This window comes from Halalkalibacter flavus, assembly GCF_036663575.1.
Lineage (GTDB): Bacteria > Bacillota > Bacilli > Bacillales > Bacillaceae_D > Halalkalibacter > Halalkalibacter flavus.
Genome location: NZ_JAWRVK010000032.1, coordinates 1 through 49,043, shown reverse-complemented (window position 1 = coordinate 49,043; position 49,043 = coordinate 1). Strand labels below are relative to the sequence as shown.

The 49,043-nt window shown below is 36.4% G+C and carries 44 protein-coding genes, 1 tRNA gene, 1 rRNA gene, 2 other RNA genes and 2 pseudogenes; 19 read left to right on the top strand and 31 right to left on the bottom strand.

Features of this window, described 5'->3' with window-relative positions; genetic code table 11:
• Positions 1-59: ribosomal RNA gene (locus tag SAY88_RS18140) — 16S ribosomal RNA — on the bottom strand; the annotation flags it as partial.
• 700 nt (positions 60-759) lie between these two features.
• On the opposite strand from SAY88_RS18140, the gene SAY88_RS18135 reads away from it, so the two are divergent.
• A complete protein-coding gene (locus SAY88_RS18135; protein ID WP_332633567.1) occupies positions 760-1,710 on the top strand; it encodes an L-lactate dehydrogenase in 951 nt (316 codons plus the stop codon).
• Between the two features lie 66 nt (positions 1,711-1,776).
• Here SAY88_RS18135 and SAY88_RS18130 read toward each other — a convergent pair whose 3' ends face one another.
• The 3 genes and pseudogenes from SAY88_RS18130 to SAY88_RS18120 all read right to left on the bottom strand — a co-directional run bounded on the left by SAY88_RS18130 (position 1,777) and on the right by SAY88_RS18120 (position 4,866).
• The gene (locus tag SAY88_RS18130) at positions 1,777-3,246 is read right to left on the bottom strand and encodes an alanine/glycine:cation symporter family protein (protein ID WP_332633566.1); all 1,470 of its coding nucleotides are present in this window, start codon (positions 3,244-3,246) and stop codon (positions 1,777-1,779) included.
• Positions 3,247-3,514: 268 nt separating this feature from the next.
• Positions 3,515-4,433 (bottom strand): annotated as a pseudogene (locus SAY88_RS18125) (O-acetylhomoserine aminocarboxypropyltransferase/cysteine synthase family protein); the annotation flags it as partial.
• A 127-nt stretch (positions 4,434-4,560) separates the two neighbouring features.
• Complete coding sequence (locus SAY88_RS18120) at positions 4,561-4,866, bottom strand: sensor histidine kinase (protein ID WP_332633565.1); 306 nt, start codon at positions 4,864-4,866, stop codon at positions 4,561-4,563.
• Between the two features lie 381 nt (positions 4,867-5,247).
• Between SAY88_RS18120 and SAY88_RS18115 the strand changes: the two genes are divergently transcribed.
• The 4 genes from SAY88_RS18115 to SAY88_RS18100 all read left to right on the top strand — a co-directional run bounded on the left by SAY88_RS18115 (position 5,248) and on the right by SAY88_RS18100 (position 9,449).
• A complete protein-coding gene (locus tag SAY88_RS18115) occupies positions 5,248-6,279 on the top strand; it encodes an ABC transporter substrate-binding protein (RefSeq protein ID WP_332633564.1) in 1,032 nt (343 codons plus the stop codon).
• A 162-nt stretch (positions 6,280-6,441) separates the two neighbouring features.
• Positions 6,442-7,293 (top strand): ABC transporter permease, encoded by an 852-nt coding sequence (locus SAY88_RS18110; RefSeq protein ID WP_332633563.1) that lies wholly within the window; start codon positions 6,442-6,444, stop codon positions 7,291-7,293.
• Between the two features lie 28 nt (positions 7,294-7,321).
• On the top strand, positions 7,322-8,494 hold the full coding sequence (locus SAY88_RS18105; RefSeq protein WP_332633562.1) for a quaternary amine ABC transporter ATP-binding protein: 1,173 nt from the start codon (positions 7,322-7,324) through the stop codon (positions 8,492-8,494).
• Positions 8,495-8,729: 235 nt separating this feature from the next.
• Positions 8,730-9,449: a lipase family protein gene (locus SAY88_RS18100; RefSeq protein WP_332633561.1), complete on the top strand. Its 720-nt coding sequence runs from the start codon at positions 8,730-8,732 to the stop codon at positions 9,447-9,449.
• Positions 9,450-9,501: 52 nt separating this feature from the next.
• Here SAY88_RS18100 and SAY88_RS18095 read toward each other — a convergent pair whose 3' ends face one another.
• Complete coding sequence (locus SAY88_RS18095; RefSeq protein WP_332633560.1) at positions 9,502-10,287, bottom strand: class I SAM-dependent methyltransferase; 786 nt, start codon at positions 10,285-10,287, stop codon at positions 9,502-9,504.
• A 221-nt stretch (positions 10,288-10,508) separates the two neighbouring features.
• On the opposite strand from SAY88_RS18095, the gene SAY88_RS18090 reads away from it, so the two are divergent.
• Positions 10,509-11,273 (top strand): YwiC-like family protein, encoded by a 765-nt coding sequence (locus tag SAY88_RS18090; RefSeq protein WP_332633559.1) that lies wholly within the window; start codon positions 10,509-10,511, stop codon positions 11,271-11,273.
• Between the two features lie 33 nt (positions 11,274-11,306).
• Here the strand turns inward: SAY88_RS18090 and SAY88_RS18085 are convergent, their stop codons facing one another.
• The 7 genes from SAY88_RS18085 to SAY88_RS18055 form a co-directional block, all read right to left on the bottom strand.
• Complete coding sequence (locus SAY88_RS18085) at positions 11,307-12,398, bottom strand: TIGR04053 family radical SAM/SPASM domain-containing protein (protein ID WP_332633558.1); 1,092 nt, start codon at positions 12,396-12,398, stop codon at positions 11,307-11,309.
• A gap of 105 nt (positions 12,399-12,503) precedes the next feature.
• A complete protein-coding gene (locus tag SAY88_RS18080; RefSeq protein WP_332633557.1) occupies positions 12,504-13,487 on the bottom strand; it encodes a putative bifunctional diguanylate cyclase/phosphodiesterase in 984 nt (327 codons plus the stop codon).
• Positions 13,488-13,507: 20 nt separating this feature from the next.
• Positions 13,508-14,257 carry a diguanylate cyclase domain-containing protein gene (locus SAY88_RS18075; protein ID WP_332633556.1) on the bottom strand — a complete coding sequence of 250 codons (750 nt, stop codon included), beginning with the start codon at positions 14,255-14,257 and terminating at the stop codon, positions 13,508-13,510.
• 132 nt (positions 14,258-14,389) lie between these two features.
• Entirely contained in the window at positions 14,390-15,334 is a 945-nt protein-coding gene (locus SAY88_RS18070) for a sugar ABC transporter substrate-binding protein (protein WP_332633555.1), read from the bottom strand.
• 23 nt (positions 15,335-15,357) lie between these two features.
• Complete coding sequence (locus tag SAY88_RS18065) at positions 15,358-17,442, bottom strand: PAS domain S-box protein (RefSeq protein WP_332633554.1); 2,085 nt, start codon at positions 17,440-17,442, stop codon at positions 15,358-15,360.
• Positions 17,345-18,154 (bottom strand): CheR family methyltransferase, encoded by an 810-nt coding sequence (locus SAY88_RS18060; RefSeq protein WP_431308891.1) that lies wholly within the window; start codon positions 18,152-18,154, stop codon positions 17,345-17,347. Before SAY88_RS18060 ends, SAY88_RS18065 begins: the two co-directional genes overlap by 98 nt.
• A 42-nt stretch (positions 18,155-18,196) precedes the next feature.
• On the bottom strand, positions 18,197-20,911 hold the full coding sequence (locus tag SAY88_RS18055) for a response regulator (RefSeq protein WP_332633552.1): 2,715 nt from the start codon (positions 20,909-20,911) through the stop codon (positions 18,197-18,199).
• A 307-nt stretch (positions 20,912-21,218) separates the two neighbouring features.
• On the opposite strand from SAY88_RS18055, the gene SAY88_RS18050 reads away from it, so the two are divergent.
• Positions 21,219-21,359, top strand: a complete 141-nt coding sequence (locus SAY88_RS18050) for a hypothetical protein (protein WP_332633551.1) — start codon at positions 21,219-21,221, stop codon at positions 21,357-21,359.
• A gap of 341 nt (positions 21,360-21,700) precedes the next feature.
• On the opposite strand, the gene SAY88_RS18045 is transcribed toward SAY88_RS18050, so the two are convergent.
• Positions 21,701-23,299, bottom strand: a complete 1,599-nt coding sequence (locus tag SAY88_RS18045; protein ID WP_332633550.1) for an aspartate:alanine exchanger family transporter — start codon at positions 23,297-23,299, stop codon at positions 21,701-21,703.
• A 233-nt stretch (positions 23,300-23,532) separates the two neighbouring features.
• A complete protein-coding gene (locus tag SAY88_RS18040) occupies positions 23,533-23,883 on the bottom strand; it encodes an IDEAL domain-containing protein (protein WP_332633549.1) in 351 nt (116 codons plus the stop codon).
• A gap of 360 nt (positions 23,884-24,243) precedes the next feature.
• Between SAY88_RS18040 and SAY88_RS18035 the strand changes: the two genes are divergently transcribed.
• The gene (locus SAY88_RS18035; protein WP_332633548.1) at positions 24,244-24,663 is read left to right on the top strand and encodes a GlcG/HbpS family heme-binding protein; all 420 of its coding nucleotides are present in this window, start codon (positions 24,244-24,246) and stop codon (positions 24,661-24,663) included.
• A gap of 248 nt (positions 24,664-24,911) precedes the next feature.
• On the opposite strand, the gene SAY88_RS18030 is transcribed toward SAY88_RS18035, so the two are convergent.
• Entirely contained in the window at positions 24,912-26,375 is a 1,464-nt protein-coding gene (locus SAY88_RS18030) for an aldehyde dehydrogenase (protein ID WP_332633547.1), read from the bottom strand.
• 308 nt (positions 26,376-26,683) lie between these two features.
• Here SAY88_RS18030 and SAY88_RS18025 point away from each other — a divergent pair, with 308 nt between their 5' ends.
• On the top strand, positions 26,684-27,196 hold the full coding sequence (locus SAY88_RS18025; protein ID WP_332633570.1) for an acyl-CoA thioesterase: 513 nt from the start codon (positions 26,684-26,686) through the stop codon (positions 27,194-27,196).
• 235 nt (positions 27,197-27,431) lie between these two features.
• Here the strand turns inward: SAY88_RS18025 and SAY88_RS18020 are convergent, their stop codons facing one another.
• From SAY88_RS18020 to SAY88_RS17995, 6 genes are all read right to left on the bottom strand, one after another.
• Entirely contained in the window at positions 27,432-29,162 is a 1,731-nt protein-coding gene (locus tag SAY88_RS18020; protein ID WP_332633546.1) for an ABC-ATPase domain-containing protein, read from the bottom strand.
• Between the two features lie 148 nt (positions 29,163-29,310).
• A complete protein-coding gene (locus SAY88_RS18015; RefSeq protein WP_332633545.1) occupies positions 29,311-29,700 on the bottom strand; it encodes a tautomerase family protein in 390 nt (129 codons plus the stop codon).
• 272 nt (positions 29,701-29,972) lie between these two features.
• Positions 29,973-30,782, bottom strand: coding sequence for a histidinol-phosphatase (locus SAY88_RS18010; protein ID WP_332633544.1), 810 nt, complete (start codon positions 30,780-30,782; stop codon positions 29,973-29,975).
• A gap of 380 nt (positions 30,783-31,162) precedes the next feature.
• Positions 31,163-32,839, bottom strand: coding sequence for a ribonuclease J (locus tag SAY88_RS18005; protein WP_332633569.1), 1,677 nt, complete (start codon positions 32,837-32,839; stop codon positions 31,163-31,165).
• Positions 32,840-32,966: 127 nt separating this feature from the next.
• Complete coding sequence (locus SAY88_RS18000; protein WP_332633543.1) at positions 32,967-33,233, bottom strand: hypothetical protein; 267 nt, start codon at positions 33,231-33,233, stop codon at positions 32,967-32,969.
• 209 nt (positions 33,234-33,442) lie between these two features.
• Positions 33,443-34,204 (bottom strand): sugar phosphate isomerase/epimerase family protein, encoded by a 762-nt coding sequence (locus SAY88_RS17995; protein ID WP_332633542.1) that lies wholly within the window; start codon positions 34,202-34,204, stop codon positions 33,443-33,445.
• 202 nt (positions 34,205-34,406) lie between these two features.
• Here SAY88_RS17995 and SAY88_RS17990 point away from each other — a divergent pair, with 202 nt between their 5' ends.
• From SAY88_RS17990 to SAY88_RS17980, 3 genes are all read left to right on the top strand, one after another.
• Positions 34,407-35,177 (top strand): AraC family transcriptional regulator, encoded by a 771-nt coding sequence (locus SAY88_RS17990; protein ID WP_332633541.1) that lies wholly within the window; start codon positions 34,407-34,409, stop codon positions 35,175-35,177.
• A 74-nt stretch (positions 35,178-35,251) separates the two neighbouring features.
• Positions 35,252-35,449, top strand: a complete 198-nt coding sequence (locus SAY88_RS17985) for a hypothetical protein (protein WP_332633540.1) — start codon at positions 35,252-35,254, stop codon at positions 35,447-35,449.
• A 157-nt stretch (positions 35,450-35,606) separates the two neighbouring features.
• Positions 35,607-36,002, top strand: coding sequence for a (deoxy)nucleoside triphosphate pyrophosphohydrolase (locus SAY88_RS17980; RefSeq protein ID WP_332633539.1), 396 nt, complete (start codon positions 35,607-35,609; stop codon positions 36,000-36,002).
• 170 nt (positions 36,003-36,172) lie between these two features.
• On the opposite strand, the gene SAY88_RS17975 is transcribed toward SAY88_RS17980, so the two are convergent.
• The gene (locus SAY88_RS17975; RefSeq protein WP_332633538.1) at positions 36,173-36,328 is read right to left on the bottom strand and encodes a hypothetical protein; all 156 of its coding nucleotides are present in this window, start codon (positions 36,326-36,328) and stop codon (positions 36,173-36,175) included.
• 222 nt (positions 36,329-36,550) lie between these two features.
• On the opposite strand from SAY88_RS17975, the gene SAY88_RS17970 reads away from it, so the two are divergent.
• Both SAY88_RS17970 and SAY88_RS17965 read left to right on the top strand, forming a co-directional pair.
• The gene (locus SAY88_RS17970; protein WP_332633537.1) at positions 36,551-36,988 is read left to right on the top strand and encodes a MarR family winged helix-turn-helix transcriptional regulator; all 438 of its coding nucleotides are present in this window, start codon (positions 36,551-36,553) and stop codon (positions 36,986-36,988) included.
• Positions 36,989-37,285: 297 nt separating this feature from the next.
• A complete protein-coding gene (locus SAY88_RS17965; RefSeq protein ID WP_332633536.1) occupies positions 37,286-37,912 on the top strand; it encodes an FMN-dependent NADH-azoreductase in 627 nt (208 codons plus the stop codon).
• A 52-nt stretch (positions 37,913-37,964) separates the two neighbouring features.
• Here SAY88_RS17965 and SAY88_RS17960 read toward each other — a convergent pair whose 3' ends face one another.
• On the bottom strand, positions 37,965-38,126 hold the full coding sequence (locus SAY88_RS17960; RefSeq protein WP_332633535.1) for a hypothetical protein: 162 nt from the start codon (positions 38,124-38,126) through the stop codon (positions 37,965-37,967).
• 256 nt (positions 38,127-38,382) lie between these two features.
• Here SAY88_RS17960 and SAY88_RS17955 point away from each other — a divergent pair, with 256 nt between their 5' ends.
• Positions 38,383-39,777: a protoporphyrinogen oxidase gene (locus SAY88_RS17955; RefSeq protein WP_332633568.1), complete on the top strand. Its 1,395-nt coding sequence runs from the start codon at positions 38,383-38,385 to the stop codon at positions 39,775-39,777.
• Between the two features lie 192 nt (positions 39,778-39,969).
• Here SAY88_RS17955 and SAY88_RS17950 read toward each other — a convergent pair whose 3' ends face one another.
• From SAY88_RS17950 to SAY88_RS17940, 3 genes are all read right to left on the bottom strand, one after another.
• A complete protein-coding gene (locus SAY88_RS17950) occupies positions 39,970-41,184 on the bottom strand; it encodes a NupC/NupG family nucleoside CNT transporter (protein ID WP_332633534.1) in 1,215 nt (404 codons plus the stop codon).
• 204 nt (positions 41,185-41,388) lie between these two features.
• Positions 41,389-41,790: a DoxX family protein gene (locus SAY88_RS17945; protein WP_332633533.1), complete on the bottom strand. Its 402-nt coding sequence runs from the start codon at positions 41,788-41,790 to the stop codon at positions 41,389-41,391.
• Positions 41,791-42,678, bottom strand: coding sequence for a VOC family protein (locus SAY88_RS17940; protein ID WP_332633532.1), 888 nt, complete (start codon positions 42,676-42,678; stop codon positions 41,791-41,793).
• 128 nt (positions 42,679-42,806) lie between these two features.
• On the opposite strand from SAY88_RS17940, the gene SAY88_RS17935 reads away from it, so the two are divergent.
• Positions 42,807-43,172, top strand: coding sequence for a winged helix-turn-helix transcriptional regulator (locus SAY88_RS17935; protein ID WP_332633531.1), 366 nt, complete (start codon positions 42,807-42,809; stop codon positions 43,170-43,172).
• A gap of 27 nt (positions 43,173-43,199) precedes the next feature.
• Here SAY88_RS17935 and SAY88_RS17930 read toward each other — a convergent pair.
• The 3 genes from SAY88_RS17930 to ssrS all read right to left on the bottom strand — a co-directional run bounded on the left by SAY88_RS17930 (position 43,200) and on the right by ssrS (position 43,759).
• A tRNA-Leu gene (locus tag SAY88_RS17930) sits at positions 43,200-43,283 on the bottom strand.
• 15 nt (positions 43,284-43,298) lie between these two features.
• Positions 43,299-43,563, bottom strand: an RNA gene (gene ffs, locus SAY88_RS17925) — signal recognition particle sRNA large type.
• Positions 43,564-43,577: 14 nt separating this feature from the next.
• A non-coding RNA gene (ssrS, locus tag SAY88_RS17920) (6S RNA) lies at positions 43,578-43,759 on the bottom strand.
• A 385-nt stretch (positions 43,760-44,144) separates the two neighbouring features.
• On the opposite strand from ssrS, the pseudogene SAY88_RS17915 reads away from it, so the two are divergent.
• Positions 44,145-44,434: pseudogene (locus SAY88_RS17915) on the top strand (aldo/keto reductase); the annotation flags it as partial.
• A 226-nt stretch (positions 44,435-44,660) separates the two neighbouring features.
• Positions 44,661-45,644 carry a GMP reductase gene (gene guaC / locus SAY88_RS17910; protein ID WP_332633530.1) on the top strand — a complete coding sequence of 328 codons (984 nt, stop codon included), beginning with the start codon at positions 44,661-44,663 and terminating at the stop codon, positions 45,642-45,644.
• A gap of 42 nt (positions 45,645-45,686) precedes the next feature.
• On the opposite strand, the gene SAY88_RS17905 is transcribed toward guaC, so the two are convergent.
• Positions 45,687-46,631, bottom strand: coding sequence for a sugar ABC transporter substrate-binding protein (locus SAY88_RS17905; protein WP_332633529.1), 945 nt, complete (start codon positions 46,629-46,631; stop codon positions 45,687-45,689).
• 273 nt (positions 46,632-46,904) lie between these two features.
• Here SAY88_RS17905 and SAY88_RS17900 point away from each other — a divergent pair, with 273 nt between their 5' ends.
• Positions 46,905-47,897, top strand: coding sequence for a LysM peptidoglycan-binding domain-containing protein (locus SAY88_RS17900; RefSeq protein ID WP_332633528.1), 993 nt, complete (start codon positions 46,905-46,907; stop codon positions 47,895-47,897).
• A gap of 49 nt (positions 47,898-47,946) precedes the next feature.
• Here the strand turns inward: SAY88_RS17900 and SAY88_RS17895 are convergent, their stop codons facing one another.
• Complete coding sequence (locus tag SAY88_RS17895) at positions 47,947-48,771, bottom strand: ion transporter (RefSeq protein ID WP_332633527.1); 825 nt, start codon at positions 48,769-48,771, stop codon at positions 47,947-47,949.
• Between the last annotated feature and the right edge of the window lie 272 nt (positions 48,772-49,043).

The following is a 49,043-nucleotide window of genomic DNA, read 5'->3' as shown; positions in this document are numbered from 1 at the left end:
TGCATGTATTAGGCACGCCGCCAGCGTTCGTCCTGAGCCAGGATCAAACTCTCCATAAAAGTGTTTGATTAGCTCAACTTGCATTACGCTAGCAATGCAATATAATACTTTGACGAGATAAAAATTATCTCTTTAATTCGCTTGGCTTTTGTTCAGTTTTCAAAGAACTAATCCGCCGCTCATTCATCAGCGACATTCACTATAGTAACACAAAAATCTGTTCTGCGCAATATCATTTGATATTTTTTAAAACAACACACAAAAATGTCGAATCACAAGAACAAGAATTACTATAACACAACGAAACATTCTACGCAAGATCCTTTTAAAAAAAATATGTTTAAAGAATTTTTCCGCTGAGATCTAATAATTTACCACAATCGCAAACAAAATTCAAACCATAGAACAACAATTTATAAATCAACCTACTTCCTTCTATATAATTGATTTTCACCATCAAAACACTCCATTTATTATAGTCTTTTTTTTAGCGGCTTGAAAATAGCTCCCCCTCTAGTTCAAACAAAATTATAACCAGCCTTTCACAAAATCCGCCCAAAACAAAAACTAAGCTAGTTTACCCCTTCATCAATAACTCCAAAATAAATAATGAAATAATTAACATCAATTGTGAACAAATTCACAATTTCTCCACACCATTATGTGAAACACTTCACATAATGGTGTTATACTTTAACTAGAAAAGAAATTAACTAGTAAGTCATTGATTAAAGTTAGTTAAGTAGGAGGTCTTCTATTATGAATGGAAAAGTAAATCGAGTTGTTCTTATCGGTACAGGTGCAGTAGGTTGTAGCTATGCATATTCTTTAATTAACCAAGGCGTTGCAGAAGAATTGGTTCTTATAGATGTAAATGAATTACGATCTGAAGGAGAAGCAATGGATCTAAATCACGGACTTCCATTTGCACCAACTGCTATGAAAGTATGGAATGGCACGTACGAAGACTGCCAACAAGCAGATTTAGTTGTCATCACAGCTGGTCTAGCTCAAAAACCTGGAGAAACAAGACTAGATTTGGTTGCAAAAAATACTGCGATCTTTAAACAAATAGTCGGTAACATTATGAAAAGTGGTTTTGATGGAATATTCTTAGTAGCAACAAACCCAGTTGATATTATGACTTATGTAACATGGAAAGAATCAGGCTTACCCAAAGAGCGTGTTATCGGTTCTGGAACTACATTAGATTCAGCTAGATTACGCTATATGTTAGGAGACTATTTTGAAATTGATCCAAGAAACATCCATGCATATATTATCGGTGAACACGGAGATACAGAATTACCTGTTTGGAGCCATACTACAATCGGAATTGATAAACTTGAATCTTATATAGAAAGAAATGACACCTATAACACTGGAGCACTAGATAAAATCTTCGAAAATGTTCGTGATGCGGCTTACCATATTATCGAAAGAAAAGGGGCAACTTATTACGGTATTGGTATGTCTTTAGTACGAATTACGAAAGCCATTTTACAAAACGAAAATAGCGTACTCCCTATATCTGCTTACCTTACTGGTGAATACGGACATAATGATATTTACATCGGAGTACCTGCAATAATTAATCGTAACGGAATTCGAAAGATTTTAGAAATTGAATTGAACAACAAAGAAAAAAATCAATTTGATCATTCTGTCAAAACTCTTCGTGAGTCCATGGAACACATTTTAGAAATCTAATAAAAAACCCGGCTTCTAAAGTTACTAGAAGTCGGGTTTAATTTTCAAGTCACTTAATTATCCAGATTAACTAGAAAGCTTATCTTTGTTCTTCTTTTGATCCTCTTCGTATTCAAACTCCCAATAGTCCGCATTTTTTATGTTTAATCTCTTAGGATCGAACACAGGATCCTTTCCTTCTTTTTTCTGTTGCTCATAATCTTTTAACACTCGCAAAGCAGGCTTTGCAAGAATTAAAATCGCAATTAAGTTTAACCAAACCATTAAACCTAATCCTACATCACCAAGTGCCCATGCCAGATCTGCCTCTCTGATTGCACCAAAGAATACCGCTAAAAGTAGAACCACTTTCAGTATGAACATACCATACTTTTTATATTTCCCACGTATTAAATACGCTACATTTGTTTCGGCCATGTAGTAATACGCCATAATTGTTGTAAAGGCAAAGAAGAATAACGCAATCGCAACAAAAGAGGCACCAAATCCCGGAAGGACAGATTCAATCGCTGCTTGCGTATAACCTGCTCCCGCTGGAATTTCACTAATGTTATTAACAATATATTCCCCATTTGGACTTTCTACATTGTACATACCTGTAAAGAGAATCATAAATGCTGTTGCCGAACAAACTAAAAGTGTATCAATATAAACAGAGAATGATTGAACGAGCCCTTGTTTAGCTGGGTGGGAAACCTCAGCCGCCGCAGCTGCATGTGGACCTGTTCCTTGTCCAGCTTCATTTGAGTAGATACCACGTTTAACGCCCCATGAAATAGCAAGACCGATAATTCCACCAAACGCAGCATCTGCACCAAAAGCACTACTAAAAATCAAACCAATCACAGCTGGTAACTCAGTAATATTAACTAACACAATAATCAATGAAAGTAGGATATATGCAACTGCCATGAAAGGAACAACAAACTGCGCGACATTTGCAATCCGTTTTACTCCACCAAAAATGATAATACCAATAATAGCAATTAAAATAATACCCGTAATATAAGTGTTGATTGAAAATGCATTTTCCACAGCAACCGCAATGGAGTTAGATTGAATACCTGGCATAAGAAGACTCATAGCTAGTAAAGTTGCAACAGCGAAGATAACAGCGTACCATTTCCAACCTATTCCTTTTTCGATATAATAAGCTGGTCCACCTCGATATTGACCATCTTGCTTTTGTTTGTACATTTGAGCAAGAGTAGATTCAATAAATGCACTAGATGCACCGATAAAAGCAATCATCCACATCCAAAAAACAGCCCCCGGTCCCCCAAACGCAATTGCCGTTGCCGTACCCGCTATATTACCGGTACCGACTCGACCGGAAAGTGCGATGGCCAAAGCCTGAAATGATGAAATTCCTGCTGATGAACTCTTGCCACGGAACGTTAGCCGTACCATATCTTTTACGTGTCTAACTTGTAAAAAACGAGTAAAAATGGAAAACAATAAACCAACGCCTAGACAAAAAATAATCATTGGAGTGCTCCACAAAACACCATTCAACCAATTGATTAAATCACTCACATAGATTCCCCCTAACACTTTAAATTTTCACATTTCTTACTAACTTGAATTATAGGGCATCTAATGCTATATAACAATATAAAAAAACGTAATATTTAAAATAATTATTCGCCAACATTCGAGTTAGATGTTTTTGTTAGCGTTTTCATATATATATCATTCGTATTCGTAATTGAGATAATTAATAAAACGTAAGCAACACATCACTATCAGAAAAAAGCACCTCGTACATTTAGGTTCGAGATGCTTTTTATTATTAAAACAGATTTTAAACTTGCTTTAGTGCTCGATTTAAATCTTCAATAATATCATCAATTGCTTCTGTTCCAATTGATAGACGAATCATTCCCGGTGTAACTCCTGCAGAAAGCTGTTGATGGGTTGTACTAGCCGGATGGATAATGAGAGATTTAGAATCTCCTACATTAGCTAGATGGGAAAATAACTGAACAGATTGTATTACTTTCTTCCCTTCCTCCACTCCACCTTTTATCCCAAACGTTAAGATCGTTCCTTGTCCTTTTGGCATATATTTTGTCGCTAATTCGTACGACGGATGACTTTCTAACCCAGGGTAATTCACCCATTCAACATCCTTGTGCTCTTGTAAGAATTGTGCTATTTCAAGTGCATTTGAGCTGTGACGTTCCATTCGTAAGTGAAGCGTTTCCAAACCTTGTGATAATAAAAACGAGTTAAAAGGAGAAATAGCGGCTCCTAAATCTCTCAGTAATTGAACACGAGCCTTAATAATATAGGCAATTGGACCAACCGCCTCCGTGTATACAATTCCATGATAACTAGGGTCCGGCTCTGTTAATCCAGGGTACTTTCCCGCTCGAACTCCAATTAAAATTACCACTATCAACAATAACCCCACCTATTGAAGTACCATAACCACCAATAAACTTAGTAGCTGAATGAACTACAATATCAGCAACATGTTTGATTGGCTATAATAGATAAGGACTTGGGAATGTATTATCAACTATTAATAGGAGATTATGATCATGAGCGATTTTTGCTACCATCTCAATATCTAGTACATCACCTTTTGGATTGCCGATTGTCTCTGCATAGATTGCTTTTGTTTTACTGGTTATCGCATTTTTGAAATTTTGTGGATCACTTGGATCGACGAAGATAACATTAATTCCCAATTTTGGCAACGTATTTGCAAGAGGATTATCATAGTAACGATTTTTCTTCCTGCCAACTGAACTTTTCTGAAAATTCTTTCTTTTTATTCGTCGTTCATCTATTTCTTACAAGAAAAGACATTTGCTAATAAATGCAAATGCCTTTTCACACAACTTATAACGGAAAAGATAATTTAACTTCTGTTCCTTTTCCTTCCTCACTTACAATATCGATGTCCCCTTTAAAATGTTTCACAATTTGATAAACCATAAACAAGCCAATTCCTTGTCCAGCCATTTCTTGATTAATCTTTTGGTACTTTTGATACAATCTTTCTAAGTTTTCAGGAGTCATTCCGACACCATTATCTATTATATGTATGCATAAATGATTATTCTTAACAAAACTGTCAATTTTAACCTTTTCACCCTCATGACTGTTATTGCAGCTTATCAAATACTCTATGTAATAAACTTCCATTCTCCTACTAAAACTACCTCCCAACCTGCAAACAAAGTCAAAATTCGACTACTTTTATAAAAGATTTAAAAATTCCTCAAAACCACTATTACTTCAGTATTTTTGTATGACATTAAAACGATGAATATTAAACCTAGACTTTACAATTATTTTTAATATGATAAATTAATATCATTAAGAACGTTAAATTTTTATTTAACAAACTTATTTTTATTATTTCTGTGCAAGAGTTAGTTCCATTCTTGCATCCATTAGTAGAAGAAAATCAATTCTTCTATCTTCCGTACATATCAATTGAATTCTAAAAAAGAGGTGATTTGACAACAAAGAAAAAGGATGAACCAAATAAATGTAGTTAATTTCTAAAGGAGGAGTTTGAAGGTGAAAGCTATACAAAATTCAAAAACTATCATTCTTTCTTTCATGTTAGTAGGACTTATAGTCACAATGTCAGCATGTGGCGGAAATGAAGAAGCAGGACAAAGCGATGGAATTGGGTCTATTGATACGATTACATTCGCCGATGCAGGATGGGACAGCATTCGCATTCATAACGCAATCGCTAAAAATGTCATCGAAAATGGGTTTGGTTATAACACGGAGTCAATGCCAGGGTCGGAGACTGGTTCGCTTATCGGTATTGGCAACGGCAGCTTAGATGTATACATGGAAATTTGGACAGGGAATTTTTACGATCAATATACAGAAGCAATTGATAATGGAGAAATTATTGAATTAGCCGTGAACTTTGATGATACAGCAGAAGGTTTGTATGTTCCTACGTATGTAATTAAAGGGGACGCAGAGCGAGGCATTGAGCCATTAGCACCAGGATTAAAATCAATTCATGATTTACCTGATTACTGGGAAGTGTTCCAAGACCCAGAAGATACTTCCAAAGGAAGAATTTATGGCTCAATACCTGGCTGGGCAGCAGATAATGTACTAGAAGCAAAAATGATCAATTACGGGTTAGATGATACATTCACATACTTCCAGCCTGGATCAGATACAGCTTTAAATACTTCATTAATTAACGCATATGAAAACGGTGAGCCTTGGGTGGGTTACTACTGGGAACCAACTTGGATTGCTGGAATGTATGACATTACCCTTCTTGAAGACGAACCATATGATGAAGAATTGTGGAATGACGGGTATTTAACTGAGTTTCCGTCTCAACGATTAACGATTGCTGTGCAAAATCAGCTTCCTGAGCAAGCACCAGAAGTTGCAGAATTCTTAAACAACTATGCGACAAGCGCTGAAATTACAAATGAGTTACTTGCACACATGCAAGAGACTGATGCAGAAACTGAAGAAGTCGCTGTATTCTTCTTACAAGAATATGAAGATGTATGGACAACATGGGTACCAGAAGACATTGTTGAAAAAGTAAAAGCAGGGCTTTAACAAACATATGGCTTGGCTAAGGACAACTTTAGTCGAGGGCATTGATAAAGATTGACTTTCACCTTTTCAGTGCCCTTTAGTCAGGCTTTTTTCTAAGCACTGGTTAGACTTATTTTAGGAGGTGAATTGGTTGCACTTTTCTATAATTGCAACTAAAGAAGAATGAACAATTTCCCTGACTCGTTACGGTTTGAATTAGGAAAACATATAGAAACATTTGTTAGATGGTTAGATACGAATTTCTCCGGACTATTTGACGCCATTAGCACTTCCCTTCTTTGGGTCATGGTCCATATGGAAAATCTCTTAATTATGATCCCTTGGTGGTCAGTGATTCTTGTCGTGTTCGTATTCGGTTGGCGTTGTGCCTCCCTTGTTTCTGGAATCGTCTTTTCCCTATTAATGATCTTAGTTGGTTCTTTTGGATATTGGGATTATACAATGATGACATTAGCCATTGTTCTAGCTTCTGTCTTTATCTCATTGCTTTTTGGGATCCCGATTGGAATAGCTATGGCGTACAAACGTACGACAGAAGCAATTATGAAGCCAATATTAGACGCAATGCAGACGATGCCAAGCTTTGTGTACTTAATCCCGGCTATGATTTTCTTTGGGCTAGGTAAGGTCCCAGCTGTCATTGCTACAATCATTTATGCCATTCCACCGGTAATTAGGTTAACAAACCTTGCTATTCGTAGAGTATCAAAAGATATGGTTGAGGCTGCTTATTCTTATGGCTCCTCCCCTATGCAAGTATTAACAAAGGTTCAATTGCCTCAAGCTCTTCCAACGATTATGACTGGAATTAACCAAACAACGATGATGGCACTAGCAATGGTCGTTATTGCATCCATGATTGGGGCTCAAGGCCTTGGTATGGAAGTATTAATTGCCATTAACCGTGTTGATATTGCACGAGGTTTTGAAGCTGGACTTGGTATTGTTATTTTAGCGATTATCATGGACCGAATTTCACAAGGAATTGCAAAGAATTCTCAAGTAAAAGAATAGAAAGCTATTAGAAAGTAGGAGTTCGATTATGACAGAAAAAGTAAAAGTGGAAAACTTAACGAAAATATTCGGACGAAATCCCAAATCTGTACTAATGAAAGTAAAACAAGGTGTGTCGAAAGAAAAAATTCTAAAAGATACAAAACATACGGTTGGAATATACGATATTTCTTTAACGGTGAGCGAAGGTGAAATGTTCGTTATCATGGGGCTCTCCGGAAGTGGTAAATCTACGTTAATCCGTTGTTTAAACCTTTTAAATAAACCAACAGACGGGAAAATTATTGTAGATGGGGAAAATATTGTTGACTACTCTAAACAAGAGCTACGATCGTTTAGACAAAATAAAATTGCGATGGTCTTCCAACATTTTGGGCTCTTTAGTCATAAAAATGTTATTGAAAACGTTCAATATGGTCTAGAAGTGAAAAATACAGACAAAGAAGAACGCTATGAAAAAGCAAAACAAGCACTAGCCAATGCTGGTCTTGCAGGCTGGGAAGAAAAAATGCCCCATGAATTAAGTGGCGGGATGCAGCAACGTGTTGGACTTGCTCGGGCGCTAGCAACTGATCCAGATATTTTATTGATGGATGAACCTTTCAGTGCTCTCGACCCTCTTATTAAACGAGATATGCAGCTTGAATTAATGGAACTTCAAGCAAAATTGAAAAAAACAATTATCTTTATCACTCATGATATAAACGAAGCATTTAAAATTGGTGATCGTGTCGCCGTAATGAAGGATGGACAGATTGAACAAAGCGGGACACCAGAAGAAATTATTGAAAAGCCAAAAAGTGATTATATTAAAGACTTTGTAAAAGATATTGACCGTTCGAAAGTCTTACAAGCTAGTAATGTTATGTACAAACCTTCATCCATCGTTTCCCTAAAAGAAGGATTAAAATCAGCAGTAAATGAAATGCGTTCTAATGGTATTTCTAGTGTGTTCGTTGTTGATAGTCAGAGGAAATTACAAGGACTTGTTACGATTGACGATACAGTAAAAGCAATAAAAGAAAACAAAACATTAAAAGACATTTTAATTGATAAGTACCATACAACGGATCCTGATACGTATTTACAAGATTTAATTCCAAAAGCAACCGAATCAAAATATCCACTTGCTGTTGTTGATGAAAACAATAAGCTTCTTGGACTTATTTCAAGAGTATCGGTATTATCAGCATTGGTGTAATTACTAAAGTCACGTGCTAATTTAGAGGGAACCGAAAAGGCGACAAGCGACCTTTTTCAGTTCCCTCTTTACTTGCATGGGGCTTTCCTCGTTTACCTTTGGGATTTTATACCAATCGAGGTGAAGATTTATCATATTCTATTGGTAGTAATGAAAATTTAGCCAGTCTGATGTGGATCGTAAATGGTTATTTGCACATATGTTAATGTATCAGCTTTATCAGGAGGAACAAGATATGACTCATACGCATTCAATTAAAAAACAACTTCCATTGTTCTTAGCAAATTGCTGTTTACAAACGTATTTCCAATATACCAATGAAGGTGAATTTACAATTCCAAAAGGATACAAATTACTAGCAAATGTAAAAGCAAATGCGATTGGTATTAGAGAATGGTTTGGATTTATTTTGGAATCCAAAAAGAGTGTCATCATTGCTTTTCGAGGAACAGACTCTAATCCAGATTGGATAGTCGATGCTGAAGTATCACAAGTTCCATTCCCATATACGAAAGAAACATTTTTCGTTCATGAGGGTTTTTCCTCTATTTATCAATCATGCAGAGATGACATAATCGACACCTTGGAACAAATCCCTTTAAAAAAGAAAGTTTACGTTACAGGGCATAGCTTAGGTGCCGCAATTGCAACATTATGTGCTTTTGATCTATCAGAACACGGATTCAACGTCTCTCTTTATAACTTTGCAAGTCCTAGAGTTGGAGATCCTGAATTTACAAAAGCATTTGAACAGTCTGTCCAAAAAAGTTACCGATTCGTCAATATTTATGATATTGTACCACTTTTGCCCCCAGAATCTATTTATAGTCCATTAGCAGATCAAACGTATTATTATCAACACATTAAAGACGCAGATACATTTGGTATTCAAACAGATACATTAAGCGGGAATCACAGCATCTATACGTATATTAAAGGTGTAAAAGATTTCTAGATGAAAGGGGTTATCCCAAAGGTCACTTCAGACTGGGATAATCCCTTTCATATTACATTTGGGGTTTGATCGCTTTTATTAAAATAGACTCTCCCATAAACGACTCGACTTTCCCATCGTTGATCTTCAGACGGAATTTGTCATGTAACTCATACGATGAATTAATCATGTACTCAGCTAATATCTCTTTCTTCTTTGGTTCAAGATTCATCATCTGACACCAAATATTAAATTGAAAATGTTTTCTAAATCGATAAGATTCCTCAATTTCAAAGCCAGCATCTTCTATCATTTTATACCACTCTGATTTTTTCCAAGCACGATAATGACTTGGATCTCGATCTTTTTCAATTTTATTATAAAAAGAATCAAAGTCATCTCGTTCTGGGGCTACATTATCAATAAATAACAACGTCCCTTCCGCTTTCACGACCCGGAAAGCTTCATTTATAAAAGCAAAAACATTAGGAAAGTGATGTGCAGCAATCCTACATGTTACAACATCAAAGCTACTATCATCAAATGGTAAACGTTCGGCATCACCTTGAACAAACATAACATTTGTGTGACCGTTAGAATCGATGAATCCTTTTGCTGCATGTAGAATTTCTGTAGTCAAGTCTAATGCCGCAACCTCTTTAACAACTGGGGCTAATGCATTGGCGACATGCCCTCCTCCTGTAGCGATATCAAGGCATTTTTCGATGCCTTTCACTTGGGAGATTTCGAGAAGTTTTTGTAAGTCCTGTCCCTTAGCATGTGTATTGCTCGTTACATAGTTACGTGCATTTTTTCCAAACTGAGCTTGTACGTTAGCTTTCGTGTTATCTTCAGTCATGGAATCACATCCTTTTTTAACATTCATGAATTGGTTTGCCTCTTTATTATAACGCATAATGTTAATTTATGGATAACTTTCCCTTTCGACTAACCTCTTGATAACATCATGTTCTTCGTTACTTATAACACTACTAATTTACCTTTGTGTGACCGTTTTAACAGTCTAATTTATTTATTTTTATTATAGTTAACATATAAAATGACAAAAGGAGTGCTCGTATGGTTACAAATGAATATATAGATAAAATGCAAGGGAACAGACAGAAAGTTAAATTGGTTTTGCCAAAAGAACATGGTACGTGGATGATGTTTTTCTTACCATATTTATTAGCAGTAGCTCTCTTTGGGCCCGTTCTATTGCACATTCCATTTTTAATTGGTTGGTTCTTTCTTTTTTTAGCATCTACGCCGTTATTAAATATCATTCGAAACCGCAAACTGAAAATAGAAATGATGCCATGGCTTGTTAGATATTCAATCATTGCTATTATCTTTTTACTACCCGTCATTTGGTTAACTCCCGTTTTACTATTAATTGGCATCTTTCTTATCCCTTTACTAATCATTAATGTTTATTTTATCAAGGCTCGAAACGAACGAAGCCTATGGAACAATCTAAGTGGCATTATCACGTTTGCATTAGGTGGAGTCGCTGCTTCAATTCTTGGTCAAGGAGATGTCAATAATGCTATTTCCCTACTAATATTTGTCACGTTTTATTTTACAGGAAGTGCCTTTTATGTAAAATCACTCATTCGCGAACGAAAAAATGCCCGCTTTAAAAAAATATCCCACACGTATCATGCATTCCTATTGCTTATTCCTTTTTTACTTGGAAATCCCATGTTAGTTTTTGCTTATTTACCTGGAGCAATTAAAGACTGGACCACATCTAGGAAAAAGCAAATGAAACCTATGAAGATAGGAATCATTGAAATTGTGAATGGTATCGTCTTTTTCATTTTTAGTATTATCATCATTTAATATTTACATCTCAAAAAAACCAGTCACTTTAATTTAAAGTGACTGGGTTTCTACTAATTCATTCTTTTGTTTTGGAATATAGATACAATATGGTTCACCTTGTAAATAGTCTCCGGTAACAGCATAAGCTCTTGCCCTAGAACCACCGCACAAATTTCGGAATTCACATGCCCCACACTTCCCCTTGAATTGATCGGGTTCACGTAATTGCTTAAACACCGGATTTTCTCTATATATGGCTGCCAAAGACTCGCTCCTCACATTTCCACAATGAATTGGAAGGAATCCACTCGGAAATACATCACCTATATGGGAAATAAAAACAAATCCGTTCCCATCATTTACCCCTTTTGGAGCACGGCCTAAAATATCTTTCCTTCTCTTTCTGCTCCCGTCCCCCTTCGCCTTCATCGATTCTCTTTGAATAAGTACTCTTCTAAAATGAGGAGCTTCTGTTGTTTTAATATCAAATGTCGCTGTATCTTTTAAGTCAGCAAGCCAATGTAACACTTGTTCATGTCTTTCTGGGGAAACGGGTTCCATATTAGAAGCTCTCCCTGTCGGAACAAGAAAAAATACACTCCAAAGTACAGTTCCGAGTTGTTCCATAAGCTCAGCCATCTTCTCAAGTTCATCTACATTATAATGAGAAACAACCGTATTAATTTGAATAGGCATGTTTAAATCTTGCAAATGTCGTATAGCTTTCATCGTTAAATCAAACGAGCCCTTCGTCCCCCTAAAATGATCATGAATCTCTTTGTTAGGGCCATCTAAACTAAAAGCCCACCTCGATAAACCAGCAGCTTTTGCTTTCTCCATCGCCTTTTTCGTTACTCTTGGGGTTGCACTAGGAGTCATAGAAACACGTACACCTTTTTTCACTGCATAGTCGATTAAGTCATATAAATCTTCTCTCATTAACGGATCTCCACCTGTAAAAACAAGCAAAGGATTTCCCATTTCATAGATTTGATCGATTAAATTCGTTCCCTCTTCAAAAGAAAGTTCTCTAGGATCGCGGAGATGTTGTGCTTCAGCTCGGCAGTGTAAACATTTCAATGCGCAGGCTTTCGTTACTTCCCAAATAACGATAAATGGATTTTTTTTATAATCAATGTTCATTATCAATCCCCTCCTACATCAATATTCGTTTTTCTAAGCTTAACAAAAGATAAAACGCCCAGAGGTGACTGAGATCACAGAACAAGAATGTTCAACAGTTAGTCATTAATTATGTGATACATAAAGCCAATTCAGGTTATTTTCAGTAACTGCTTTGATTTGATTATGGTTCATACAAGAGAGGAATTGATGAGCCCTTACTGGTTTACTAAAATAATAACCTTGCCCTACATCACAATTTTGTTGCTGGAGCGTTGTTACTTGCCTCTCATTTTCAATCCCTTCAGCTATGACATTAAATCCTAAGTTTTTCCCCATAGTAATAATCGTATTAATAATAATTTCACCGTCAACATCTAACTCATGTATAAATGATTTATCGATTTTGATCGTATCAACTGGTAAATTTTTCAAATAACTTAATGATGAATATCCCGTTCCAAAATCATCAATCGAAATTTTCACTCCCAACTGCTTTAATTCAGATAACGTTTTTCTTGCTACTTCTATATTAAGGAGAACTCCTTCTGTAATTTCAAGTTCTAAAAAAGATGAATCTACCTTCGTCTCATCAAGAATATATTTTAAATCTCTTACAAAATATTCGTCTCGAAACTGTACTGGTGATACATTCACAGAAACTTTCCGCAAATGCTGGCCGCTTATTTGCCAATTTCTTAATTGCTTGCAAGCAGTAGAAATGATCCATCTACCGATAGGAATGATAGTACCCATTTCCTCCAAGATTGGAATAAATTCTTTTGGGCTGATCATCCCGAACGTCGCATTATCCCATCGTAATAATGCTTCAGCTCCAAAAACGTCCCCATTGTTCAAATTAACAAGTGGCTGATACACTAGGAAAAATTCGTTTGACTCTAGCGCTTTTTCTGCTTCCTGCTGAAGTTGATAGTACCTTTCCATTTCAAGGCTTTGCTTTGGTGTACTAAAACTATAAGTATGTCCACCCTTTTGTTTTGCTTGATACATCGCATGATCGGCCACTTTCAATAGACGTTCAATAAATTCCTGATAGTTATTGTTTTCAGCCGGGATATAATCTAGACTTACACCAATACTCGCTGACACTAACAACTTTTTATTTTGAATTAAAAAGGCAATGATAGCTGGCTTTCAATTTTTTGAATAACAGAAACTACCTCTTGTTTATTTTTAGTTTTATCAAGAATGATTACAAATTCATCCCCACCTTGACGTGTAAGAAAATCCGTTTCACGAAGACAATCTTGTAACCTCTGTCCCGCTTCTTTTAGAACCAAATCTCCAATTGTATGTCCATACTGGTCATTAATTGATTTAAAACGGTCAAGATCTAAAAATAAAATGGCTACCTGATCATTCATTTTAGACTTTATCTGAAAGTCGCTAAGCCACTTGTTTAATTTGTTTCGATTCGGTAATAACGTCAATGGGTCTAAATAAGCCATAGATTGCATATGTTCTTCAATTTGTTTTCTCTCTGTAATGTCGTGACGAATAGAAACGTATTGATAAGGTACACCTTCTTCATCTAGAAAAGGTACAATTGTTGTATCAACCCAATAATACGTCCCATCCTTTGCTTTATTTTTAAACTCACCTTTCCATACTTCACCTTTTGAAATCGTTTCCCATAATGATTGAATGAACTCTTTGCTATGGTGACCTGAATTGATAATTCGATGGTCTTTCCCGACTAATTCTTCACGACTATACTTGGATATTTCACAGAACTTATCGTTTGAGAATTGAATTATTCCTTTTTTGTCTGTTATGACAACAATTGATGATTCATTTATTGCAGACTCGATGTCCTTTAGTTTCTTTAAAGCATGATTCAATTCATTCTTTAAGCTCATCCTTGTCCCTCATTTCTCTCTAAGGCTGCTCTCCGTCTATTGTATAGGAATAGATGAATTTTTGGTGTGATCTAGGTCACGTCTACACACAAGAATAAGAGTATCCATAATTGGATGCTCTTATTCTTGATCTTATTTAAGTAAGCTACGAAGAAAATCTAGTCGTTGCTTTGCATTCCCTTTTACTATAATATCTACACCACTATCTATATTTTGATCAATCGTTTCTCCTCTATATACCTTGGCTGCAGCTTCGACACTTAAATACCCCATATCATAAGGATTCTGAGCGACCGTTCCTGATAATGCCCCACTTTCAATTAATTCGACCATTTCTGTTAGTCCATCCGCACCTGTAACAGGAATGGTCAGACCATGATCTTGAATAACATGTAAAGCACTTAGAGCCATTCCGTCAGTTGTTGCTACAACTCCTTTTAAATCAGGATGAGCTTCTAAAATGGTTTCCATTACCTCTTTTACCTGCTCAGGTTCGTTTGATAATTGCGTAATAATAGCAGCTACGTTAATACCTATTTCTTTTAACCTTACTTCTGCTCCCCTCATTCGATCCCCAGCAACAGGACTATCCTCATCACCGGTAATGATTGCTACCTTATCACCAGGCTGTAATTGGGAGCCTATTAAGGAGCCTGCCCGGCGACCTAAATCAAAGTTGTCCGTACCAACATAAGTGGTTTTATTCTCCCACGAAGCATCCGTATCTAAAAGCAGAACTGGTATATCTTTAACAATAAACCGTTCTAACGGAATGATCAAAGAATCAGGGTGGATCGGTGATACAATTAGTACATCTGGATCATCATCAAGAATCCTTTCTAACAACTCGATTTGCTCTTCTGTCGTTGCATTGGCAGGGGCGAGTACGTTTCCGTTGACTCCAAAATCACGGAAGCCTTTCTCTGCTCCAGCAATAACAACATCCCAATACTCCGTCCTTTGTTCTTTGAGAAGAACTGTAACCGTAGGCTTTCCCTCAGCAAAAGGGTTAGAAATAAAACTTATTAGAGCAATCACAATCACGGAAGCAATAAGGAGGGTGGATCTAGTTTTCAATGCTTCTACCTCCTTTCATTTTTTTATGAATTAAAGCGGATTGAAAAAATTGTTCCCGTATCCCCTGTGTTTATATATATCTCAGCTTGATGACGTTCTGCGACACTATAACAAATCGCTAGACCTAAACCTGTGCCTTCTTCTTTAGTTGTAAAGAAAGGAGTACCTATTTTTTCAATAATGTCTGGGCTAATCCCCTCTCCTTGATCTTGTATTTCTAAGACAACATCTTTGTTTTCTGTATAAGTTCTTATTGCAAGTTCTCCACCAGGAGTCATTGCGTCAAGCCCATTAAGGGCAATGTTTAAAATTATTTGGCGAATCTCTTTTTCATCCAAATAAATATCAGGACATTCATGTAAATCAAGAATCGCTTCTTTACTTGATCGTAAAGCTTCTGCTTGAATAAGTGGAAATAAGGATTCAATGATATTATTAATACTTTGTGATTTTTTGTCACTTACTTTATTTTTGGCTAAATTTAGAAACTCCGTAATAATAGAGTTAGCCCTATTTAATTCATCCAACATTAAGTCAACAATCTCTAACTTCAAAGGGTCACGGCTACTCTTTGCTACTTGCAAAAAACCATGAACAGTCGTCATCGGATTTCGAATTTCATGAGCAATTCCTGCAGCCATTTCACCAATTAAGTTCAGTCGATCTAACCTAGCCATTTCATTTTCTAATAGGACTCTATCTGTTATATCTGTTACAACAATAAGAGCACATTGTTTAGAATGTAGCGTAATTAATTCAGTTGAAAGTAAGCCAGATCTTATTTGTCCACTTTTCGTTTTATAAGTGATTTTTTGATTACGACTTGGCGTTTGTAAGTCTTGGCAATGGCAATTTGATTCTTCTATACAATAAAGCAAACCCAAATTAAGAGAATTTAATTCTTCGTTACTGTAACCTGTATATTCTATCCATCTCTCATTTACATCAATAAATGATTTATCATCTAACGAAAAAATGGCTAGCAAATTGGGGCTAGACTCAAACATCTTCTTAAAGCGCTCCTGAGAGGCTAATAGGTGCTCGGCTATTTTTTTTCGCTCAACAATCTCATTCTTTAATTTTTCATTGGCTATTAGAAGTTCCATTGTTCTCTCTTGAACAATCGTTTCCATATCTATATACTTTTGCTTTTTGTCTTCCTCCATTTGTTTTCGTTCAGTTATGTCCCTAATTGTGCAGACAAAAATTTCATGACCTTCTACAGTCGTTTTCCCAACTTGTATATCTGCATGAAACCAACTTTTATCTTTACGCAAGGCAATAACTTCGAAAACTCGTTCCCCTGCTTGCTTGATAAACGACATGTCAATTTGTTTTGACTTTGCTTCTTTTTCTACTGTATCAACAAGAAACAGACTCCCGATCTGATAATCCACAACTTCTTCATATGAATAACCGAACATGCTTTTAATAGCTTTATTCACTGATAATATTTTTCCATACGTATCAAAAGTAACAATGGTATCAAGGATCGTATCTCCAATTACCTTTGCTAACGCTTCTGACCTTCGTAAATCTAAAGTTGTCAGATCCAACTTCTCGTTTATTTCTTGAATTTCAGCTGTTTTCTCAGCTTCATTTTGAATCAGCTGTTCTTCATGGTTTTGATGAATTTTTACAAATTGCTTTATTTTTTGTTTAAGCAGTTCAGGCTCATACGGTTTAAAAATATAATCAATCGCCCCAACGGAATAACCTTGATGAACATGCTCGACATCTTGGCTAATAGCCGTAATGAAAATAATCGGAATATTTTTTGTTTTCTCACGCATTTTTATTAGTTTTGCTGTTTCAAACCCATTAAGCCCTGGCATTTGTACGTCTAATAAAATAACTGCAAAGTCTTGTTTAAGCATATATTTTAACGCTTGTTTCCCTGAGGTCGCACTAACCAAATTGTAGTTAGGAGATGTAAGGACTGCTTCCAATGCTAGTAGATTTTCTGGATGATCATCAACCATTAATATATTTACTTTTTTGGCACTTGTACTATCTATTTTTACGGTACAGTTTTTCTGTTGCATCGATTTCTTCATAACAGTTTCCATGACTAGTAAATTTAATCCCCTCTCTTTTCCCCAATCCAAGAAAGCCTTCCAAGCTAAGGCTTTCATAGAGAAGCTGATGTACTTTATTTTGCAGTTCTTTGTTAAAATAGATTAGGACATTGCGACAGATAATGATATCAAACTCATTAAAAGAATGATCTGTTACTAGATTATGCTGTGCAAATATTACGTTAGTCTGTAAAAAAGGACGGAAAACAACTTGTTCACCGATGGCCTTATAATATTCAGAGAAAGCCCTTTTCCCGCCCGCTTCAAAATAATTTTGAGTGTACTGCTGCATTCCATCAATTGAAAAAACACCTTTTTTTGCCTTACTTAAGTTACTCTCGTTTATATCAGTAGCATATATTTTCGATTTTTCATAGAGACCTTCTTCGTATAAGAGAATTGCCATCGAGTAAACTTCTTCACCAGTTGAACTACCGACATGCCAAATACGGATCGTGGATTTATCCCTTAATTTCGGGAAAACTCTTGTACGTAATACTTTAAAAAAAGAAGGATCTCGAAACATTTCTGTTACATTGATTGAAAAGTCACAAAACATGCTTTCCATCACTGCTGGATCATGCAAAATCTTTTCCTGTAATGCCGATATACTTGGAAGTTTCTCATTTCGCACACGATGATGAATTCTTCTTTGAATGAAAGGCAAAGCGTACCCCCTGAAATCATAGCCATAACAACGGTAGATGGCTTCAAGCAATAAATCTATTTCTATCTTTTCAATTTCATCAATTGGTTTCCTAACTATATTATTGAATATGTTCACCTACTCTTTTTTTCTATACAACCAAACATTCATGAGTGAGAACAACTGATCTAAATCAATTGGCTTACTTATATAATCGGATGCACCTGCTTCAATACACTCATCACGGTTATGCTTCATGGCTTTGGCTGTTACAGCAATGATTGGAATAGATGCAAATTGTGGCCTTTTACGTATAATCCTCATAGCCTCAAAGCCGTCCATATCTGGCATCATAATGTCCATTAAAACTAAGTCGGTATCTGGGTTATCTCGTAACTCCAATAATGCTTCTTTCCCACTTTCGGCAAAATTAATATCCATTTCATACTTTTCAAGCGCTGATGTTAAAGCAAATACATTTCTAACATCATCATCAACGATCAGAATTTTTTTGCCTTTCAGTAACGATTTATATTGTTTTTGAATTGCTATTTCCTCATGGTCTGAAGATATACTTGTTACTAACTCTTGGTCAATAGCTGCTGCGACTTCAGCAATAGCAGATGACTTCTCCTCTACTTCAATAGTTTCATAATATGGTAAATACAAAGTAAATGTACTACCCTTTCCTTCAACACTAAGTATATCGATATGACCGCCTAATAAATATGCGATTTCTCTACTAATTGAAAGTCCTAAGCCTGTTCCGCCATATTGCCTGCTTGTCGTTCCGTCAGCTTGCTTAAATGCCTCAAAGATCGTACTTTGTTTCTCTTTCGCTATTCCAATTCCAGTGTCCGTTACAGAGAAAGCCAGCATCGGTTGTAAATCATTCACTTTCTTAATGACTAATGACACACTTCCTTTTTCAGTAAATTTAAAGGCATTGGAAAGTAAATTTTTCAAAATTTGTTGTAATCGATGTTCATCTGTACTCAGGTAGTCTGGAATATTCTCCTCAGCTTTTACGGTAAAGCTCACACCTTTTTGCCGAGCAATAGGAGCAAACTGTCGCTCTACATAATTTTGGACTTTTTGAAGTTCTACTTCTTTTGGCACAACTTCTAATTTTCCTGATTCGACTTTTGCCAAATCTAGAATATCATTGATTAAATGAAGCAAGTCTTGACCCGAAGAATAAATTGTTCGGACATATTCCTCCTGCTTACCTGTTAAATTGCCATCACCATTCTCAGAGAGAATCTTCGCCAAAATCAATAAACTATTAAGAGGCGTTCTAAGTTCATGAGACATATTTGCTAAGAACTCCGATTTATATTGAGAGCTTAACTCAAGCTGTTGGGCCTTTTCTTCAAGGGCCTCTCGTACTTTTTCTAGCTCTGTTTTCTTTGATTCTGAACTTTCGTATTGCTCTTCCAATTTCTCATTTGTTGTACGTAATTCTTCTTGTTGCACTTGCAATTCTTCGGATTGCGCTTGTAATTCTTCAGTTAAGCTTTGAGATTCTTGTAATAATTTATCCACTTTCATACGATTTGCAATGCTATTCATTGTAATACCAAGGTTGCTCATAATTTCTTCTAGCAATTTAACTTGAGAAGTACTAAAAGAATGTAATGAAGCAATTTCAATAACAGCCAATACTTCCCCTTCGAATTTGACTGGTAAAATAATGCTATATTTTGGTGATGTCACCCCAACTCCAGAATGAACTTTAACATAATTGTCTGGAATATCCGTTAAATAGATTGTTCTCTGCTCAGCTGCACACTGACCTATTAATCCTTCGCCAATCTTAAAGCGATCAAAGTTATTGCTTTGATCCGATAGCGCATAGGCTGCCCTTTTTTTCATGTACTGCTGACCTTCTTCCATTTCCTTCAAATAAAAAATCCCTGCACTCCCTCCTACCATGGGAACAAGCTTCATAATTAACATATCCGCTAACATCTGTACATTTTTCACTTCAGGATACATGGTAGCTATTTCAGCAATTTTTGTTTGTAGCCAACTATGTTCTTCTGCTTCATTCTTTAAACGCTTTTCTAATTTACTTTGTCTCTCCAACTCTGTCGCCATTTTGTTAAAAGCGGTAGCAATTTTTCCAAATTCATCCTTAGAGAGTACAGCAATTCGCGGCAATTCACCGACGTTCCTACTCGTCACACTTTCCATTACAGTCGTTACATTGTTTAGGTTTTTCGTGATACTTCTAATAATCCATAACGTAATCGCAATTGCAAATCCTAGACCAACTGCAAGATAGATGTAGATCATCTTAACAGCCCAATTGTATGTATCTCTCGATCTGAATAGTTCATTTTTGAGCTCTTGCTCTTGCAAACCATGGAGAAGTTCCCCTATCTGAAGCATTCTTTGACGAGTGACTTCTGCTTCTTCCCAAAGGGTCGGCTCGATTGAATTATCACTATCTAATCGTTGAATGGTTAACACTTGTTGTGCAATATCTTGGTACGATGTATGCAATGTTTTGAATTTTGCAATTAACTCTTGTGATTTTTGTTGAGTGTCATGCTTTTCAAGTGACTCAAGAGAGAGCTTTAAGTTTACATTAGACTGTTCCCATCCATTCATCCTCGTTAAGAAATTCTCGTTTGATTGTTCAGCTGTTATTTCTCGCAATTCTCTACCAATATTAGCTGTTTCATACATAATGTCTGAACTCATATTGATGCGATCATTCAATTCATTAACGACTACATGCATTTCAACTGTTGATTTCTCAAGCATATTCAACAAGATAATAACTACAATAGAAATTAATAATAAAATAGACCCAATACTAGCATAAAGTTTTGTTCTAAATTTCATATTCCCTCCGGTAACCAATCAATATGATTTATTTTTAATTTTTCGACCTTCTAAATAAAAAATTACTAATTTTCAGTTTTTTCTCACTCTTCAAAAAAATACATATTTAGTCTTTATTTGATTACATATGACAATTATTTACCTTTATTATAATACACTCTACCACAATTAAAATATATATCTTGAATATATCTTTTAAAATTCTAGTAATAATTTATCATTAATGGTTTCTCTTTAATAGTTGTAATAGTAAAAAAGCAGTCTTTTGTAAATAATAAATTTAACTTAGAAATAGGAGGGAAATACAATGAATAATAAAAATAAAACCGTATCGGGAACGGATATCGTTGAAGTTAAGCGTCTAAATGCTCAGTCTGGTTTAACTTATAATGAGGCAAAAGTAATGCTTGCAAAGAAAAGAGGAATCAAATCAAACCAAGATATATAAATAATAGAAAGAGAGCTATATCCATTATTAAGACAAAGCTCTCTTTTTTAGCGTTAATCTGTCTTCTGAAAAATTGGATACTTGTTTGCTAGTTTTTATAGAATAGAATCCGGATTCGCTATAAATATTTTTCCGTATAAACCTCATTCTTTATCGAAAAAATAAAATATCATTACTTAGGAGGTTGATGACTTTGTTTGATGTTGCTGATTGGTTGCTACTTATTACTTTTGGTGCATTCTTCATAATTTGTATTAGCTTAGCGGTCTGGGTAAGCAAACGTAAGAAACGTAATAATTGAAAATATCTTTTTCTTATCCCCTATCTAAATCATTCTTTTCTTATAAAAAGAATATTAATAATTGCGATGCTATCGTCACAAATATGAGGGCAAAGGGATACGCTGCTGCATAAGCGATAGACGGGTCTTCTGAGTCAACTAATTGATTAACGGCTCCGAGCCCAGGTGTACTCGTCAATCCTCCACAAAGTGCCCCTAAGGAATGAACCATACTTAATTTAAATAGTTTCCTTGCTACAAGAAAACCAATGAAAATAGGAACGATCGTAATTAAAGCTCCACCTATGACTAAACTTAAACCTTCTTTTTGTACGACATCTACAAGGCCTTGCCCTGCGGTCGTTCCTGCCCCTGATAAGAAGAGCACGAGTCCAATGTCTCGAATTACTTGGTTTGAGGGTTGAAAAAAACGGGCACGAATCGGTCCTATTTTACCATAGTGGCCAATGAGTAAGGCCACAAATAACGGACCTCCTGCTACTCCTAATGTGATCGTTCCTAGATACGGTATTTGTACCGGAATCATCCCAAAGATGATACCAATTAACAAAATTAAACTTAATGAAAATATATGAACATTCGTCACTGTTAACGTTTTTTTGCTAAATAGTTTTTCTACAATATTTAAACGGTCTTCACTACTAACTAAAGTTAGGACGTCACCTCGTTCTAGACGCCATTTTGAATTTTGATTAAACTCGAATCCCCCTCGTTCCATTCTGGTCACCGTGACCCCATACATTCTTCTTAATTCTAATTCCCTAATGTTCTTACCAATCATCTCTTCTGAATCAACAACTACTTTACGTAGTTTCACATGATCAGAGTTAGTAAAGTCAGATGAAACTTCTCTTCCGATATCTTGACAAAACGTATCTAGGTCTTCTCCTAATCCAACAGCAACAAGATGATCACCTTTTAATATTACAGTATCGTTAAGTGCAATTATATTTCGATCCCCTCGGATCACTCGACTAATTACAACTGATTTATACTTATGAAAACGTAATTCCTTCAATGTACGCTTATTTACCTTAGGACTAACAACTTCTATTGTCCGTACTTCCGGTGAAGCTTCTGTTTTAGCCGGATCTGCATATTTTTTTAAATCCTTCATCAGATCAACTTTTAATACCCTCGGCAATAATTGGACAAATAGTACAACAGCAATCACACCAAAAGGATAAGCAATTCCGTATCCAACTGATGCTAACGGGTCATTCGTTGCTTGGAGCGCTGCCGCTAGCCCAGGTGTACTAGTTAACGCACCGGTCATTAAACCAATGCTTAATGCAGGGGATAACCCGAACACATAAGAAACAAAGATAGTAGTTATAGCCGCAATTAAAACAATTAGTAGACCGATAATGCCAAAGATTAACCCACTTGATCGCATCATCCTAAAAAAACGCGGCCCTGCTTGTAAACCTACAGCAACAATAAACAAACTTAACCCTAAATTTTGAACAGTAGAGGAAACTTGATACCCGAAATGGCCAAATAACATTGCAACAAGAAGCACCCCAGAAGTACCTAAACTAAGTCCCCTAATTTTTGCTTGACCAAGCATTGATCCTAAAAATAAAATCATAAATAATAAAAACAAAGGCTCTTCTAATAACGAAAAGAATAATTCCACTTTCCATCCTCCATCTATTCCACGACTACTTACGTTTCATATATTATACAGTTTTGCACGCTGAATTTCTTATGTATGCTCACTTCTTCACAATATCTCCTACTTTTTTAGAGGACACGGAAAAAAGTCAACCTTCCCTTTCACTGTATCCTCTATTCAAAGTGCAGAGCCATTGCCAAGTTTTCAAAGCCTCCCTAACATGAATTTGACATCCATTAAGGAGAGTAATTTTTCTATAGACTACTTTCTTTTTTTGGGAGCGACCATTTATTTTGTTTTCTTTTTAGTTTTGACGTTAACTCCATAAACCATTGTTGATCCCTTGTAGACAAAGCTAAATCGATGAAATTTAAAAGCTCCGCCTCAGAGAAATTGGTTAGTGGTGCTTGCTTTTCAATATCCTTCTTTTCGATTCGAATCGTTCTTCCTACAAACTCGGTATTATCACTAAACAATACTTTCAAGCGGACTAATGGATGGTATGGCTCTACACTTTCTATATACCCATGTACCCACTCATCATTTCTTGTTTTTCCTTTAATCCAGTCACCTTGTTTTAGTTCTTTATTGTTATGAGCCTCCATTATTTATTCACCAACCTTTGTCATACCCATTTTGGTATTTTCATTAACATTTGACTAAGTTGAGAATCTTCATTAAACACACTTTCTTTTTAAAAATCTTTCTTCGCATAATCATTATATTCACTCTATAATATTTTTTCTTGGGCTAATCGACACTTTTGTACAATCATTATATTAAAGCCGTTCCATCGATTAATTTATGCAGCATTAAAGGTGAATTTTCTTAATCGTTCCTTTATAAGGAATCTAATTATTTAATGAAATGATCTTGTATGATATAGTACGCTTACAGTCTTTGACATTGTGCTTTTTGTTTTATACGAAACAAAAAAACAATAGTTTTTTTGAAAGGAGTTATCAATGACATTACCGAAGAAAAGTGTCCTATCTCAACAAATGGTTATGAATATGCTTAATAAAGCGATACAAAGAGCAGCAGAATTAGACATTAAAATTAGTGTTGCTGTTGTGGATGACGGCGGGAACCTTATGGGCTTCATTAGAATGAATGGCGCTAAGCTAATACCTGGTAACATTGCTCAAAACAAAGCGTATACTGCAGCAGGATTCGGTATTCCAACAGGAGATTGGTATGAAAGAATAAAAGACAAGCCAGCTCTATTACACGGAATGGTTCACACAGATAAAATGACTATTTTTAGTGGTGGTCAACCTATTTATGATGGAGACGACCTAATAGGTGGAATCGGCGTTTCTGGGGGGTCCCAGGAACAAGACAATGACTGCGCCTTAGCTGCCCTAAATGTTATTCATATGTAATACAGTTAACCAGAGGAAAGGAAAAGAAGTTAGTTTTCAGCTAATTGTCCCTACTTCCTAGTAAAAAATAGGGGGTTCTCAAAAGGCCTGTTTTTGACCTTTGAGCCCCCCCGAAGCAATGAGCCGAGTCACTACATCTTTTAAAAGCCTTGAGAGGAGTGGTATCGTTTCCCCTCTCAAGCCGCTTAGCGAACGGAGCCATTGCCACCTCTGTTCCTGGATTTTTGAGATCTACAACCATTCTTTTTTTAAAGCTTAATGCAAATATTTTTTAATTCACTATAAAACTCAAAGCTATGCATTCCGCCTTCACGCCCGATTCCGCTTTGCTTCATTCCACCAAACGGAGTACGTAGATCACGTAAGAACCATGTGTTAACCCAAATGATTCCCGCTTCTACTTCGTTTGCTACACGGTGAGCACGACGAAGGTCATTCGTCCAAATTGAAGCACTTAATCCGTAGTGAGAATTATTTACTTGCTCTAGTACTTCTTCCTCACTATCAAATGGAATCACCGTTACAACTGGTCCGAAGATTTCCTCGCGAACACAACGCGCATTGCGATCAAGATCAGTAATGATTGTCGGCTCAATATAGTACCCTTTTTCAAAGCCTTCCGGACGACCGCCTCCAGTGCGAATAGTCCCACCTTCTTCTCTAGCTAACTCAAGGTACCCAAGTACTCGCTCATAATGCTCTTTCCCGATCATTGCACCAATTTTTGTTTTCTCATCAAATGGATCTCCAACAACTAATTCCTTCGTTTTGGCAACAAATTTTTCTACGAATTCATCATACGCTGCACGCTCAACATATATTCTTGATCCGCACAAGCAAACTTCCCCTTGGTTGATGAAACTTGATTTGATTGTTGTTTCTAATACTTCATCAAGATCCGAATCAGCAAAAATAATGTTTGGATTCTTTCCACCTAACTCATAGGAAAGTTTTTTAAGGGAATTCGCTGCTGCTTTCATAATCGCTGTCCCAGTTGATGTTTCCCCTGTGAATGTAATCGCATCTACATCTGGATGTTCTGTTAATGCTGCACCGGCTGAGTCAGGTCCAAACCCGTGTACGACATTTACAACGCCATCTGGTACGCCTGCTTCTTTACAAATTTCAGCGAGTACCGTTGCTGTCATCGGTGTCCACTCTGCAGGCTTCATAACCGCTGTATTACCAGCTGCTAAACAAGGAGCCAACTTCCAAGTTAAGAGAAGCATTGGTAGATTCCAAGGGTTGATTAACCCAACAACTCCAACTGGTTTACGTACTGCATAGTTAATCGCTACATCATCGTGCTGATACGCTTCTGTTCCTATTGTTGTCATATAATCAGCAAAGAAGTGGAAATTGTATGCCGCTCTTGGAATGTCAATTGTGCTTGATAACCAGATTGGCTTCCCAGTATCTAAAGATTCTAAACGAGCAAGCTCATCTTTTCTTTCTAAGATTAAATCACCAATTTTACGTAGCACTTTCGAACGTTCAGTAAGGGGCATTGTTTTCCAAGGTCCATTTAAAGCATTTTTTGCTGCAGTTACAGCTAAGTCAATTTCCTCTTTGCCACCTTCAGCAACTGAGCCAAGTACTTCTTCATTGGCTGGATTCATATTGATAAATGTTTTGTGATTTGCTGAATTGACATATTGTCCATTAATAAAGTGTCTACAATCAATTCCCGTCGCAGTAGTAACCGTTTCCATTTTTAGTACCCTCCATTAACTTTTTATTTTTTCCTTACATTTACCTTACTCTACAAACGTGCCACATAAAACATCATTGTCCCTCTATGAGCAACAATATGAAAAATTTTTAAAATAATTTTAATTTCATGTTTTCTTTTACTTAGGTTGTCTTTACTTTCTTTATAGCCTCTTACTACATGTAATTTAAATATGTATATACTTTCTGAATTCTATTAATTATCTGTTATAATGAATCCATTCTTATCCAAGACAATATTAGGTAAGAATGGATAATAACAAATAATTTAAGAATGGATGAATTTATGATGGATTCAAAATTTGTAAGTGAATCAAAAGTTGTGAGAACAAGCAGAGTCTTTCCGAATGATGTAAATAATCACAATACGTTATTTGGTGGTAAATTAATGAGTGATGTTGATATGATCGCCTCCATTTCAGCAACAAGACATTCTCGAAAGGAATGTGTAACAGCTTCTACGGATTCAGTTGATTTTCTCTCCCCTATTACTCCTAAAGATTCCGTTAATTTCATCTCCTTTGTTACATATACCGGAACGAGTTCAATGGAGGTTTTTGTGAAAATTATCGCAGAAAATTTGATAACAGGTCATCGAAAAATTGCTGCAACCGCCTTTTTAACCTTTGTTGCACTTGATGAAAATGGCAAACCTACCAAAGTTCCACAAGTCATTCCAGAAACTGAGGAAGAAATTAAATTATATGAAACAGGGAAAGAAAGAGCGGAAAAACGCAAGGAGCACCGTGCAAGAAGTAAAGAGTTAGCTAATTTTATTACTACGGCCAAACCTTGGCAATAAGTTACCTTCCTAGTCGAATAAAAAAGTGGAACCAATCATTACATGAATGGTTCCTCTTTTTTATTCTTTGTTATTAATCTAGTCAAGTAACCCTTGTTCTTGCTAATATTTGATGGCACCGTCATGAAGCGAGATCCCTGCTACTGTCGTATTAAGCTCACCTGACATAGCCTGACTTCCTAATAATCCATTATCGAACCTTGATCCTTTTTCGTCTGAAAAAATCACTACGTTACTAGATGCTTTTACCCTTTTGATACGTATTTGTTATACACTCCAATGTTCTCAATCGGTTTAGTGCCGCGGCAAGTTCATATCGACGCGGTCGTGCCATTTCACCTGGATGTCCCTTATGAGTTGTAACAAAGCCAAGTCCTTTTTGTTGCATTTCTTCTTCAATGAAGCTCAATATTTGGTTCACCGGCATCTCTTTTTTTAATACGTCGTTTCTTTCTAAATAAAACAAGATTTCCGCAATCATTCTCGTTTGGCTTTCGTCTACGAGCTGCTCTACAGCATGCAAGTATATATCTGTCGTTCCGTATTGAATTTGATGTCTTCCACGTGTGGCTACTTTATGCTTAGTCCCTTTTTTGCTATGTAAGCTCTTTGCAATAGGGATTCTCTCTTGAATGGGCCCAAAGGTATCGCCACCTTCATTTTTTCGTTTCACCTGTATTGTTTCGGCAATGTTCTTTGCTTCCTCCGTTACATCAAAAGGGACATATTGATCCATTTTGATCACTCGGTCTGCCACATCAAAATAATCACCTGATCCACCCATTACTAAAATTGCTGAAACGTTATAATCATCTCTTAATAAGCCCACCTTATCAACAAATGGTGTGATCGGTTCTGAATTTTTCGCAATTAATGCTTGCATACGCGCATCACGAATCATAAAATTCGTCGCACTTGTATCTTCATCAATTAAGATCGTTTTGGCGCCCGCTTCAAGCATTTCGATAATATTTGCCGCTTGAGATGTGCTGCCACTGGCATTTTCAGTTGAAAAATGCTCTGTATCTTTTCCATTTGGCAGCTTCCCAATAAATGGTGAAATATTCACTTTTGCTATACTACGTCCGTCCTCAGCACGAATTTTCACAGCCGCCTCATCAGTAATCACATACTCTCTTCCATCACCTTCGATATGATCATAAATCCCATGTTCAATCGCCTGTAACAACGTTGATTTCCCGTGATAACCCCCACCAACAATAACTGTAATTCCTTTTTTAATTGCCATACCTACAAGTGGTTGTTCTCGGTGTGGGACGGGAATGGAGATTTCCATTTCTTTAGGGCTTTGAAAAGCAATAACACCTTTTTTCATCGGTCTATCGCTTACACCACTTGCTCTTGGTAAGATCGCTCCATTACCAATAAAAGCGATATATCCATTATCCTTAAGATACTTCCTGACCGTTTGTTGCTGATCACTTAAACAAACTGCCTTTATAACTTCATCTTCTCGGACCCTATACACTGACTGATCAACGACATTTGGGATCACTTGAAAGAAAAGCTTATTTGCTTCTTTAGCTAAAACTCTTCTCCCATTTGCCGGTAACCCAATTGATAGACAAATCGTAATGTGTGCATCATCCAATTGAACCGCTGTTCGTTCAATAACTTTTTGATGAGGTGCATCAATCAACACCAGACCACTTTTTCCAGAACCTTCTATTTTTTTATGTACTTTTCCAAGCACTGCTTGAACCTTTCTGGCAATTAAATCTTCACATACAACTTTACGACTATTCGTATTTGTCCATGTTGAACTTATTTTTGTTTTCGCACTTGGTAATACGATACGGATTTTTGATGGACTTGCAAATGGATCGCCTTGAACGTAATCTATATGTAATTGAAAATGGGGGAACTGATACGTTCCTTGGATGTCCTTGTATGCTTTGTATCCTTTTTGATCGATTCGTTTCAAACTTTCCTTTAACGCTTCCACAATTTGCCTCCTCTTACTTTCTCTGGTCGTTTTTTCGTATTTTTAGTGTACCTATTTATGGATATTATTTCTAGTAAACTAAATGACTAAAGAAGGGAACTTCAAAAAAAATAAGCCGGAACCAACCTCCAGCTTACTTCATGTTCATTTACAATTTCCCTGTTAAAAATTGCGCCTCCCCCATACCAAAGCTCCAATCGGCATCTCCATTTGTAACAATATTAATCATAATATCGTTAGGTTCGATTCCACACTTTTCACCAAGCTTCTCTACTATAAGCTTATACAATTTTTGTTTTTGTTCTTCCGTTCTTTGCTTACTTGTTACACTAATAACAACTATATCCTCACTTCGCTCGAAACCAAGCCCAGTATCTTCAATGATCATTTCATGAGCTGGGTGTTGGTGAACTATTTGATAACGATCTCTTTCCGGTACTTCAAACGCTTGCAACATCGCTTCATGAGCAGCATCCAGCAGTTTTTTCAAATCTTCTTTACTACGTCCTTCAATTACATCAAATCTAAGTAGTGGCATAAATAGGCCCTCCAACATTTTTACTTCTATCTTTCCTAATTTTTTTCGGTGAAATTCGTCAAAATCCCTCTTTTTCGTTTTCGAATTATGACAACTTGCTTACATAGTTAGAATTACGTTCTATAAAACTGTACCCTTTCATTGATAGATGGAAACTAGTGACATAAATAAAACTTAATTTTTCCTACATGTCCAGTGTCAGACTGATGTCAAAATAGTTCCCAAAACGCTGAAAAGGTTATGTAACAAGGCATCTCACACTACCTTTTCCGCTAAATGGAAACAGAATACTTCTCTCTGTTTCTAAAATAATGTAACTCTTTAAATCCAATTTCTTTCAAGCGCTTCTGCACTTCTTCAAACTCATCACCGACTCGATCAGGATCATGTGCATCAGAACCAAAAGTCACTCCAACGTTAAAATAAAGAGCCCTTTCTAATATTTCATCAGCGGGATACCATCCTCCACAATCCTTCGTTTTGCCAGATGTATTAATTTCAATTACTTTTTCATATTCTCCAATAACTTGTAACGTCTTATCTATCGCATCGACTTGTATATTAGAGAATTCTGGATAAAAACCTTTCATTGCATCAATATGACCTAGGATATCAAACATATCGCTGCTTGCCGATTGTTCAATTAGATGATAATAGCGTTCTTTCGTTTTTACTTTCTCTTCGTTTGATAAACCTTCCCATCGTCCTTTTCTAAAGATACTAATTTCATCAACAAAATGCACAGATCCAATCAAATAATCAAACGGGTACTCATCTAAAAATTGTTTATACACCGTACTATGTTGTGGAAAAAAGTCACTTTCAATCCCTAATAAAACTTCAATTTGATCTGCATACTCCTCTTTTAATCGTAACACCTCATTTACATAACGATTAAAGTGAGATTTAGCCATGGTAATCCCTGGTTTTGGATGATCCTCTTCACTGTGAAAATACGGGGCATGATCAGAAATACCAATCATTTTAAGCTCTTTATCAATCGCTGCTTTTACATAATCTTCAATTGTACCAATAGCATGTCCGCACATTTGGTTGTGTGTATGTAAGTCAAATTTTGTCATAATTACTCCTTTCAATTTGAGAACTGTTTTAACTTGGTTTTTGAACCTTCATTACAAAGGAAGATTAACATTTATTTATTTTAAAAACCATCCAATTGCTTGGATGATATTATATAGCTAATTAAATTCATATGCTTTTTTGACAAAAAAATACTTGATCTAGTCAAAAACTATTTGGTTAAATGAATACGTTTCTAATGGTATACAATGGAAGTTTTTCTATTATTGATACTTCGTATCGCCCCAATCCTATCGTCCCTCTCTTTTTAACAGAACATGCAACCACTGCCCAAACCAAAAATTCACAAATTACAAAGATCTAAAGCGGTCTTGAATCTAAAATAGACGCTACTCGGAAATGACTAGCGTCTACTTTCTTATTAGATTTCAATGATGATTGGAAGAATCATCGGCTTACTTTTCGTATGCTTAAATAAGTATTGCCCTATCGTCTTTTTAATGCTTTGTTTCATAACATTCCATTGATATTTCCTTGATTCTAATAGCTCGTTTACTGTTATTGTAATTAATCGATTCATCTCTTTTTGCAGTTCTTCTGAATCACTTACATACACAAAGCCACGTGTAATGACATCAGGCCGTCCTATTAACCTTTTTTCCGTTTTACTCATTGTAACAACGATTACGAGCATTCCGTCTTCTGAAAGTTGTTTACGGTCTCGCAATACAAGGTCGCCTACATCACCAACACCGATTCCATCAACATAGGTGTTTCCTGCTGGTATTTTTCGGGTTTGGTTTGCTATAGAGTCCTTAATTTCCAAGACATCGCCATTGTTCATAATAAACGTATTTCCTTCTTCTACCCCTACAGACTCTGCTAACAGTTGATGTTGATGGAGCATCCGATATTCTCCATGAATAGGAATTAGATATTTCGGTCTCATTAATGTGAGCATCAACTTTAAATCCTCTGAGTAACCATGACCAGAAACATGCATACCGGATGAACTTCCCGATCCATAAATGACTTTAGCACCAAGCGCGAAGAAATTATCTACGATTGTTGTGACACTACGTTCATTTCCGGGAATCGGACCAGCAGCAAAAATGACAGTATCCCCTGGCAAAATCTCAACACCCCGGAAGTTTCCAGTTGATAAACGTGCAAGCGCAGCCATCGGTTCTCCTTGACTTCCTGTGCATAAAATTGCCACTCTCTCTGGATCCATTTTATTTATTTCCTGTTGATCAATGATCATTCCTTCAGGTACCGTTAAGTACCCTCGTTCTATTGCAACTTCTACAACATTAATCATGCTCCGCCCTAATAACGCTAGCTTACGATTTGTTTTTTGTGCAGCATCGACAACTTGCTGCACACGACTAATATTAGATGCAAAAGTCGCAAGAATAACTTTCCGCTCAGCCTTTATAAAAGCTTCCTCCACATGTCTTCCAACCACCTGCTCAGATGGTGTAGAACCAGGACGTTCAGCATTTGTACTTTCCGATAAGAGGAGCAAAACACCTTCCTTGCCGATCTCAGCCATTTTATGAATATCCGATTGCTCATCTTGTTTGGCAGGGGTTAAATCAAACTTAAAGTCACCGGTATGTACAACCTTTCCCTCTGGAGTATTGAAGACGATTCCTAAGCAATCCGGGATGCTATGTGTAACTTTAAAGAACTCAACAGTGATTTCGTTAAAATTTATATTTGAGCGGTCGTCAATTTCAATCAATTCTGTTTCCGATAGTATTTTATGTTCTTTTAGCTTTAATTCAATCAACCCTAGTGTAAAGCGTGTTGCATAAACGGGGACATTGATTTCCTTCAAGAAAAAAGGAATGCCTCCTATATGGTCTTCATGTCCGTGCGTTACAAGTAATGCTCGAACTTTCTCTTTGTTTTCTAATAGGTAAGTGATATCTGGGATAATTAAGTCAATACCTAATAAGCTTTCATCAGGAAACTTGTTCCCACAATCAACAAGGATGATATCATTTCTATATTCTATCGCATACATATTCTTTCCGATTTCATTTAATCCACCTAATGCAAAAATGGATAATGACTGTTCATTACTCAAGATACATAACCTCCCTTTTCGTTAATGGTAGTGTTAGTATGGTCGTTTCTATTTTCATTTATAAATAGTTTAAAGGTTTGAACAAATTAGATTTGCCAGGAATGATTTTATTGCGACCCAAATTTCCATATTAATGATAAAGAGGTTGTATCTGTTCAAGATCATTTAACAATTGCTTTACCTCATTTTGATTTAAGGGAATAAGCATTTGGTCATACAATGTGATGATTTGATTCCCTTCACTATCTTCATGCTCTTTTAAATAACGATACAGCCTTGAAAACTGCCTTTCTTTGATCACCGATATTGTGTCCTGATTCTTTACTTTTTGTAACAAAAATTCATTTGTTTCTCGGTTGAACTCACCTGATATGATATGGCCGTTTATATTTGTCATGATTTACTCGCTCCAAAAATGTTTTTTAGTTATTATGACTTAATTTGATGAAAATATTAATGATAAATGAGAAGTCTGGCTACACTTTTAATTGTTTGTTAAATAAATGGTTTAGATTGTCCTGAAACAATTAAGATAAACCCTTCAAATACAAAAAGGCTCTCCACTATATTCTATAGAAGAGAACCTATCTATCATCAAACATATCTTCAATTTATCAAGCCTATCGTTTTCAAGTAATTTATGCTAATTTCAATGCTCTCTAATGGGGTGTGACGACTTACATCTTGTTCGACAACCCACCACTCGACACCCGCTTCTTCACCTGTCGCTAAGACAGCCTCAATATTTACTCCACCTGTTCCAAGCTCTGCAAAAAATTGCTCCCCATCTGTTGTCATGTCTTTTAAGTGCACCAACGGAGTGCGTCCTTTATAACGGTTAATCCATTCTACTGGATTTTCGCCAGCTTTTGTTAACCAATACACGTCAAGCTCCGTTTGAAGGTGATCTGCACTTACATCATCAAAAATCGCTTCCAGCGCCTTTCTTCCATCTTGCAATGGCTCAAGCTCAAAATCATGATTATGATAGCAAAGTGTAATCCCCTCACGTTTGCACGTTTCTCCTGCTTCATTTAAAAACGAAATAAGTGATTTATAATTTTCCTCACTTCGTTCATCCGGCATTAAATAAGGACACACAATAAATTGACTGCCAAGAGTTTTTTGATCTTCAATCACTTGTTTCAAGTTATTCTTTAATTCAGCTAATGGAACATGACTCGCTGTGGCTTTTAGACCTAGACCATCTAATAAAGCTCTGACTTCTATAGCTGAAAGCCCGCCGTAACCAGCAAATTCCACTCCATCATAACCAAGCTCCGCCACTTTTTTTAACGTACCCGCAAAATCCTTCTGACTTTCTTCACGCAACGTAAACATTTGAACAGCTACTGGAATTCCCTTCACAATACACCCTCATTTCAGTTTATTTTTATGAACGCTTAATCTTTTCGTTATAAAAAAAACAGTACCTTCTCTGCTTACTCCCTCTCCAGATTCAATATATATCACTCATTTGCCTTCATCTTAAATCATTTATAGATTTTTGCAAATAAATGATATGATTAAAACATCAACTATTTTGCTATTTTCTAAAGGAGAATCTATAATGTTACATATTGGAGTGTGTAGTTTTTCTTTTCACTCAAAACCTTTTTACTCCTCGTATAAATTTGGTTTACAAGATTATTTGTTTCGTCTACAAACAGAAGGCACCTGTCAAATCGTTATTAATGGAAAAGCTATAGATGCAGAAAAAGGTGACCTTATCCTTCTCAAACCAGGTGATGACTATGAATTAAAAATAGAAGAAGGGCAAAACAGCGGAGATTTTTATGTGTTTTGTAATGGACCATGGCTTGATGAGTGGTGGAAGCGATCAAAAAAACCGAGTATTTCGCGAATTCATTTAGATGAAAAAATCCTTAGCTTATGGCGACAAATCATTATTGAAGAACGCAGGCCGTCTACAGCGGAAAATAAAGAACTAAAAAATTATTTGATGATGGCTCTATGTTTGTATTTAGAACGTGCAGCAAATGAAACAAACACTTCGTTAGATCGACCACCTATCGTTACTCGGATGATGCGATTTATTGAAGAACAAGCCTTGACCTCTTTTAAAATCCAAGAGGTTGCAGAACATGTGGAATTAAGCGTATCTCGAGCTGTTCATTTATTCAAAGAATACGTCGGAAAAACGATGATCGAGTACGCACAAGAAATTCGTCTAGCTGCAGCGAAAGACCAAATGAAATACACATCCATGCCACTCGATCAAATCGCAGAAAATTGTGGATTCGGCAGTTACACGTATTTTCACAAAGTGTTTAAGATGAAATACGGAAAAGCTCCCGGTGCACTTAGACGCGAGGAATAGACTATGCTTTTTTTCTTTGAAATAAATGTTAATATAATAAGAGATGATAAGGATTATGCTGAGGAGGGTATTGAATGGGTAAAGCACTAAACCGAATTAAATCACAGTTGGCACAATTAGACAAAGAGAACAAATGGGAAGACCTCGACCGAGACGGAGTAATTGACCTCCTAATCTATGAAGAAATAAAAGCCGCTTCATATGAATTAGATTACGAAGGGGTAGGAAGAATGGTTGATTTCTTAATTAAAGAAGGAGAAAAGCTGAAATAACTTCTTAGTATGGTGGAGCTGTGCAACAGCTCCTATTTTTCATTTAAAAAACCCTTGAGCACTCTGCCTTAAGCAGGCATGTTGTTGAAAATAGCTGCTTTTCTGTCCAGCTCCCACAATTTACTGTACAACCACCAAATATGAAGGAGGCCCTTCCATGAAAAAAACAATTAAAGTCGTTGCAGCCATTATTGAAAACGATCACAGAGAAATCCTCTGCGCTCTTCGCTCCCCAAAGATGTTACTCCCGAACATGTGGGAATTCCCCGGAGGTAAAGTTGAAAAGGATGAAGACATATACACTGCTTTAAAAAGAGAAATTCAAGAGGAATTGCATTGCGAAGTTGAACCTATTGATTTATTTAACGACCACACCCATGATTATGAGGATTTTACCATTAATCTTCTTGCAATCACAGCGAAAATAACAGACGGGACTCCTATCCCGAATGAGCACTCCAAACTCATTTGGCTAAAACGAGAAAACCTCCATTCGTTAAAGTGGGCACCTGCAGATATGCCAGCAGTTGTGCAATTGATTGAAGAGAAATAGAAATTGTTGATACACCCTATTCTTCATTTTATTTTATCCAATGGTTCTGCGTGTAGATAAATATCACTCTACCTTATAAAGATTCGTCAGACTCAATGACGTTTTTATAGGTAGTTAACTATCTCATTTTTACGTGCATTTTCTCAAGAATTACTTGAATGGCTTTTTTGCTATTTTGAAACAATAAATCCTGTAAATCCAGCAAGGAAACACGGCGGCAAACTTATTAAAAAGAACGCCCAGCGACCGGTAATATGAGAGAGAACCAAAAAGAATAAAGGAATCCCAAACAAAACCACTAAAGATACCTTTCTATGCTTATCCATTGAAAACCTCCATTCTACAAGAGTCCATTGAAAAAGTAAGGTTTTTCACCTATTTCAGAGCTCTCATTCTACAATCAATCTCTTTATTCATATTTAGTTTCATACTTTTAATAAAATACCTGTTACTGCCAGCGAAAATCACATTTGACTGAAAAATACATTTTACCTATACTAAAGTTTCACTTAGTATGTATAGCATCTAATTTTCAAGGGGATGAATTTATGAAATTAACATTCCAGGAGTATATAAGCATTAAATTGCATAAGACCGATTTAAATCTTACTAGCTATGTCAAAGCCAAATTAGATCCCTTCAACCTCGCACCAGAACAAAATTTAATTATGATGCTCTTGTGGGAACAAGACGGTTTATCTCAACAACAACTTGTTACCAAATTAGATAAGGATAAAACAAATATCGCTCGCATGGCTTCAAGTCTCGAGAAAAAAGGCTTTATTAAAAGAAGCAACTGCAATATTGACCGCCGGTCTCTAAAGCTTTACCTTACTCCGTGTGGGAAAAAGCTAGGTGAGAAAGTCATTCCGATTGCCGAAGAATTTAATGAAGTCATCTGCAAAGGGATCTCTGAGGAAGAGCTCCAACTAATGGAGACATTATTAGAGAAAATGAATCAAAATGTACGAGAGTACTATAATTAATCATTTTATACTCTTAATTAAAAAGGGCTGTAGACTTGATCTGCTGTCCTTTTTAAAGTTATAAGGAAAATTCCCTCTTTCAAAACAGAACTTCTTTCCTTTTTCAAGACTTCTTAATTGACAATTGCTCTCATCTTATTTTATACTAAGCATCGTAGTTAGTATGTATAGCACCTATATCTTATCACCTAGATTTAATGACAGCATATTATTTACTGCTTTAGTCACTAAAAAAGTACTAGTTACTTTTTCACAAATTGTTGCTATAGCAACATTATTAAATGGAGGTATTATATTATGGCAAACGTATTATTTATTAAGGCAAATTCAAGACCGATCGAACAGGCAGTGAGTGTGAAACTTTACCACACTTTCCTCGACCAATATAAAGAGTCTAACCCAGATGATGTCATAACAGAGCTTGACCTATTTGAGGAAAACTTACCTTATTACGATACAGATAAGATTAATGGCATGTTTAAACTTTCAAAAGGGTTGGAGTTAACGACTTCTGAACAAGATGCAACAGAGCTCGTCAATCGTTATTTAAATCAATTCCTTGAAGCAGATAAAGTTGTCATTGCATTCCCACTTTGGAACTTCACTGTCCCTGCAGTATTGCACACGTATTTAGATTATTTAGCTCAAGCCGGCAAAACATTCCGTTACACGGCTGAAGGTCCACAGGGCTTGCTTACCGATAAAGAAGTCGCGCTTTTAAATGCAAGAGGCGGAGTATACTCTGAAGGACCTGCGCAAGCAGCTGAAATGGCCGTTAACTATGTGAAAACTATGCTAAACTTCTGGGGCATTGATAATCCTAAAACGGTTATCATTGAAGGTCATAATCAATTCCCTGACCAAGCGGAAGAGATTATTGAAAAAGGCTTGCAGCAAGCAGCAGACGTAGCAAAAGAATTTTAATCATTTATGAAAAACAAAGGGCTCGCGAATGTACGCCAGCCCTTTGTTTTGTTTATTTATCAGAATCAAGATAAGGAAAGCATGGATAAACGATCCCTTTATTTACTCCCTCTGGTTTAATGACATAATCTTTATAGGACGAATTTCTCAATGTGACGTTTTGCAACCCGCTCCCATCATAATATACTGGCTTATTGCTCTCTTCCCTGCTCATATTATCACTCCACTTATCAATTTCCGCCTAATCCTAGTTATAAATAACCACGAAAAAAGTTTCTGTAACATGTATTCAACACGGGTATCATGTCGACCTTCTTTCTTAAAGAAATTTTTTCAGGAAAATAAATTTGGAAAGGAAAGCCAAGTTTTTAGATAATGTGTCAGTATGTTGTCAAGAAAACAGAAATTGAGGATTCATGGGTTCCATACGTTATAATATGAAAAGAATCTATACATTAGGAGTGAGAACACTGAAAACAATCGTTGTAATTGGTGGAGGTATCACAGGCCTAACCACCATGCACTACTTACAAAAATTAAAAAGAGAGCAAAACATAGACGTTAAGTTAATTCTTGCCGAACAAAATGATTATTTAGGAGGTAAAATCCACTCTGTTCACAAGGAAGAATTCATTATGGAAACAGGAGCAGATTCAATCGTTGCAAGACATGAAAGTGTTATGCCTCTAATTGAGGACTTGCAATTAGAAGATGAACTTGTCTACAATTCTACAGGGATATCGTATCTTTACATAGACAATGTGCTACACCCTATTCCTGCTGACACAATATTTGGAATTCCATTAAGTGTCGAATCATTGTTTCAAAGTACATTGGTGTCAGAAAAAGGAAAAAAAGAAGCGCTTAAAGATTTAGAAAGTCCGAATGACCAATTTACGAAGGATAGTTCAATTGGGGATTTTCTCGAATACTTCTTAGGGAAAGAACTTGTCGAAAAACAAATTGCCCCTGTATTATCAGGAGTATATTCAGGAAAATTGAACGAGCTAAGTATCGCTTCAACCCTTCCATACATACTTGATTATAAAAATCAATACGGCAGCATCATCAAGGGTTTATCTGAAAACAAACAAAAATTCAGCTCTCAATCCAATAAAAAGTTCATCTCTTTTAAAAATGGACTCTCTACAATCATTGACCGACTGGAAGCTGAATTAACAGATTCTCTTATTCTTAAAGGAGTAAACACGTCAAAGATCACAAAAGGCACAGAGTACTATCACATTGCTTTTACTAATCATGAAACGATCCAAGCAGATTATGTTGTGTTAACGACACCTCATAACGTCACTCAACCGTTGTTAGATCACAATGAATTAAAAGATGAATTTGCTAAATTAACAAATTCATCACTAAAAAGTATCTATCTTGGATTTGATATTCCTGATAAGCAGTTGCCTGCTGATGGGACGGGTTTTATTGTGTCTAATAGTAAAGATGTCAGTTGTGATGCGTGTACGTGGACAAGTCGCAAATGGTCACATACATCCAAGAAGCACAACTTATTAGTGCGCCTCTTTTATAAAAGTTCAAACCCTTCCTATCACTCCCTGCAGCAGATGAATGATGTTGACCTCATTCAAACAGCATTAAAAGACGTTGAGAAGAGTTTGGGACTTAAGGCGATGCCAACAGCTGTTGACGTAACAAATTGGGATCAGCTAATGCCTAACTACCACCTCAATCACAATGAAGCCATTGCTCGGCTAAACGAGAAAATGCAATCAGAATTTCCAAATGTCATTCTCGCAGGTTGTTCATATTATGGTGTTGGGATTGGCGCTTGTATAAAAAATGGAAAGGACACAGCAGAGAAGATTTGGGAGACTCTTTTAACGAGATAACCTCAGGCATGGGTAACCATTTACTTCGTTGATTCCTTTTGGGCTTCAGAGTTTCTTCCTGAAGCCCTGCTTTTTTGTTATCTTGGCTTACGGCTGTAGTTCTTCTACTTAGTTCCCTGCTTTCCCTATGCCCTACTTTTTACGGCTCTGCTCCTCCACCTAGTGTTTACTTTTCTTCTCATTTGCTTTTGCCTAATACAACATCCCAGCAATCGCACCACTTAATAATGAAGCAAGGACTCCTGCTACGACAGCCTTCATCCCAAGCTTAGCTATATCTGTTCTTCTACTAGGGGCTAGCTTTCCTAAGCCCCCAAGTAATATTGCAACAGAAGATATATTAGCAAATCCACATAACGCAAAACTGATCACAGCTACAGTTTTATCTGATAGCTCATCCATTTGCGGAGCAAAAGCAGCATATGCAACAAACTCATTCAACACAATCTTTTGTCCAATAAATCCACCAGCCACCACGGCTTCTTGCCATGGTACGCCAATTGCAAAAGCGATCGGGGCAAACACGATCCCAAGGATGAGTTCTAATGTTAAACCTTCAAACTTAAACCATCCGCCAATCATGCCTAAAATTCCATTAACCAAAGCAATCAAAGCGATAAACGCCAAAAGCATTGCCCCAATATTTAAAGCTAATGTTAAACCGACACTTGCACCTCGAGCAGCTGCATCAATCACATTGGCCGATTCCATGTCTCTGTCTACCATCACTTTGTCTGAGGTTTCCGATTTCTCGGTTTCCGGCATAATCATTTTAGCCATAATTAACCCAGCAGGTGCAGCCATAAAACTAGCAGCAAGCAAATACTCTAGTGGTACACCAAGCAAAGAATATCCAATTAATACGGACCCAGCAACCGATGCAAGTCCACCCGTCATTACGGCGAATAATTCCGATTTCGTCATCTTTTCAAGATAAGGGCGTACAACAAGTGGTGCTTCAGTCTGTCCAACGAAAATATTCGCTGCTGCCGACATAGATTCCGTTTTACTAGTACGAAGAACTTTAGATAAGAAACCACCGAGAATCTGTATCACTTTTTGCATAATTCCTACATAATAAAGAATAGCAATTAAAGCTGAAAAGAAAATGACGATGCTTAAGACTTCTATTGCAAAAACAAAGCCCATTCCCTCAGCCTGAAAAAGTCCTCCAAATAAAAAGTCAATCCCTTCGTTTGCATAATCAATAATGGCTGCGATCCCTAATGTCAGCCATTGTAAGAACGCAAAGCCAGTTTCCCACTTTAAGACTATGACGGCAAAACCAACTTGAATTGCTAATCCACCTAAAATAGTTTGCAAGTTAATAGCTTTCTTATTATTAGAAAAAAGAAAAGCAATAGCAAAGATTGTCAAAATGCCAAAAATACCCCAAACAAAGTTCATTCGCTTACCTCTCTTTCTAAAAAGAGTTATCTCTTTTTTATGTAACTAGCTAAAGCTACCTTTAGTATGTTTCATAACAAGTAAAATAAACGAAAAAGGTCTTCGTCACCTCAACTATATCTTTTACTAATTAATCAGAGGGGGTGATTCCAAAAGGTTTGTTTACCTTTTGGAATCACCCCCTCCCTTATATGAATATTCCTTTTAAAGATTTACATCAGATTCCTTCGTTAATCCCATTCTTTGACCTACTGATAAAAACGCACTTCCAGTAATCGCTAGCTGAATAGACATGGCAAGTAAAACAACATCTAATTCAAATCCATCCAAAAACCCTAAAGGTAGTTTCACTGTAATAATTGCTGCTGCCATCACTAATGCAAATAAGATACCAACAATCCGCGTTCCAATTCCAAGTACCATCATAACACCGCCTACCAATTCAATCACTGCAACAATATATGCTAAAAATCCAGGTAATCCAATACTTTCGAACCATCCTGCAATATTGCTAATTCCATTTTGAAATTTTTCTAACCCATGTAAAAAGAACGTCATTCCTAATACAATTCGAACAATAAATAAACCTACTTCACTTCTTTTCATCTACTTTTCCTCCATATTCTTTTGCGATTCTGTCGTTAAATGTATTTCTATACCTACCGGATCCTGAACTATCCACACACCATTTCCTTGTTCTACTGGTTTTTCTCCAACAGCTTTCAAGTGCGTAATTAACTTCGTTAGCTCAACTTGATTCGGTAACATAACGGTATAATAAGCAAGGCCTACTGCATTTTTTGGTCTAACCAAGGCATTGGGTCCCGCCCAAATATTTACACCAATGTGATGATGGTATCCTCCAGCTGCAAGAAAAAGCATACCTACATTCGTCATGTTGCCAACTGTTATATCAAAGCCTAGTGATTTATAAAAATCCTGGCTTTCTTTTAGATCACGAACATGTAAATGAATATGTCCAATCTTTGTTTTAGGCGGTAAGCCTTGCCAAACGTCCTCACCTGCTGACTCTAGTAAGCCCTCCACATCGATTCGCTCCGTTACCATCGTGTAATCTCCTCTAGATACTTTTGTCCAACCCTTTCTTGGACGATCTCGATAAATTTCAAGACCATTGAAGTCTGGATCCGAAAGATAGATCGCTTCACTGACAAAATGATCCGCAGAACCAATCTCTATTCTTTTCTCAATCATTTGCTTTAAAAACAATCCTAAATCACTACGCTCCGGTAATAAAATCGCTACATGATATAGACCAAGTGTTGTCCCCGGACGATAGACACTTCCACTCGGTACTTCTTCTAAAATAAGCAATGTCTCTTTACCATCTGCCGTAAGTTCTGCTTTTTGTTCCGTCTGATTAAGAATATCAAAACCAATGATTTCTTTATAAAAAGTAATGGACCGCTCTAAATTACTCACTTTTAATTTAACAGGCCCTAGTTGCGTGTTAGGATGTAATTCGAAAGTCATCTTTTCTCCTCCTTTATGATAATAATTGGTGATGGAATAATGCTATTATGATATATATAAGACAAATTGATAAGTACGCACTTAAAAGTGGTATAGTATACAAAAGGAAACTATAGGGGGTTGCTAAATTGTCTGAATGCCAAGTAAATAATGCTTTAGAAGCAATAGTGGGTAAATGGAAACACAAATTATTATTCCCTTTATTGAATAATGAAACGATGAGGTTTAACGAGTTAAAAAGAGAAATTCCTGGCATTACACAAAAGATGCTCACATCTCAATTACGAGAGCTGGAAGATCATGACCTTGTAACAAGAAAGGTCTATGCACAAATACCGCCAAAGGTAGAGTATTCTCTCTCTGAACATGGCAAAAGCCTTATCCCTATTTTAGATATGATGAGCGAATGGGGAGCTGCTCATGCGGCACATTTAGCTACACGTAATGAAGAACAAATAAAAAACACAAGAAAAGAGGGTAAGGAGCACGCTTAGCACCTTACCCTCTTTTCTTGTGTTTAATGCGGTTGAGAGGACTCGAACCTCCACGGGGTCAACCCCCACTAGGCCCTCAACCTAGCGCGTCTGCCATTCCGCCACAACCGCTTAATATCAAAATAACCGTGCACCTATGATTGATATGGTCACATAAGTGTAACTGAAGTAGCTAGCTCAATCAGGGCAACCTGCGGCACACAGAAGAATCTACTTATGGCTGCTTCCTTCCGGACCTGACCAGATTCATAGGTTTCTGTTGCGCAGACCCCAATAGTCAACACCGCTTGCTCAAGGCGAACCTCACATGAACCATACCGCTAATAGGAATTCAACCCCGCTAAGGCGGATTGCGGGTTACAGGGCACCGCCAACTCCCCATCTAGCACGGTATGTATATAAATATTTATTCCCACCTATGCCGTCTCCCTAGCTGTTTTAAAACCCGCTAAAGCAGGTGGGGTTCCGCATGTTAACATCCTGCGATCCTGATCACAGTCAGGCTTGGCACCAGTCAACAAATGTAAGAATCCCGATAAAACAGTAAGGTTTAAAACAAAAAGGGCTTACGTACATTGTAGGATATGTTTAGCTAATTGCGATATCAATCAACTACAATAATAACATATTAATCAATTCCGCGCAATACTTTTTGTTTAATTAGTTTTTTATAAAACTTTCTTACACATAACGATTATAATTCCGCGTTAATAACATTGCAACTAGTATATTTTTCAAAGAATGTCTAATCATTCCCTCCTTTAAAGCTACTTTCTTTTTTTCAGACTTTTTTATAACTTTATATGAGGTCTATAAATCCATTTTGAAAGGAGTAATCTAAACCTATTTTTAGATTTTCGTAAAGTCTCATATATTTATATGTACATACGCATAACAACATCGATCTAATTTGAACGTTTATAAGAAAATACATTTCAAAGGAGTTTATAATGCATTTCAAAGGAGTTTATAATGATCTATCAAGCTAGTAAAGAACGTTACAACTCGATGAAATATAGTCGCTACGGGCATTCAGGCTTACTACTACCTGCCCTTTCCCTTGGATTATGGCACATTTTTGGAGGAGTTAACTCATTGCCATACTTCGCCGAGCATTTGATTTAGGAATTACACACTTCGATTTAGCGAACAACTACGGTCCACTGCCTGGGTCTGCAGAAGAAATGTTTGGTGCATTATTAAAAACAGATTTTGCTCCTTATCGTGAGCTTGTCATCTCTAGCGCAAATGGCCTTAGCATGGATACTACGTGAAGAGAAAATAGAGCTTTATTGTTTATTATTTATAAAAAATTTTTTTATTGTTTCACTTCTTCATTTCCAATTCCCTCTCCCCTCAACTCGTTACTCATTTCTTCAAAAAAATGAAGGATAAATAAATTCGAAATTGGCGTTTACAAGGATACTTTCTCGAAGTTTCACCAAACTAATAAAAACTAATGTTTACAATTTCTTAGGGGTGTAGTACATGGATAATGTGTTTGACTACGAAGATATACAATTAATCCCAGCAAAAAGTATAGTAAAGAGCCGTTCTGAATGCGATACGTCTGTTAATTTTGGTGGGCATACATTTAAATTACCAGTTGTACCTGCGAATATGCAGACGATTATTGATGAAAAGATCGCGGTTTTTTTAGCGGAAAACCGTTACTTCTATATCATGCATCGATTTGAACCAGAAAAGCGTATACCTTTTATTAAAGAAATGCATTCACGGGGCTTGCTAGCTTCAATAAGTGTTGGCGTTAAAGAGGATGAATACATTTTCATTAACCAATTAGCAGATGAAAAGCTTTCTCCAGAGTACATTACCATTGATATTGCACACGGTCATTCAAATGCTGTAATAGAAATGATTCAGCACATTAAGAAAAACATTCCTGCTAGTTTTGTGATTGCAGGAAATGTCGGAACCCCTGAAGCCGTAAGAGAATTAGAAAATGCTGGTGCTGACGCAACAAAAGTCGGCATTGGTCCGGGAAAGGTATGCATTACGAAGATTAAAACTGGATTCGGAACTGGCGGTTGGCAATTAGCAGCTTTACGCTGGTGTTCAAAAGCAGCCACTAAACCGATTATCGCTGATGGAGGAATTCGTACACATGGAGATATCGCTAAATCCATTCGATTTGGCGCATCGATGGTCATGATTGGTTCTTTATTTGCTGGTCATGAAGAGTCTCCAGGAAAAAGCATTGAGAAAGATGGAAAGCTCTGCAAAGAATACTTCGGTTCAGCTTCAGAATTTCAAAAAGGTGAAAAGAGGAATGTTGAAGGCAAGAAGATGTACGTAGAGCATAAAGGAAGCTTAAATGATACATTAATTGAAATGGAGCAAGACCTCCAATCTTCCATTTCTTATGCTGGTGGAAACAAGCTGGACGCAATTCGTCATGTAGATTATGTCATCGTTAAGAATTCAATCTTTAACGGGGATAAAGTTTATTGAAAGCAGAAAGAAGAGGAAGGCATTATTTGCTCTTCCTCTTCTCTACTTCAACAAATCCTTCAAAAAATCTAATCGAGCCTTTGCATTTCCTTTAATAATAATATCTACACCACTATCGATGTTTTCTACAACTTCTCCATTAATCACTCTATCAGCCATTTCTACGCTAAGATAGCCCATATCATAAGGATTTTGTGCCACTGTACCGGGCAGCACTTCTTCTTCAATAAGTTCAACCATCTCTATGGTTCCATCCGCTCCTGTAACGGGAATTGTAAAACCATTTTCTTTAATTACCTCTATAGCTTGTAAAGCAAGAACATCATTTGTTGCCATAATCGCTTTTACATCTGGATGAAGTAGTAAGATATTTTCCACCGCTTCTTTTACAAGTGGTGAACGATTCATTAAATTTACTCTTTGTGTCGCTACTTCAATATGTACTGCATCAAAACTTTCATGTGCACCAGCAATTCTCTCACCTGAGACTGGACTATTTACGTCTCCACCAATTATGGCAACTTTATCTCCTGGCTGAAGCTCGGACGCAAGTAAAAATCCAGCTTTTCTCCCTAAATCAAAGTTATCGGTTCCTATGTATGCTGTTTTTTCACCCCATGGATGGTCGGTATCCAATAATAATACAGGTATATTATTTTCAACGAATTCTTCCATTATTGGAAGAGTCAAAGGGGCGTAGGTAGGTGAAACAATCAAAACATCTGGACTGTCATGGAGAACCTCTTTTAACAATTCACTTTGTTCTTCCCCCCATCCATTTGCAGTCGCTAACACTTTTCCATTTATTCCAAAATCACGAAACCCTTTTTCTGCACCTGCTTTTACAATTTCCCAATATTGTGAATTTAGATCTCTCAGTACAACAACTACTGAGGGTTTGTCTTTTGCGAATGTTTTAGCCAGGTAGCCTATTGATAGAGCCAAAACCATACTACACGAAATAATAATTATAATTCTTGCCTTCATGGTACCCTCCTTCCCTTACTAATAGAGCTCATCAGTTTTCCCTGTTCATATACTAAATAAAGTTGAGTTAGTTCATGTACTATTCCATAATATCTATTTTGCTCTCTTTAATCCAGTAAAATATATCAGAAAATAAAGGTAAACAAAATGACGACTTTCTTCTTGTAAATATTAGAATAATTTCTTTTAACTTTTACAAACTATAATTGTCAAAAAGGAAAATTCTAGGATGCTTTGCGACTGTGCACTGTTAACATGAAAGGAAATAAAACAATGAAGAAAAATCTTATCCTCGTCTGGAGTTTAATCTTAATCATGTTCATGAATATACTTCCTGTTCATGCAGCTTATAATAGCCCTAACAACCTTTATGTAGTAAAAGCTGGCGATACGTTACCTGAAATTGCAAATAAATTTGATACTACCATAGAGGAGCTTAAGCTAACAAATGGTTTGCAATCCGATTCTCTATTTGTTGAACAAAAATTATGGGTACCAATAATGCATGAAGTTGTAACAGGAGAAACACTACAGACCATTGCCTCAACTTACCATTCTTCAGTAGATACCATAAAAAAAGCAAATGGACTCGTTTCTGATGAGCTATTTGCAGGGCAAATATTAAAAGTTTCTCCTAAAAAAATGACCATGCAAGGACAACATATCCTTATGTCTAAGGAAGAATTTAGGGATTGGCTATTTAACAATCAATTTAATCGTGATATTCGTATCATCCAACAACACCACACATGGTTACCTTCTTATGAGCAATTTAAAGGTACAAACCACTTTCAAATGTTACAAAGTATGGAGAACTTTCATAAGAAGGAAATGGGCTGGCAAAATATCGCGCAAAACATAACGACCTTCCCTGATGGAAAAGTAGCTGTATCTAGACCATTTAACATTGCCCCAGAAGGTTCAATTGGACCAACGGCGAATTCAGTAGGGTTAACAATCGAAAATATTGGCAACTTTGATCTAGGTCACGATGTAATGACTAAGGAACAGCAGGATACAATTGTTTACATTACTGCCCTGCTTTGTATTAAGTTCGGCTTAACCCCTTCAATTGACAGTATTACTTATCATCATTGGTGGAATTTACAAACAAAGGAAAGAGTGTTAGATAACGGACCAGATTATAATGTTAAAACTTGTCCCGGTACCAATTTTTTCGGTGGCAATTCCACAAACGATGCAAAGAAGCATTTTTATCCTCTAGTATCCAGTAAGATAGAAGAAATCTTAGCAACAATAGACTAAAAATAATTAAACAGGCGCTCCCCTTCCAAAATAGGGGTGCGCCTGTTTATTAGTTATTGTTATTTCGATTAAGAATTAATTGTTTGATTTCTTGAATATCTTTCTTTAATTCTTGATTGTCTTTATATAATCGATCCATTTGTTCCTCTCGTTTTACTTCATCATCTTGGCCCAAATAACTTAAGATTACTGCGACTACAAGATTTAAAATAACTAATGCACCAATTATGATGAACGATACAAAATAGACCCAAGCCCAAGGCACCTCATTAATAATCGGTCTTGCTACTTGACTTGCCCACGATTCAAACGTTACGACTTGCATTAACGTAAAGAGAGCTGTATGAAAGCTTCCAAAAAACTCGTATGGTAGCACTTCACTAAAAAAGGTTGTTCCAATGATCGCATATATAGAAAAGATTAAGATCGAAAGACCTAAAATACCCGTTAAGGCTGGTACTGATTTCATCAATGAATCAATTATTTTTCTCAATGCAGGTATTGCAGGAATCATTCTAATCAAACGCAATACCCTTATTAGTCTTAGGACACTCACAAAAGGAGTTGAATAAAACAGTAAACTCCCTATTACAATACTAAAATCAAAGAGATTCCACCTATCGGAGAAATACCCTTTGAAACCAAGACCAATAATTTTCACGATTAACTCTAGCACAAATATCCAAACAATGATTCTATCTATAGCTAGCAATAGGCTGTTACCAGTCAAATACGTCTCAGTAACGATAATTAGACCGTTAAAAAAGATAATTGCAATAACTATCGGTTGAAAGTATTTATGTTCTACCAATTGTCTAATGATCGTTCTAAATGAACGATTATTATTTACTTCTTGTTGTTTTTGTATTTCCATTTGAATCAATCACTTTTCCTTTCTATTTCAATTTATATTATTATACCAGTTACCGCTTTAAATAAATGAGTATAGTGCTATGATAATCGATGGCAATTTTATGAACAGTTAAGCAAAAACCCCTCAAACTGAACAAGTTCAAGGGGTTATATCTTTGAATACATTAAACTCAAAGAAGTATTGTTGTCATTCATAATGCGGGTGAAGGGAGTCGAACCCCCACGTCATAAGACACTAGATCCTAAGTCTAGCGCGTCTGCCAATTCCGCCAC

Coding starts and splice junctions, on each gene's coding strand:
- SAY88_RS18135 (WP_332633567.1), top strand. CDS start 760: ATGAATGGAAAAGTAAATCGAGTTGTTCTTATCGGTACAGGTGCAGTA.
- SAY88_RS18120 (WP_332633565.1), bottom strand. CDS start 4,866: ATGGAAGTTTATTACATAGAGTATTTGATAAGCTGCAATAACAGTCAT.
- SAY88_RS18110 (WP_332633563.1), top strand. CDS start 6,442: ATGAACAATTTCCCTGACTCGTTACGGTTTGAATTAGGAAAACATATA.
- SAY88_RS18105 (WP_332633562.1), top strand. CDS start 7,322: ATGACAGAAAAAGTAAAAGTGGAAAACTTAACGAAAATATTCGGACGA.
- SAY88_RS18100 (WP_332633561.1), top strand. CDS start 8,730: ATGACTCATACGCATTCAATTAAAAAACAACTTCCATTGTTCTTAGCA.
- SAY88_RS18095 (WP_332633560.1), bottom strand. CDS start 10,287: ATGACTGAAGATAACACGAAAGCTAACGTACAAGCTCAGTTTGGAAAA.
- SAY88_RS18090 (WP_332633559.1), top strand. CDS start 10,509: ATGGTTACAAATGAATATATAGATAAAATGCAAGGGAACAGACAGAAA.
- SAY88_RS18085 (WP_332633558.1), bottom strand. CDS start 12,398: ATGAACATTGATTATAAAAAAAATCCATTTATCGTTATTTGGGAAGTA.
- SAY88_RS18075 (WP_332633556.1), bottom strand. CDS start 14,257: ATGAGCTTAAAGAATGAATTGAATCATGCTTTAAAGAAACTAAAGGAC.
- SAY88_RS18055 (WP_332633552.1), bottom strand. CDS start 20,911: ATGAAATTTAGAACAAAACTTTATGCTAGTATTGGGTCTATTTTATTA.
- SAY88_RS18050 (WP_332633551.1), top strand. CDS start 21,219: ATGAATAATAAAAATAAAACCGTATCGGGAACGGATATCGTTGAAGTT.
- SAY88_RS18040 (WP_332633549.1), bottom strand. CDS start 23,883: ATGGAGGCTCATAACAATAAAGAACTAAAACAAGGTGACTGGATTAAA.
- SAY88_RS18035 (WP_332633548.1), top strand. CDS start 24,244: ATGACATTACCGAAGAAAAGTGTCCTATCTCAACAAATGGTTATGAAT.
- SAY88_RS18030 (WP_332633547.1), bottom strand. CDS start 26,375: ATGGAAACGGTTACTACTGCGACGGGAATTGATTGTAGACACTTTATT.
- SAY88_RS18025 (WP_332633570.1), top strand. CDS start 26,684: ATGGATTCAAAATTTGTAAGTGAATCAAAAGTTGTGAGAACAAGCAGA.
- SAY88_RS18015 (WP_332633545.1), bottom strand. CDS start 29,700: ATGCCACTACTTAGATTTGATGTAATTGAAGGACGTAGTAAAGAAGAT.
- SAY88_RS18010 (WP_332633544.1), bottom strand. CDS start 30,782: ATGACAAAATTTGACTTACATACACACAACCAAATGTGCGGACATGCT.
- SAY88_RS18000 (WP_332633543.1), bottom strand. CDS start 33,233: ATGACAAATATAAACGGCCATATCATATCAGGTGAGTTCAACCGAGAA.
- SAY88_RS17990 (WP_332633541.1), top strand. CDS start 34,407: ATGTTACATATTGGAGTGTGTAGTTTTTCTTTTCACTCAAAACCTTTT.
- SAY88_RS17985 (WP_332633540.1), top strand. CDS start 35,252: ATGGGTAAAGCACTAAACCGAATTAAATCACAGTTGGCACAATTAGAC.
- SAY88_RS17980 (WP_332633539.1), top strand. CDS start 35,607: ATGAAAAAAACAATTAAAGTCGTTGCAGCCATTATTGAAAACGATCAC.
- SAY88_RS17975 (WP_332633538.1), bottom strand. CDS start 36,328: ATGGATAAGCATAGAAAGGTATCTTTAGTGGTTTTGTTTGGGATTCCT.
- SAY88_RS17970 (WP_332633537.1), top strand. CDS start 36,551: ATGAAATTAACATTCCAGGAGTATATAAGCATTAAATTGCATAAGACC.
- SAY88_RS17965 (WP_332633536.1), top strand. CDS start 37,286: ATGGCAAACGTATTATTTATTAAGGCAAATTCAAGACCGATCGAACAG.
- SAY88_RS17960 (WP_332633535.1), bottom strand. CDS start 38,126: ATGAGCAGGGAAGAGAGCAATAAGCCAGTATATTATGATGGGAGCGGG.
- SAY88_RS17950 (WP_332633534.1), bottom strand. CDS start 41,184: ATGAACTTTGTTTGGGGTATTTTTGGCATTTTGACAATCTTTGCTATT.
- SAY88_RS17945 (WP_332633533.1), bottom strand. CDS start 41,790: ATGAAAAGAAGTGAAGTAGGTTTATTTATTGTTCGAATTGTATTAGGA.
- SAY88_RS17940 (WP_332633532.1), bottom strand. CDS start 42,678: ATGACTTTCGAATTACATCCTAACACGCAACTAGGGCCTGTTAAATTA.
- guaC (WP_332633530.1), top strand. CDS start 44,661: ATGGATAATGTGTTTGACTACGAAGATATACAATTAATCCCAGCAAAA.
- SAY88_RS17905 (WP_332633529.1), bottom strand. CDS start 46,631: ATGAAGGCAAGAATTATAATTATTATTTCGTGTAGTATGGTTTTGGCT.
- SAY88_RS17900 (WP_332633528.1), top strand. CDS start 46,905: ATGAAGAAAAATCTTATCCTCGTCTGGAGTTTAATCTTAATCATGTTC.
- SAY88_RS17895 (WP_332633527.1), bottom strand. CDS start 48,771: ATGGAAATACAAAAACAACAAGAAGTAAATAATAATCGTTCATTTAGA.